The sequence below is a fragment of the uncultured Shewanella sp. genome (genome assembly GCF_947501665.1).
Lineage (GTDB): Bacteria > Pseudomonadota > Gammaproteobacteria > Enterobacterales > Shewanellaceae > Shewanella.
This window is the reverse complement of the sequence record NZ_CANMWS010000020.1, coordinates 1-57,671: the sequence shown is the minus strand read 5'-3', so window position 1 is coordinate 57,671 and position 57,671 is coordinate 1. Positions and strand designations below refer to the sequence as shown.

The 57,671-nt window shown below is 39.5% G+C and carries 46 protein-coding genes and 1 tRNA gene (1 of these 47 running past the window's edge); 21 read left to right on the top strand and 26 right to left on the bottom strand.

All coding sequences use genetic code 11. The annotated features are described in order from the left end of the window. Window positions 1-1,316: the 3' portion of an ATP-binding protein gene (locus tag Q0976_RS15980; RefSeq protein WP_299494866.1), read on the top strand. Its footprint begins 4,456 nt before the window's first position; only the last 1,316 of its 5,772 coding nucleotides appear in the window; the start codon falls outside the window, past its left edge; its stop codon occupies window positions 1,314-1,316. An 872-nt stretch (window positions 1,317-2,188) separates the two neighbouring features. Next, the gene (locus Q0976_RS15975) at window positions 2,189-2,569 is read left to right on the top strand and encodes a hypothetical protein (RefSeq protein ID WP_299494865.1); all 381 of its coding nucleotides are present in this window, start codon (window positions 2,189-2,191) and stop codon (window positions 2,567-2,569) included. A 126-nt stretch (window positions 2,570-2,695) separates the two neighbouring features. Here Q0976_RS15975 and Q0976_RS15970 read toward each other — a convergent pair whose 3' ends face one another. The 3 genes from Q0976_RS15970 to Q0976_RS15960 form a co-directional block, all read right to left on the bottom strand. Continuing rightward, window positions 2,696-3,295 (bottom strand): hypothetical protein, encoded by a 600-nt coding sequence (locus Q0976_RS15970; RefSeq protein ID WP_299494864.1) that lies wholly within the window; start codon window positions 3,293-3,295, stop codon window positions 2,696-2,698. Between the two features lie 596 nt (window positions 3,296-3,891). Then, window positions 3,892-4,971 carry a dual specificity protein phosphatase family protein gene (locus tag Q0976_RS15965; protein ID WP_299494863.1) on the bottom strand — a complete coding sequence of 360 codons (1,080 nt, stop codon included), beginning with the start codon at window positions 4,969-4,971 and terminating at the stop codon, window positions 3,892-3,894. 895 nt (window positions 4,972-5,866) lie between these two features. Next, window positions 5,867-6,610 (bottom strand): DUF481 domain-containing protein, encoded by a 744-nt coding sequence (locus Q0976_RS15960; RefSeq protein WP_299494862.1) that lies wholly within the window; start codon window positions 6,608-6,610, stop codon window positions 5,867-5,869. Between the two features lie 278 nt (window positions 6,611-6,888). Between Q0976_RS15960 and rpsF the strand changes: the two genes are divergently transcribed. Genes rpsF through rplI form a run of 4 tightly spaced genes read left to right on the top strand, consistent with a single transcriptional unit; the run spans window position 6,889 to window position 8,348 of the window. After that, window positions 6,889-7,314, top strand: coding sequence for a 30S ribosomal protein S6 (gene rpsF, locus Q0976_RS15955; RefSeq protein ID WP_298772898.1), 426 nt, complete (start codon window positions 6,889-6,891; stop codon window positions 7,312-7,314). A gap of 8 nt (window positions 7,315-7,322) precedes the next feature. Continuing rightward, entirely contained in the window at window positions 7,323-7,628 is a 306-nt protein-coding gene (priB, locus tag Q0976_RS15950) for a primosomal replication protein N (RefSeq protein ID WP_299494861.1), read from the top strand. An 11-nt stretch (window positions 7,629-7,639) separates the two neighbouring features. Continuing rightward, a complete protein-coding gene (gene rpsR / locus Q0976_RS15945) occupies window positions 7,640-7,867 on the top strand; it encodes a 30S ribosomal protein S18 (protein ID WP_248939820.1) in 228 nt (75 codons plus the stop codon). Between the two features lie 28 nt (window positions 7,868-7,895). Then, window positions 7,896-8,348, top strand: a complete 453-nt coding sequence (rplI, locus tag Q0976_RS15940) for a 50S ribosomal protein L9 (RefSeq protein WP_299494860.1) — start codon at window positions 7,896-7,898, stop codon at window positions 8,346-8,348. Window positions 8,349-8,436: 88 nt separating this feature from the next. On the opposite strand, the gene Q0976_RS15935 is transcribed toward rplI, so the two are convergent. The 4 genes from Q0976_RS15935 to Q0976_RS15920 form a co-directional block, all read right to left on the bottom strand. Continuing rightward, window positions 8,437-8,757 (bottom strand): HdeA/HdeB family chaperone, encoded by a 321-nt coding sequence (locus Q0976_RS15935; protein WP_299494859.1) that lies wholly within the window; start codon window positions 8,755-8,757, stop codon window positions 8,437-8,439. 165 nt (window positions 8,758-8,922) lie between these two features. Beyond that, window positions 8,923-10,131 (bottom strand): hypothetical protein, encoded by a 1,209-nt coding sequence (locus Q0976_RS15930; protein ID WP_299494858.1) that lies wholly within the window; start codon window positions 10,129-10,131, stop codon window positions 8,923-8,925. Between the two features lie 415 nt (window positions 10,132-10,546). Next, a complete protein-coding gene (locus tag Q0976_RS15925; protein WP_299494857.1) occupies window positions 10,547-12,190 on the bottom strand; it encodes a curlin in 1,644 nt (547 codons plus the stop codon). 22 nt (window positions 12,191-12,212) lie between these two features. After that, a complete protein-coding gene (locus tag Q0976_RS15920) occupies window positions 12,213-12,587 on the bottom strand; it encodes a curlin (RefSeq protein ID WP_299494909.1) in 375 nt (124 codons plus the stop codon). A gap of 550 nt (window positions 12,588-13,137) precedes the next feature. Here Q0976_RS15920 and Q0976_RS15915 point away from each other — a divergent pair. Both Q0976_RS15915 and Q0976_RS15910 read left to right on the top strand, forming a co-directional pair. Then, the gene (locus Q0976_RS15915; protein WP_299494856.1) at window positions 13,138-15,651 is read left to right on the top strand and encodes a S8 family serine peptidase; all 2,514 of its coding nucleotides are present in this window, start codon (window positions 13,138-13,140) and stop codon (window positions 15,649-15,651) included. A 414-nt stretch (window positions 15,652-16,065) separates the two neighbouring features. After that, window positions 16,066-16,512 (top strand): hypothetical protein, encoded by a 447-nt coding sequence (locus Q0976_RS15910; RefSeq protein WP_299494855.1) that lies wholly within the window; start codon window positions 16,066-16,068, stop codon window positions 16,510-16,512. A gap of 85 nt (window positions 16,513-16,597) precedes the next feature. Here the strand turns inward: Q0976_RS15910 and galK are convergent, their stop codons facing one another. From galK to Q0976_RS15895, 3 genes are all read right to left on the bottom strand, one after another. Next, a complete protein-coding gene (gene galK, locus Q0976_RS15905; RefSeq protein ID WP_299494854.1) occupies window positions 16,598-17,764 on the bottom strand; it encodes a galactokinase in 1,167 nt (388 codons plus the stop codon). Between the two features lie 352 nt (window positions 17,765-18,116). Then, complete coding sequence (locus Q0976_RS15900; protein ID WP_299494853.1) at window positions 18,117-19,721, bottom strand: cation:proton antiporter family protein; 1,605 nt, start codon at window positions 19,719-19,721, stop codon at window positions 18,117-18,119. A 413-nt stretch (window positions 19,722-20,134) separates the two neighbouring features. Continuing rightward, a complete protein-coding gene (locus Q0976_RS15895) occupies window positions 20,135-21,970 on the bottom strand; it encodes a protein-disulfide reductase DsbD (RefSeq protein ID WP_299494908.1) in 1,836 nt (611 codons plus the stop codon). Window positions 21,971-22,311: 341 nt separating this feature from the next. Here Q0976_RS15895 and Q0976_RS15890 point away from each other — a divergent pair, with 341 nt between their 5' ends. Continuing rightward, window positions 22,312-22,863, top strand: a complete 552-nt coding sequence (locus tag Q0976_RS15890) for an FxsA family protein (protein ID WP_299494852.1) — start codon at window positions 22,312-22,314, stop codon at window positions 22,861-22,863. 203 nt (window positions 22,864-23,066) lie between these two features. On the opposite strand, the gene Q0976_RS15885 is transcribed toward Q0976_RS15890, so the two are convergent. Further along, window positions 23,067-24,950 carry a protein kinase gene (locus tag Q0976_RS15885; RefSeq protein WP_299494851.1) on the bottom strand — a complete coding sequence of 628 codons (1,884 nt, stop codon included), beginning with the start codon at window positions 24,948-24,950 and terminating at the stop codon, window positions 23,067-23,069. Between the two features lie 286 nt (window positions 24,951-25,236). Between Q0976_RS15885 and Q0976_RS15880 the strand changes: the two genes are divergently transcribed. From Q0976_RS15880 to Q0976_RS15860, 5 genes are all read left to right on the top strand, one after another. Next, window positions 25,237-27,897 (top strand): hypothetical protein, encoded by a 2,661-nt coding sequence (locus Q0976_RS15880; RefSeq protein ID WP_299494850.1) that lies wholly within the window; start codon window positions 25,237-25,239, stop codon window positions 27,895-27,897. Window positions 27,898-27,915: 18 nt separating this feature from the next. After that, window positions 27,916-32,292: a DUF637 domain-containing protein gene (locus Q0976_RS15875; RefSeq protein ID WP_299494849.1), complete on the top strand. Its 4,377-nt coding sequence runs from the start codon at window positions 27,916-27,918 to the stop codon at window positions 32,290-32,292. A 164-nt stretch (window positions 32,293-32,456) separates the two neighbouring features. Then, window positions 32,457-32,966: a hypothetical protein gene (locus Q0976_RS15870; RefSeq protein WP_299494848.1), complete on the top strand. Its 510-nt coding sequence runs from the start codon at window positions 32,457-32,459 to the stop codon at window positions 32,964-32,966. Window positions 32,967-33,007: 41 nt separating this feature from the next. Beyond that, window positions 33,008-33,544, top strand: a complete 537-nt coding sequence (locus tag Q0976_RS15865; protein ID WP_299494847.1) for a hypothetical protein — start codon at window positions 33,008-33,010, stop codon at window positions 33,542-33,544. Window positions 33,545-33,929: 385 nt separating this feature from the next. After that, window positions 33,930-34,124 (top strand): hypothetical protein, encoded by a 195-nt coding sequence (locus tag Q0976_RS15860; protein WP_299494846.1) that lies wholly within the window; start codon window positions 33,930-33,932, stop codon window positions 34,122-34,124. Between the two features lie 342 nt (window positions 34,125-34,466). On the opposite strand, the gene Q0976_RS15855 is transcribed toward Q0976_RS15860, so the two are convergent. After that, window positions 34,467-34,814: a hypothetical protein gene (locus Q0976_RS15855; protein ID WP_299494845.1), complete on the bottom strand. Its 348-nt coding sequence runs from the start codon at window positions 34,812-34,814 to the stop codon at window positions 34,467-34,469. Window positions 34,815-35,013: 199 nt separating this feature from the next. Beyond that, window positions 35,014-36,276 (bottom strand): cytochrome P450, encoded by a 1,263-nt coding sequence (locus Q0976_RS15850; protein WP_299494844.1) that lies wholly within the window; start codon window positions 36,274-36,276, stop codon window positions 35,014-35,016. 301 nt (window positions 36,277-36,577) lie between these two features. Here Q0976_RS15850 and Q0976_RS15845 point away from each other — a divergent pair, with 301 nt between their 5' ends. Further along, complete coding sequence (locus tag Q0976_RS15845) at window positions 36,578-37,381, top strand: glucosaminidase domain-containing protein (RefSeq protein ID WP_299494843.1); 804 nt, start codon at window positions 36,578-36,580, stop codon at window positions 37,379-37,381. Between the two features lie 18 nt (window positions 37,382-37,399). On the opposite strand, the gene dkgB is transcribed toward Q0976_RS15845, so the two are convergent. Beyond that, on the bottom strand, window positions 37,400-38,206 hold the full coding sequence (gene dkgB, locus Q0976_RS15840) for a 2,5-didehydrogluconate reductase DkgB (protein ID WP_299494842.1): 807 nt from the start codon (window positions 38,204-38,206) through the stop codon (window positions 37,400-37,402). A 115-nt stretch (window positions 38,207-38,321) separates the two neighbouring features. On the opposite strand from dkgB, the gene Q0976_RS15835 reads away from it, so the two are divergent. Both Q0976_RS15835 and Q0976_RS15830 read left to right on the top strand, forming a co-directional pair. Further along, a complete protein-coding gene (locus Q0976_RS15835) occupies window positions 38,322-39,113 on the top strand; it encodes a hypothetical protein (protein WP_299494841.1) in 792 nt (263 codons plus the stop codon). 49 nt (window positions 39,114-39,162) lie between these two features. Then, on the top strand, window positions 39,163-39,828 hold the full coding sequence (locus Q0976_RS15830) for a thiopurine S-methyltransferase (RefSeq protein ID WP_299494840.1): 666 nt from the start codon (window positions 39,163-39,165) through the stop codon (window positions 39,826-39,828). A gap of 56 nt (window positions 39,829-39,884) precedes the next feature. On the opposite strand, the gene Q0976_RS15825 is transcribed toward Q0976_RS15830, so the two are convergent. The 6 genes from Q0976_RS15825 to Q0976_RS15800 form a co-directional block, all read right to left on the bottom strand. Next, entirely contained in the window at window positions 39,885-40,658 is a 774-nt protein-coding gene (locus Q0976_RS15825; protein WP_299494839.1) for a DUF417 family protein, read from the bottom strand. Between the two features lie 255 nt (window positions 40,659-40,913). After that, window positions 40,914-41,966, bottom strand: coding sequence for a porin (locus tag Q0976_RS15820; RefSeq protein ID WP_299494838.1), 1,053 nt, complete (start codon window positions 41,964-41,966; stop codon window positions 40,914-40,916). A gap of 69 nt (window positions 41,967-42,035) precedes the next feature. Next, complete coding sequence (locus Q0976_RS15815) at window positions 42,036-43,118, bottom strand: porin (RefSeq protein ID WP_299494837.1); 1,083 nt, start codon at window positions 43,116-43,118, stop codon at window positions 42,036-42,038. A gap of 352 nt (window positions 43,119-43,470) precedes the next feature. Beyond that, window positions 43,471-44,526, bottom strand: coding sequence for a porin (locus Q0976_RS15810; RefSeq protein WP_299494836.1), 1,056 nt, complete (start codon window positions 44,524-44,526; stop codon window positions 43,471-43,473). A 375-nt stretch (window positions 44,527-44,901) separates the two neighbouring features. Continuing rightward, window positions 44,902-45,957: a porin gene (locus Q0976_RS15805; protein ID WP_299494835.1), complete on the bottom strand. Its 1,056-nt coding sequence runs from the start codon at window positions 45,955-45,957 to the stop codon at window positions 44,902-44,904. A 121-nt stretch (window positions 45,958-46,078) separates the two neighbouring features. Further along, entirely contained in the window at window positions 46,079-47,128 is a 1,050-nt protein-coding gene (locus tag Q0976_RS15800; protein ID WP_299494834.1) for a porin, read from the bottom strand. Window positions 47,129-47,663: 535 nt separating this feature from the next. On the opposite strand from Q0976_RS15800, the gene tcdA reads away from it, so the two are divergent. After that, the gene (gene tcdA / locus Q0976_RS15795; protein ID WP_299494833.1) at window positions 47,664-48,518 is read left to right on the top strand and encodes a tRNA cyclic N6-threonylcarbamoyladenosine(37) synthase TcdA; all 855 of its coding nucleotides are present in this window, start codon (window positions 47,664-47,666) and stop codon (window positions 48,516-48,518) included. Continuing rightward, entirely contained in the window at window positions 48,515-49,105 is a 591-nt protein-coding gene (locus Q0976_RS15790) for a superinfection exclusion B family protein (protein ID WP_299494832.1), read from the top strand. The genes tcdA and Q0976_RS15790 overlap by 4 nt, the downstream gene beginning before the upstream one ends. A 17-nt stretch (window positions 49,106-49,122) precedes the next feature. On the opposite strand, the gene Q0976_RS15785 is transcribed toward Q0976_RS15790, so the two are convergent. The 6 genes from Q0976_RS15785 to rsgA form a co-directional block, all read right to left on the bottom strand. Next, the gene (locus Q0976_RS15785; protein ID WP_299494831.1) at window positions 49,123-49,317 is read right to left on the bottom strand and encodes a bacterioferritin-associated ferredoxin; all 195 of its coding nucleotides are present in this window, start codon (window positions 49,315-49,317) and stop codon (window positions 49,123-49,125) included. A gap of 152 nt (window positions 49,318-49,469) precedes the next feature. After that, window positions 49,470-50,396 (bottom strand): D-2-hydroxyacid dehydrogenase, encoded by a 927-nt coding sequence (locus tag Q0976_RS15780; RefSeq protein ID WP_299494830.1) that lies wholly within the window; start codon window positions 50,394-50,396, stop codon window positions 49,470-49,472. A 125-nt stretch (window positions 50,397-50,521) separates the two neighbouring features. Then, window positions 50,522-51,220: a glycerophosphodiester phosphodiesterase gene (locus Q0976_RS15775; protein ID WP_299494829.1), complete on the bottom strand. Its 699-nt coding sequence runs from the start codon at window positions 51,218-51,220 to the stop codon at window positions 50,522-50,524. Window positions 51,221-51,245: 25 nt separating this feature from the next. Continuing rightward, window positions 51,246-54,446: a mechanosensitive ion channel domain-containing protein gene (locus Q0976_RS15770; protein ID WP_299494828.1), complete on the bottom strand. Its 3,201-nt coding sequence runs from the start codon at window positions 54,444-54,446 to the stop codon at window positions 51,246-51,248. Between the two features lie 271 nt (window positions 54,447-54,717). Next, entirely contained in the window at window positions 54,718-55,584 is an 867-nt protein-coding gene (gene asd, locus Q0976_RS15765) for an archaetidylserine decarboxylase (RefSeq protein ID WP_299494827.1), read from the bottom strand. An 18-nt stretch (window positions 55,585-55,602) separates the two neighbouring features. Beyond that, window positions 55,603-56,673 carry a small ribosomal subunit biogenesis GTPase RsgA gene (gene rsgA / locus Q0976_RS15760; RefSeq protein ID WP_299494907.1) on the bottom strand — a complete coding sequence of 357 codons (1,071 nt, stop codon included), beginning with the start codon at window positions 56,671-56,673 and terminating at the stop codon, window positions 55,603-55,605. Window positions 56,674-56,873: 200 nt separating this feature from the next. Here rsgA and orn point away from each other — a divergent pair, with 200 nt between their 5' ends. Both orn and Q0976_RS15750 read left to right on the top strand, forming a co-directional pair. Next, window positions 56,874-57,419 (top strand): oligoribonuclease, encoded by a 546-nt coding sequence (gene orn / locus Q0976_RS15755; protein ID WP_299494906.1) that lies wholly within the window; start codon window positions 56,874-56,876, stop codon window positions 57,417-57,419. Between the two features lie 175 nt (window positions 57,420-57,594). Continuing rightward, a tRNA-Gly gene (locus Q0976_RS15750) sits at window positions 57,595-57,670 on the top strand. Window position 57,671 lies beyond the last annotated feature (1 nt).

Here is a 57,671-nt window from a genome sequence, read left to right as displayed (position 1 = left end):
TTTTAATAGCTCAGCACCCAAGAGTTGAAGAGTTGTTGAAGGAAGACTTGATAAATAGAAAGCAGGAGTCTGAGTGTATAGAAGTGTTATGCGTATTTTTCATTGCGAAGTCTAAGGGCTATGTTTGCCCAAATGATCTAGGTCACTACATCAAAGCAAGGTCCACACTGTCAGATCTAATACTCTCAGAATTGATATCAACCCCAGAAGATTTTGGGGAGTATGCTTATCCATTCTCTCCTTTTGTTAGTTTGGATAAAGGAAACAATCGATTCGAATATTATCAGGGAAACCATGTGCCTCTACTGTACAATTCATGGTTGAAAAAAGAAGAGCGAAGAACCGGTCTGCCCTTTACCGGTTATTACCAATCTGAATGGAACAGTACATTCGAATATCAACCTTCTACAGCAACAATCATTGATTACTTTTTTAGTGGTGATAGGCACAGAACTACCGGGCAATTTTATACGCAAGCGAGTCATCGTGGTCGCTCTGCATATCTGAGAACAATAGAAGTGGCAAAGCAATTCTACTGTATGCCCGATTCTTATGCTGAGCATTTATCAGTACTGGCACTCCCCATCGAGCCTGCGTACATGGAGCTTGTCCCTCAAAAACCAACATGGCTGCCAGAATGGGATCGAGATAATTCCCCCGATAGGGATAGTTTGATTAGTTTTGTTGAAGAAGCTTTGGCGAATTTTGAAAGAGAAGATAACACTCTTGGCCTGTTAGCGCTTTCATTGCCTATTAAGCTTGATGATGACCGGTGGATTGATTTAACTGTTGTAAAAGCGATAACTGATTTAGCTTTAGAAGCTGACATTCCGATAGATGAACGTTCTGGTTGCCTATCAGTTGGCAACCTCCTAGATAAGAACTTGTCTTATGAGTTTGATGAGAGTGTAAAGTCTGAAGTCACTGTATTAGCGGGTACTCCATATCCGTTTATGAGATATGGTCATTGGCACTCTGATCTCGAATCACGAGGGCTCTATGTCCCTAAGTGCAATATTGATGGCAAAAAAATTATCGGATCTTCTGACGGTGGTCTATTTTGTTACTCTGTTGATGGCGATAAAGTTGGTTTCTCAGCATTCTGGTATAACTATTGGCAACCTGTCCATCCGAAAGGAGTTCACTCTCTTTGTGGTTCTTACACTGCGGTCATCAGGGAAAATGTAGGGGAATGGCTAAGCTCAAGTGGCAGACAGGATAAGAGCTGTTATGTCTGCAAAACCATAGTGCTTACATCTGAAGATAGCTTTAGGGAGTTTAATCAGCAAGAGATTGAGTTCGTTGTATTATGTTGATGTATCAATTGACTTCTTGCTCAATTCACTTGTTTGTTTAATAACTCCTCCAAAACTGATCTTGAATTCACTTTGAACCTATTCCAATAAAGTATCGGTCAATGATTTATACCTTGGGGCAAAAGGGGATTTAATAATCCCACTTCATTTCCAAATGCGCTATTTGCAATTGTAGCCTTTGTTTTGTAATAAGGTGATGACATCACCGTGGTCGTTTAATAAGGTTGATTATCTTGCCTGATGTAAACATGAGTTGGTACTCAACTGGGTCGTGATTTAGGGGGTTGTAGATCACGACTATTATCGTCACTTTTAAGTAAAGTTTGATGGTACTTTTTATCAATTCAGCTCAACTGAATTGAAGACCATGACTCTCACCCATACTTTTCATGGGCAAGGAAGATTGCTTGTATATAACAAGATCCTGTTTAAACACCAGTTCAACATATCGCTTGCAGCGGGCTAATGTGCAAGTAACTATCGTGACGCTGTAAACTGTATGGATAGCTGGAAATGTCGGGAACATTTTGGCCATGGGCGCTCTGCGATGTCATCCCTGAATTTGACCTTTCCCCATTCTTAATAAAGATAAGTCGTGAAATAATATGATCCCCACAATAGAAACGGATAGATTATTGCTGCGACACTTTCATCTAGCTTAAGTATTAATGAATGATGACAATATCGCGGCGCGAAAATTAGTCAGGAGATTAGACGGACTAAAGGTGAAAAGAGATATCTTTCCTGATGGTTTAACGCGGGATATTTATCACTTGCCATTGCCTAATTAACATCATTGTTTTTTTAGAACGTTAAATAGTGATCTAATGTTATACTGTTTAAATAAGTTTATAAATTTAATGGAATATTTAATGAAGAACTTAATGAAGAGCTCAATGAAAAATATTGTTGTGGCAGGACTCGTCTTTGCCGCCTCTTTACTGTCTTTTAGTGCCTTTTCGGCGACTGGTGGGCGAACAGGCTATATTGATTTGACTGATAACAAGCTACAACTTATTTCAGGTACAGAATCGACGTCAAGATTATATGTCTATAATGTGGAATTTAACGGTAGCGAGTGCAGTAAAAAGACCACTGGGGTATTATACTTCTCTGAGTTTTTGGCCAAAGAAATGTATTCTATGTTGCTGGCAGCCAAAGCATCCAATAAACGAGTTGAATTGATCGCGAACGATTGTGTCACCATTTCAGGTAGTACAGTACCTAAAATCAGTTCTATTTATTTAGAATAATGCGATTCGTTGTCGAGTGTGCTGACTCAAGTGAACGCTTGTCTTTATGCTCGTATAATAGAAAAAGTGCCATCATTATGATGGCACTTTTGTTTGTTCTATTGGTTTTTTAAAGCCGCGGGACCATTACTGCTCAAAGGCCACGGTTCTATGTTGGCAGCGATAAATATCGGCCATGACAGAGGTTGGGCGGCCATTGCTGGCATCGACAATTTTAGTGATATGAAAACGGTTTCCGCCTTGCATATAGGTTTCATTAGCCAGTTCAACCTCTAAGCTGTGTGGTGAGGTTTTTTCAATCATATGAGTGGTGAGCACTTTACAGTTTTGATTTTCAATTTCTGCAAACGTAATAGGTTTGACGCTGTTGGCGCCAGGCAGTAACTGGATTGTGCCCGCTGGCTTTGCATCATAAGCAGTGATAATAGGGCACTTGAATAAGGTTGCATCAACATTCACTGGGCGCTGTTTTCTTTTTTCAATCACATTGGTGATCAAGTAGCGGTTAGCACCCGCTAAATAGGTCTGGTTTTTTAGCTCTGGCTGCAGGTTGTTAGGGTGCTCTGTTTTAACATTGAAGCTTTTAACAAATTCACATTTATCATGCGCTGCTTGAGCAGCCGTAATAGGGACAACATTACTGGCTTCTAGCATGACGGGGATTTTTTTAGTGGCGCAGCCCGTGATGCCGAAGGCTAACAATGAAGCGATAATGATATTTCTCATCGAGTAATTCCTTATAATCCTTTATATTGTTAAGCGGTTAACGATTAATGAAGTCGACAAGTATATGTTTTTATTGTTAAGCCTGATACTAGATTTATGCAGAAATGTCGGTTTTATTATCTAAAATAGAGTGGGTTAGACTAAAGTAGGTTGAGGGTGTGAACTTTCATTCACACTTGTGAGCTTCTCATTAAGCTGCGCTTAATGGAAGATCGTGGATTCCCATCCACATCGGGCCAAAAGGGGATCCAGAGCAATCCCCTCTTGGATCACCTTGCAGCCCCTTACGAAGCTAAACGCCTCATATTTTATTAAAAGTCATTACTATCGCCTCATATTCACCATCCTTAGTCCAACTAAGGCTACTGCGGCATTCATGCCTTACTCACGTAATGACTGATAAAATGATCTCGGCAGCTCCGATGGGGGAACGAAAGCAAAAGCTGTGCGCTGCTTCGATATTTGTTTACTTAAACTGTGATCGAGGTTGAACATGGATTTAGTACAAACTAGTGATGGGTTGAGCTTGTACTCGCTACACTTCCTTGTGCGGTAGAGGAGGTTACCTTTTATAATAGTGCTTAGTATCTATGGGGTTAGGCTAATACATGTTGGCTAACGTTAAATTTGTGGCTTGAAGTCAGTGATGTGTACATATCTTGTAAAGCCAGAACATCTTCTGTTCGTTCAACCGCGGCTTCATGGCCATCGCTTCTCACTTTCAAAATACAGTCTACAACAGCTTTATTGACTGTTGTGGTATTGCCATCGTAGTGTGTTTCAATGGTTGCCGTTTCATTTGTGAGTGTATTTTTATCTATTTGCTCCATTAGCATTTTTTCGAGTAAATAAGCCGATTTTACTGTGCCAGAACGCCCATCTCCAGCACCGCAATGAATGGCGACTTTTTGCCCTTTAGATTCGAGTTCATTAATTTGTGTCACAATATCCATTAACTTATTCTTTGGAAGTTCGCCTTTGTCAAAGAAATCTTCAATATGAAAGGCTTTTTCATTGACATGGCTGATATTTTTTTGAGCTAATATTGCTTTGATGTCTTTGGGTTGAGTATCATCAATTGAGAGCAATACGTTAGCCCCGTGGCTTTGCAGCATAGTCGCATAAGATTCTAAATCACCTGAGGGGCGTTTAGTCGACATGAGTGTCCCTTCAGGTAAGGTATGTAAGTTAAATCTGTCTTCGACTTTGGTGGTTTCATTCTCAGTCAGTGGTAAAATGTCTGGCAGTGATAATTCAGAGTCACTTCCCCAGCCAGAATCTAAGTCAATATTAAGTAAACAGCTATCGATAATATCAGAAAAAGTGTCGTTAATATCATTGTTTATATTTTCAAATGTTTGTAGTTGGTATCCGTCTATTTTATAAGTGACATTACCTAGCCCATCATTGTCTCGAGTGAATTTATCTTTACTTGCTGGAGCTGCCAACTCTTTTAACTCATCAAATTGTTGTTTAAAAGTTGTTTCATCACTGGTGTTTTTCATCATTTCAACAAACAATGATTTAGCTTCGAATCTTTTTGCACCGTCAAATAAGTCTGCAATTTTGTCAAAAGCTTGATCCCATTTTGAATAACCTTTTTTATTAAGTGTCTCTACATCAATCTCGACTTGAAGGCTTGGGTTGCTAGTAGAAGAAATATTAAAACTTGTCATAAACCTATATTAATCAATTAAGCTGTGGTTGAATAAAATTAGCTTTTTGTCTAGTGAACGAATATCAGATTTATTAAATATTATTAATTTTCATTTATTGATTTATATTTAAATTCCAATTTCAATCGTAACTTTATGATTATTTTTGATTTTTATTTTACTTATCAATTAATTATTGTTAATAACTTGTTTGTGTTGGTTTGTTCTAGTGGTAAGGATTAGGGGGGTAAACATAAGAAAACTGTATTGATTGTAAAATAACCTTGCTTCAATGAGCGAAAATAATGGATATGTTGAATAGGATTAAATGGTATTGATTGACATTGTAAGCCAGACCAATATTACTTGGGAGGCATTTAACTTTATCACTGACCATATAACCAATCCAACGCCCCTTTGGTCGAGCTAAGGTTACAGTGGGACAATACGATTACACGACTTGATAATTCATCAAATGAGTTTCAGACAGTGAGCTTACAAGTTGCATTGGTGCAGTTTGAGAGAGTGGATTAGCAGCGAGATTTATTCTTAGTGGTTTGTAACCTACAAACCTACTTCGAAGAAGTGATCTGCTTGGGCTTTTATAGCCCCCATCGAAGTAGATTTAATTATTCGATAAAAAATATCGTGATTGAGACAGGAAGTCGAAAATAGCCTTAGGTGAGCCAGGGATGGTGAATATAAGGCGATAGATATTTTTGTCTATCGAGAATTAAAGTGCCTTACTTCGTTGGGCGTTATGGAGATCATTAGGAGAATAAGGACGAGCAGTCCTCCTAATCTCTGTGTGAGTGAGAGCTCACGACCTTAGCCTCATCGCAGGGTGAAGGTTACAAGGTAACCTTCCTGAGCGAAAAACATGGATGTTGTAAGAAGATAAAATTCCGCCATACCTTTACTGAAAGGTATACAGCAAGCCTATGGTCGTAATCGTATCGGTTTGTTTGGTGCCATCGGGTACCACTTGGGTGTATTTCATGACAGTGCCTATGGTGAAGGCCCAGTCTTGAAACAGGGTGTTTTTATAACTGATATCCAGACCGACGGTATTGTTCTCGGCGCCGACCTCTGAGGTGAGCGCCGCATTTAAACTCGTGTATTCTTGCATTTTAAATTCAAAAATTGCCGCTGAACGTAAAATGATATCTTTATTGGCACTGGGATTGGGTTCACTGTCAGTGGCAATCGCTAAGTTATAACGGTAACCAGGGCCGACTTCTAAACTTAATTTGGTCTTGCTGTTACTGACAGCATCGAAACCATAACCACTGGACACGGTATAAATGCGAGTATAACTGCCGAATCGATCCCAAGTGCCGTCACCTCGGCCGAAGACATAACCGCTATCAAGTTTATAGTTTGATTGCAATTGTAAATCATACCGCTCAGACGTCGAACTTTGTGAGTCTGCGGCATAATAGGCTTTCATTGTCGCTTCTTGTTTCGCCGTGGTTGTGTCGTAAACAAATTTGGTTCTACCATTAAAACTTGTGGCATTAGTATTACCAGTATTGAGCTGAAAGCCGCCTTCAATTTCGGCAGTAAAATCACTGGGTGGTTCTTTAAAATCGGGTGGAACTAATGCCTGTGCAGAAAAGGGGAGCCCTAATACACAGACAACAACAATAGCTCTTAACATGACACTGAATTCTTGAGACCTTGCTAGCCTAAATTAGTTTTTTCTAATAAGGCCGTATCATACCGATAATCTTAAATCGCGCAAAGTGAATTAGGGTTAAATATATTCAACTTTATGACGTTAAGATCTTTTCCCCTTACTGTGGGGGATAGCGCTTGAATTCTAGGGGTGTTTTATGTAATACTGCGCCGCTTAATTCAGTCACTTTAATTCGTTCCTTGCCTCTATTTGGGCCGACTGAACCAAGAATGAGGCTAGATAACCGTAAGGAGCAAAAAATGCGTCATTATGAGATCGTATTTTTGGTTCACCCTGATCAGAGTGAACAAGTACCTGGCATGATTGAGCGTTACACGGGTATTTTTACCCAAGCTGGCGGTCAAGTTCATCGTTTAGAAGATTGGGGCCGTCGTCAATTGGCTTACCCAATCATCGAATTGCACAAAGCTCACTATGTTCTTATGAACGTAGAGACAACTGCAGAATCGATTGAAGAATTAGAAACAGCTTTCCGTTTCAACGACGCTGTTCTGCGTAGCATGGTTATGCGTACTAAAGCTGCCATCACTGAAGCCTCTCCAATGGCTAAAGCAAAAGACGAGCGTGATACTCGTCGTTCTAATGACAGTGAGCGTGAAGAACGCCCTGCAGTAGAAGCTGCTGCTGAAGAAGTGAACGAAAGCGCTGAAAACACAGCTGAGTAAGTTTTTCTGTGTTCACTAACCAGCTGAGTTTATCTGGTGTGATTACACGCAGTCGGCGATTTGATAGTCCAGCAGGCATATCCCATGTGGTATTGCAGTTGGAACACAAATCCCAACGTTTTGAAGCACGAATGCTCAGAAACGTGTATTGCCAGATACAAGTGGTATTAAGTGGAGAAGGGTTTAATCACCTAGCAGAACAACTGAAAATTGGCGTCGCAATTCAAGTGGACGGTTTTATTGCTCAACAACAGAGTAGAAATGGTCAATCTCGCTTGGTATTACACGCTGAAAATGTCGAATTGAAAACTTAGGAGACTGTCATATGGCACGTTATTTCCGCCGTCGCAAATTCTGTCGTTTCACCGCTGAAGGTGTAACACAGATCGATTATAAAGATATTGTTACTCTAAAGAACTATATCACTGAAAGTGGTAAAATTGTTCCTAGCCGTATCACTGGTACGAATGCTAAATATCAACGTCAACTAGCTCGCGCTATCAAGCGTGCTCGTTATCTTTCTCTACTGCCGTACACTGATTTACATCAGTAATACTGCAATCATTTAGAGGAATTAAATAATGAACGTTATTTTACTTGATAAAATTGCTAACCTAGGCAACTTAGGTGACCAAGTTTCAGTTAAAGCGGGTTACGCACGTAACTTCCTTTTACCACAAGGTAAAGCGGTTATTGCGAATGCTTCAAACACTGAAGTATTTGAAGCGCGCCGTGCTGAACTAGAAGCTAAATTAGCGGGTGAATTAGCTACTGCTAATGCTCGTGCTGAGAAACTTGCTGCATTAGAAAGCGTTGTTATCGCGTCTAAAGCGGGTGACGAAGGCAAGCTATTTGGTTCAATTGGTAACCGTGATATTGCTGATGCAGTAACAGCTGCTGGTGTTGAATTGGCTAAAAGTGAAGTTCGTCTTCCACTAGGTGCATTACGCAACACTGGTGATTTCGAAGTTGAAGTCCAGTTACACACTGAAGTTAAAGCGATTGCAAAAATCTCTGTTGTTGCAGAAGATTAATTGTCGCTAGTACTTTAAAAAAACACCGCTTTAAGCGGTGTTTTTTTATTTACAATAGACCATATTAGCTTGCTATATTCGTTTTAACTTAATGAGTGTCGTTAGGCTTTTGAGGGAGTAACCCTGTTTTAGTTGATGCTTTTACGGCATCAGAGACTTTTGCTTTAGGCTTATTCTTACAAAAATCAACAACATCGTCGACTTGAACGTTATCGAGTTCATCAACTTCAACAACATCCACATTACCAGCATCGTCAACTCCGACGAGGTAGCCCACAACAACAGGTACAAGATCATCATCTACCTGTAAAAAGTCTTCACATTTTAGATCTTTCACTTTGGTATGTGCAGCCATACTGAATGGACTGATAAATAACAATGACATAAAGATGATCGGTAAAAATTTCATATCGCTCTCCAAATTAACATCATGAGTAATAGACATGAACTCTAATGAGCTGTCCTTAGGCGGCTATGTCCGTGCCCAATTGAGCTGGCACGGAGATTTTATTAGCACGCTTGGATAAGTGTAGTCAAAGGAAGCGATTTTGCGCTTAACCCGAGTTCAGATTTATTAGTGTTGAGTGACTATGGCTGTGTTCATGTCACCAGTTTGAGAGACAAATAAGGTGTGTCGCTCGCCAATCTGCTCACCCATAAGGGTATTATCATGCCCATTTTGCGCCAAGTTTAGCGTGCTATTATGTCCTGAGACTTCAAATCTGGGGGAGTCAATTCCCATTAAGCTATTGTTATTACCCCATTGAGTGACTATTGCCATGTTTTCATTACCACCTATGAGGAGGTCAATAACATTGAGATCGCCTGTTTGGTTCATTTCCATGTGGGTATTGTTATCGCCAAATACGTTTAGCTGTGTGATATTATTGATACCCGTTTGAGTAATATCTGCTTGGTTATTATCACCAAGAGTGAAGGTGAAGATATGATTACTCTGGCCATTTGAGTAAAAGTTGATTTGATTATTTGAGCCCTCTGTCGCTAAAGCAAGGCGGTTCTCAGCTCCGACTTGGCGTAACATCTGAGTATTTTCATCTCCCGACACTTGGGTTTGTTGTGTATTGCTGTTGCCAATTTGCGTACTGATAATTTGATTATTATCACCATTATTTATGGTATAAAAATGATTTGAATTACCTTCTTGGCTCGTGATAACTCTATTATCAACTCCTTGTAAATGGATAGAGTTGATATTGTTATCACCTATTTGTAAGATGTGAGCATCGTTCACATCACCTTCAGTGTTAATCCATAAGTCATTTTGTAGACCTATTTGCTCGGTAAGTGTGGTGTTTTCTTGGCCTAGTGTATTGATAGTGGTTTGATTGAATGCCTCTGCTTGTCTGGCTATTGTGTAGTTGTGATTACCTTCTGTATTGATGTGGCTAGTATTATTGAAGCCTTTTTGATGGCTTTTATCGACGTTTTTATCACCTTGTTGAAAAATATTACTAACGTGTTCTTCCTCACCTTGATAGAGGCTAATCCAATTTTTTTGGCCGCGAGTGAGCGTTGTTGCAGATGAATGCATACCATGCTGTTTAATTCTCACTGTTTGTCCATCACCGACTTGGCTGACCGTTGCGTGTAGCGTATCGCCTTTTTGATCCACAACGACATGTTGTCCTATGACTGAGTTAGTTGTATCTGTCACTTGTTGGATGTTTGTCATATTATTAGATGCAGCGAATACTGTGGCATGGAGACTTAGACTTGTAACCATGACTGCTAGAGTCATTAATTGTTTTTTATGTTTTTTCATTTTTCTTCCTTAAATTGTTAATCTTTTTATTCAGTAAGCTTTATAAACTATTTAATAATTAACCTGTTACTTTGATAAATAGATCTAGAGTACTTGTTATTTCATGCTTTACCCAAAAACCTTTATTTAAGGGGAAGGTTGATTTGAATATAACGAATTTAGAACATTGCTGAATATTGAAGGTTAACAACACACTCCTTGTGATGGATTGACGTAGATTTATAGCACTAAATCTATAGCCATATACAATTTTTAGCATCGGAAGAAAGTCTGTTTTTTAATCGATTATCGCGAGGGAGTAATGAAGAGAAAAAAATAGATAGAAGATCTGAGAGTAAAAACAGGCAGCCTAGGCTGTCTGTTTTTAGGTATGTGTTACCACATTAACGGTGTTTTCTCTTAAGAGAAAGCCAAATTAGTTCTGAATAACAGTCGCAGAGTTGAAGTCACCTGTTTGAGACACAACAATGTTGTTGTTAGTACCAAACTGAGAACCCGATACTAAGTTGTCGTTACCACTTTGAGCAACGACTAAGCTGTTTCCTTCACCGATAACTTCAAAGGCAGAGCTATCATCGCCACCAATCCAGTTACCGTTACCTGATTGCGTCATCATTGCAATGTTTTCATCGCCTTCAATGATAAGGTCAATTAAGTTAAGATCGCCGGATTGTGTTGCTTCAACATCAACGTTTCTTTCACCCATAACAGTGATTAATGTTTCGTTGTCGTTACCATCTTGCTCCACGTCTACTTCGTTACGCTCACCGAGTACATCGACATAACCAAAGTTAGTATCGCCTTCTTGAGCAATTTCGATGTCGTTGTTGTTACCATCAGCGAAAGCGACAACAGTGTTGCTTAGACCATCAGAGTTAAGGTCAAGATTATTATCATCGCCGTAAATACCAATAGTCGCGAAGTTTGTGGTGCCTTCTTGATCAAGATCTAGGTCATTTTCATTACCAAAGACTTGGAATTCAGCAGCATTGGCTTCACCTTCTTGATGAAGGTCTAAGCTGTTATCATCACCTTGAAGCTCGGCAATCATAGTGTCGCCAATGATGTTATTGCTGCCTGATTGGACAATTTCAACATCATTGTCGTTGCCGTTAGCAAAATCTAAGAAGCTGGTGTTATTAAAACCAGTTTGTTCCATTTCGATTTCATTGTCGGAACCGACTAAAGAGTAAACTGAGCTTTTGTTTTCATCACCTTCTTGAGTGATCATGAAGTGGTTGTCATTACCGTCAACACCTTGGATTGCGCCTAAGTTTTGATTGCCCACTTGAGATATTTCAGCATCGTTGTTATTACCAACATTCATGCCGCGTTCAATACCTGTCATTGCTGCAAGGTTGTTATCACCCATTTGTGAGATACGGACGTCGTTATCTTCACCTTCAACTTGAGAGATAGCGATATTCGTGACGCCCTCTTGGCTAATGATGGCGGTATTTGCAGTGCCCATATACTCAACAGTCGCATCATTTTGAACGCCATTTTGCATGACATCAGCGTAGTTATTGTCGCCTGTTAAGTTAATCAGTGTTTGGTTTGATGTATCATATTGATTGACTGTGACTTGGTTATCATTACCTAGAGAGGTAATTTGTGCATCATTTTGAGAACCATCTTGCATGACATCAGTTGTGTTATAATCCCCAACACTGCTAATGTTTGCTTGGTTGAAGAAGTCATATTGAGCAACACTTGTGTCATTGTTGCTGCCTTCTTGATTGACTGTCGCAATATGCCAGTCATCAGCTTGATCGACATCAACGTTGTTTTCAACACCTCTAGAATTGACATAAGCTTCTGCCCATACACCATCTTGATTGATAGTGGCAGTTTGGCCATCACCGATTTGGTCGACAGTGGTGATATGCATCGTTCCTGTTTGTTTAACATAAGCATCTTGACCCATTGGAGCACCAGCTGCTGCAGTGGTTTGGTTAACATGCGCCGTATTGTCTGATGCGGCTAATGCAGATGCGCTAAAGCCTAAACCTGCGGCTACGGCAAGAGAAATAATGGATTTTTTCGTTACTGATTTCATAAGCATTCCCTGTTTTATGTCATTAATATTGTGTTATTGAAATAGAGGCATTATCCGCAACTTGCTCTATTGAGAAATTAGCGCTGCCAAGTTGATTAAGTTGAACTAAATTATCGTCTCCTACTTGTATGATAGCGGCTTGATTATCGTTGCCGATTTGATCGAGTTCTACCTGATTGCGCTCACCAAGCTGAGCAATATCTGCTTGGTTCCCCAATCCTACTTGCAAAAGCTCTGCATAATTTTCATTACCAGATTGGATCAAGTTAGCTTGATTCATATCTCCGAGTTGAGCGAGGTGAATGAGGTTATCTCGACCGCTTCTTTCTAGCAGTGTCTGAAGGGTGACGGGTAATTCATTTGTCCCTGTGATATTTTCGAGTTCATCAGCACTGATGCTGAAACTGCATACCTGAAAAACAGTGGCGAATAACAAGGTTTTAAAAGCTGACAATGAACACTCCTTTGTGTTTTATGAAATAAATAGAGACTGTCTCTTTTTATGTCATTTATTAGCTATCCATAAGACTTGGTCGACCCCATGCCTCATGATCCAAGTTATTGATAAATCTACATGCATATAAATTTGCCGCAATCGGAAGAAAGTCTATTTATTCGTTTGATATTTATTGTGTAATTAGTGTGCTGATTTGCATTATTTCTTTGTTTATAAGTAGGTTATTGCAACAAATATTAGATTCACATGAGTTACATAGTTAGTTATGGTTAGTAACAAAGTTGTAAACTAAATTAAAAAACTTTTAAAACTTGATTTCACATGGTACCTATTCTCCTGCTTACTAATTTAAAGTTAAGTAAAGCATGTATCTTTTTTTACTTTTTCACTTTTTGGCTTTGAGGCTATCGTTTTTCTTTATTAAGCGAAGGGTTACAAGGAAGTGAAATGGATTCTAAAAACGTAAAAAAACTAAATAGGAAGCCAGTTTATGTTTAAAACTTTATCTCCTCTTGCTGTCGCGATTGCCGGCGCTATTGCTGTGTCATCTGTTCCCGCTATGGCGAAAGATACGATTGAACATGAGTATGTAAAAGACTCTTTAATTGTTGTCTATAAAGATAATACCACCACAGCCGAAAGGCTTTCAGCTCAACGGCTTGTGCGTGGTACGATGCAAGATCGCAATGCCGATGGTATTGATGATAAATTTGCGCGTTTACTTGAGGGTAAGCTTGCACGTTTGGCATTACGTGAAGGAGCTGATGTTAAAAAAGCCATTAAAATAATCAGTCAACACCCCGCCGTAAAATATGCAGAGCCGAATTATGTGATTAAAGCATTAGGCATGCCTGATGATCCCAGTTTTGTTTCATTATGGGGAATGAATAATACAGGTCAAGATGGCGGTAGTGCCGATGCCGATATCGATGCAGTGGAAGCATGGGATATCAGTACTGGTGATAGCAATGTAATCATAGGTGTAATTGACACTGGGGTTGATTATAACCACGAAGATCTTCAAGCCAATATGTGGACTAACCCTAATGAAATACCGGGTAACGGCATAGATGATGACGGTAATGGCGTTATCGATGATATTCATGGTTTTAATGCGAACAATAACTCAGGCGATCCTATGGACGGCAATGGACATGGTACCCATGTTGCTGGCACGATTGGCGCCAAAGGCAATAATGGTGTGGGTGTTGTGGGCGTTAACTGGGATGTGAGTATTATTGGTTGTCAATTCTTAGATGCTGGTGGATCAGGTTCTACAGAAGGTGCAATAGCTTGTATTGATTACATGACAGACTTAAAAGTGAATCATGGCGTGAATATCAAAGCGACCAATAACTCTTGGGGCGGCGGTGGTTTTAGCCAAGCATTAAAAGATTCAATCGATGCTGCAGGTGATGCAGGCATTTTATTCTTTGCTGCAGCGGGTAACAGTGCAGTGGATAATGATGTTAATCCTCACTATCCATCAAGCTATGATTCTGAGGCATTAGTGTCTGTTGCCAGTACGGATCGTAATGACAATATGTCGAGTTTTTCTCAGTGGGGCTTAACCAGCGTCGATATGGGCGCACCAGGTTCAGCTATTTTATCAACAACGCCAAGTAACGGTTATTCTACCTATTCCGGTACATCAATGGCCACACCTCATATGGCTGGGGCTGCAGGCCTTGTTTGGTCAGTGAACCCTGATTTATCGCCTATTGAAATGAAACAGTTATTGATGGATTCAGGTGATGCTAATGCTGATTTAAATGGTAAAACGGTGGCGGGAACACGCCTTAACGTTGCTAATGCATTAGAAATGGCCGATCCAGATCCTAGCTTTAAGTTTGCTGTGTCACCTATGACGCAAATCATCGAAGCAGGCTCTAGCACAAGTTATGATTATACCGTTGGCAGTATTGCCGGTTGGGATGGAGAAGTGTCCTTAAGTGTCTCTGTTTCACCTGAGTTGGCGGGTGTCTCTTTATCAACTGATACCGTTATGGTCGGCGACACCTTCATGGTCAATGTTGCAACTGACGCTAATGCGGTTTGGGGTGATTATAGTATTACTGTTGAAGGTGTTAGTGGCGATTTAGCTAAGAGTCAGTCAGTGTCTTTAACTGTGCTTCCACAGGGTATAGAAGATTATCCTTATGCTAATGATGAAGCAATGGATATTCCTGATAATGATGTTAACGGCATAGTGAGCACGATTGAAGTGGCTGATGATGTACAAGTGTTTGGTGTTAACTCTAATGTGAATATTTCACACACTTGGGTGGGTGATTTGATGGTCACTCTGACCTCACCAGCAGGCACACAAGCGGTATTGCATAACCGTGAAGGTGGCAGCGCCGATGATATCGTTAAGAGCTGGGATTTAAGTGCTTTTAATGGTGAAATGGCCATGGGGACTTGGACATTGTCTGTTAACGATAATGTGGGCGCAGACACCGGTACACTTAACAATTGGGGCATGGTGATTTCTGGTGTTGGAGAAGGTGGAAGTTCTGCACCTGCTGCGAGTTTTGAATATAGCGTTTCAGGTCTAATGGTTGATTTCACTAATACCAGTACCGATGCTGATGATGATATTGTCAGTTATGCTTGGTCATTTGGTGATGATGTTACTTCTTCAGATAGTAATCCTGTTCATGAATATGCTCAGTCTGGTAGCTATGATGTTGAACTCACAGTGACAGATGCTGAAGGGAATACAGATACAAGCAATATGACAGTGACTGTGGCTGAAAATGAGATAACAGCAAGTGTGGCTCGCGCTAAAATTTCACGTCGTGGTAGCGCGTTAGTGGACCTACGCTGGGAAGGTGCTGTTGGGGATTTAGTTGATATTTATCGCAATGGTGAACTTGTGAATACGACTAACAACGATGGCCGTTATCGCGACCGTTTCACTGATGCAGGTGAGAGCGCTGAGTATCAAATTTGTCAGTCAGGTACCGAGCTTTGTTCTGCGGTAGTGATAGCGACTTTCTAAATTTTAAAAAATAATAAAAAAAGCGGCCTAGGGCCGCTTTTTTTATAGGAAAGATAATAGCGTTTCATATAGCGATATAATGAAATGTTTGTGTGTTAAAGAGTTAACTTAATTATTGTTTTAAGTGCTTTTATTACAGTAAGTTTGTTAATTATATTGATTTGACCTAACTTAAAACTTGAATAATTGATGCTTTCAACTAAATTCGATAGAAGAGAATGTACCAGCAGATTATTAGATAATCAGTAGTGAGATCTTTGCTAAATACCCTATTGATTATCTCAAAATTTCTGTTACAAATAGGCTCTATTAAATCATGATATAAACCATGGTTTTCAAGGTGAGGTGAGTTCCTTAGAGGCTCAGTTCAATTTATTGTGGCGGGTATGTGTTGATTTAAGGGTATTAGCATATATGTATAACATTTCTAAGAAAGAAGTTTGGTATGGTGAGTTAAGAACAGAACGTGGTAATACGGTTCTGATTTATGATAGCCAATTTCCTGAAGCATCGGCTGGGCGGATTTATTTTTATAATACTGTCCGAGATCAAATTATTGAATATGCAGAGGATATCGTTAAAGTCAATCTGCATGATTTAAATGATGATGCGATTAAAGCGGCAAAAAATGAATTCGGTAAAGCATGGGAAGCCGCTCGTTCAGCGTTTATGGAAAAACATGACGGATGGGTTGAAGCCAATAATCCGAAAAGTGCTCCAGTGAAGAAAGCTAAACCAGTTACTGAACCTGCTATTGAGTTGGATCCAGATAATAATGCTGATATAGAGCCAGAATTGGAAACGGAAAATTTAGAGGGTGAGTTTGATACTGAATGGCCTAATGATGATTTTGAAAATTAATTGCTTATTTGTGTATGATTAAGCCGTTTTAAATGCGTAAAAGCAGCCTTTGATGCTGCTTTTTTTGATCATTTTAGCCGTCATATCAATTATCAGACAGACGTTTTGCACCCTCACTGGCAGAGCATAAATAAATACTGGCTTCTAATTGGGTGTGACTAAAATAGTGTTTTTCTATGGCGTTGACGACAGCGTCTGTGTATTGATGATCCACAAGGGCGACTACACATCCTCCAAAGCCTGTGCTGGCCATACGTACTCCGCCTTTTTCTTCAACAACATCAGCAATAATGTCTACAAGGTAATCAATAGCTGGGACAGTAATTTCAAAATCATCTCTCATTGATGCATGAGATTGAGCCATGAGTTGACTGAGTTTTTTAATATTACCCGCCTCTAATGCCCAAGCGGCCTGCTGAGTACGGCGGTTCTCGGTGACGATGTGCCGCGCACGGCGGTAATGAACATCATCTAAATCTTCTTTAGCAGACTCAAGTCTTTTTAGAGTTAAATGACTTAATGCATTGAGTTTAAAATGGTTAGCAACGTGTTGACATTGCAGTGCTCTGAGTTGGTATTGAGGTTCTAATGCTTGACGTTGAACATTGGAATTGACGATTAATAGGCTTAAACTCTTAGGGATCGTGATGGCTTCGCTGTCTAAGTCAAAACAGTCAATGAGTAGAGCTTTGTCTTGCTCTCCCATCGCACTGATCATTTGATCGACAATACCACAATGATAACCAGCATATTGGTTTTCACCTCTTTGAGCAATTTGAGCAATTGCCAAAGGTGATAAATGTAATTGATTAATATCGTTTACGGCTGTTCCAAATGCAATTTCTAATGCCGCAGAAGAAGACAGTCCAGCACCTAGTGGTACACTACTGACAATGGATAAATCCATTCCTGTAGCGGGTAGTCCTGTTGCTGCCATCGAGGCGCTAAAGCCTTTTAAGTAATTGACCCAAGCTTTTGGATCGGCAGGGATCATGCAATCTTCTTTACCAAATCGCCATTCTTGAATATGGCCAGGAAAGGCATCAGATACTGCTCTAAATTGTTGATCGCTCCTACGTTTTACCGCAATAACAGTATGAAAATTAATGGCGGTTGATAACACGAACCCTTCATTGAAATGGGCATTTTCACCCATAATGTTAATACGCCCAGGCGCCAAATAGAGACCGTCAGCTTTAGTACCGAAGGTTTGGATAAAGAGCTTGTTAGCGCGTTGAGCTGGATCCGGCATAATGAGCATTCCCGCAATATAAAAACAATATTATTATTCTTTTGTCTCTTAATTTACCCCAATAATGACAACAAAGGGCAATTGATTTCAATAGTAAAATATAAATGATTAAAATATGAGTATAGTCAATAAGTTTACAACTTTGGGGGATGTTTTTATTTTTTAAATAAGTCTGATACTTTATAACACGACGAGATAGCAACAGAACTTGAGGGCATTTGTGCTTTTATTTTAACCCTTATGTTGAGTAGCATGAAGTGTCATTTAATCTAAAGGACTTTCTCTCTTTACCATTGTGGCAGTGTTGCCCTGTAATCATTGCAAAGAGAGAAAGCATATACTCATATTTTATTTATTTTATATCTCGAGTGACGGATTGAGGGGAGTTCATTTGATTTAATGCGTGTTCGGCAAAACCTACTCCAGCGACTTCGTATAAGTTATAAACGCTATCCACACCCGATCCTTTAAGGGATTCAACATCTTCACTATAGCGAACAATCGCACTAAATTTACCCTTGTAATTCAATTGTTTTAGCTGTTCTACCGCAAATAGATTACCCGCATGATGTGGCATGGCTAATAAGACTAACTCTAGATTTGGTGCGTCGTCGAGCTTTTCCCAGAAATCCACATCGGCAGCATCGCCTTGTAAGACATTTCGTCCCTGCTTATTATGAAAATCAACGGCTTTTTGTTTATGCTCTATGCCTAATACTTGATTGGGATAGAGTGCATGGAGTTCATCGTATGCGCCAGAACCGATACGACCCATTCCCAAAATTAAAAAACGAGGATTTCCTACAGGAATAGGTTTGTCTTCAGGGTGTAGTTCTGCTTGTTCTAATCGTTGTAATCGACGTGGATTTTGCTGATACAAGCGATTTGCTAGGGTATTTAAAGGGGCTGCAAAGAGAAAACTTAAACTAATCGCAACCGCAATAATGACCATCCAATGTGGAGGTAACCAGCCTTTATAAGTGGCAACAGCAGCAACAATGAGTCCAAACTCACTGTAATTACTCAAGTTTAATGCAGTAAGTAAAGAGGTACGAGCACGTAATTTAAAGCGAGTGAGTAAGAATACAAATAATGCAATTTTAATGGGAACGAGGATCACTAAAATGCTGGCAAGACCGATATCACTTAGGCTCGGTAAGCCATTCAACCCTACGGTTAAAAAGAAGGCAATCAGGAAGACTTCTTTAAAATAAAACATTGATTTAGCAAGTTCTGAAGATTTTTTATGGTTTGCTAGAAATACCCCCATGATTAGGGCACCCAGATCTGGTTTTAGTCCAACGAGCTCAAATAAAGAGCCACCCATGACCAATGCCATGACTAAGCCAAAGAGAACTAATAATTCTCCATGGCCCACTTTATCAAATATACGATAAATGAGTGGTTTTGCTAAAGGTAACAATAACAAACCCAGTGCCCACCAAGAAGGAATAGCCCCTTTTGAGATCGTTAAAAAAGCCACTGCAAAAATATCTTGCATGATCAAAATACCAATGGCGACTCGTCCATAAAGCGTCTGCATATCCCCTTTATCTTCAAGAATTTTGACAGCAAAAATAGTACTGGAAAAACTTAATGCAAAGGCTAATAAAGCAATTTGGGTATAGGCTAAGTTGGTAAGCTGCTCGAGTCCAATCCAGCCTAATAATTTAAGTAATGGGATGAAAAATAACATCGATCCCATTAAATGCAAGCTGGCCCCAGCCCAAACTTCAGCCTTAAATAGACTGCGAAGATCCAGCTTAAGCCCGATGGCAAATAACAATAAAGTGACACCTAAACTGGCTAATGACTGTAATAAAGGTAAACTTTTTTCATCGATGCCAAAAACATACAGTAGAAAACCCGCAGCAAGATACCCAATAAGGGGCGGAAGGCCAATACGCTTAACAAGCATACCGCAAATAAGGGTGGTGATGAGAATAGCGGGTTCCATGATACTCCATTTTTGGTTAGTTAATTAATGCTAGAGGGGAGGAACTTTTCTGGTTGAATTATGTTCAGATAAACGAGTTTTAATCGTGGCAAGAGCGGTGATGCTTAGTCATTCTAAGCTCCCTTTCTTTCTATAAAAGGGCTCTCAACAAAGAATAAAACACGTTTAGCCTGATCCCACAAACTGATGAATAAATCATCATAAAAGTTCAACTGCCCCCAAGTGACGCTAAAAACGTCCATTTTATTATCACTATCATATTAATAAAAAAGCGAGTTTGAAATGGGAAAAAGACCTGAGTTTAACATTTTCTCATGGGTTTAGACTAAAGAGGGGGAAAGGTGGGAGTTTACGCGCGGTCATGACAACAAAAAGTGAGCATTAAGCTCACTTTATATTGTTTTTTATAACGTTTATTTAATCGCTAGGAGTGTATCAAGGTGTTTAGCAAAAGGTTGGGGTCTCATGAATCCTGTTACGGTTAATGATGACACTTGTTTTCCTTGCCGATTAAACATTAATAATGTCGGTAACCCTAAGACATTGTAATGTTCCAGTAGCGCAATATCGGTAGCATCATTTTTGGTGACATCTGCCTGCAGTAATACCATTTCGTCCATTCGCTGTCTGACATCAGCATCTTGAAAAGTAATATGTTCAAACTCTTTACAGGCCACACACCAGTCGGCATAAAGATCGAGCATAACGGGTTTACCTTGACTGGCCGCTTTGGCTATTTCAGCTTCAACATCTGACAGTGATTTGACTTTGATAAAGCCTTTTTCTTGTGGCGTATTCAATTGAGTATAAGATTGAAAGCCCAGTTGCTGCATGATGGATTGAAAACCAAAAGAAAAGACGGCCAATAAACTCAATATTAATAGTACAGAGCGCACGGTTTGTTGCCAATTAAACTGGGTGAGTTTATTTTGATGCATCAAGTAACCGATGAGGATGATGCCCCAAATAGCCCATAATACATCGGTCAGCGTGCCAGCCCAAATGCGCGCAATCAACATGATAGACACGGCAATGAGTAAGAAACCGAAAACCGTTTTAATGACATTCATCCATTGACCGGCTTTTGGCAATAGTTTGCCCCCTGATGTCCCCATGATCAGTAATGGAAGTCCCATGCCAATACTCAATACATAAAGGGCTAAAAAGCCAAGTACCAAGTCGCCGGTTTGTGCAATATAAATCAAGGCGCCAGAGAGAGGTGCGGTGGTACAAGGGGAGGCAACCAAGCCTGATATTGCCCCCATTGCAAAGACACCAATTAAATTGCCCCCTTTTTGATTATTGGACAAACTTGTCATTTTATTTTGCCATTTAGCTGGCAAGGATAAATTATATAAGCCAAACATCGATAAGCTTAAAATGACAAATAAAATGGCTAATACAATTAATACGGCGGGATGCTGTAAGGCTGCTTGATATTTCATGCCTGCCGATGCAACCACTAATCCTAATAATGAATAGGTAATTGCCATGCCTTGTACATAGGCCATAGAAAGGGTAAAGGCTTTAGCGGTTGAGAGTTTTTGACCTTGGCCGACAATGATCCCAGATAAAATGGGATACATGGGGAAGACACAAGGGGTGAGCGCTAAGCCAATTCCTAATACAAAAAAGCTGACTAATGTCCATAGTAAGCTACTGTTTTCAAGCATTTGGCTTAAACTGTCTTGCTTTGATAGTGATGCGCTATCATCACTTTCTTTGTGTTGTGATGGCGGCGTTGCTTGTTCATTAGCGGTATTTGCATTGGCAGAAGAGTCACTGACGGGATGAGGCGTAATCGCATTAAGTGGGATGTCCCGTGTGGTTGGCGGATAGCAGAGTTTGTCTTCGGCGCAACCCATAAATGTGATATTCAATAGACCATTATTTTTTGCATCGGTTAACGTGATGGGCAGAGTGACGAAGTCATAATAGACTTGCTGCTCACCAAAATAATCATCGAAATGGGTCTTTCCTTTAGGTAATGCAATGTTTTCAATGTCAGCATTGGTGGCTGAAAATGTCAGTTTATCCCGATAAAGATAATATCCCTTGGCAATGACAAAACGAATGTTAACTTGATTGCCTTCTTGTTTAAAATCCATGGCAAAAGCTTGATCAACTGGCAGTAATTCAGGTTCACTTTTTAAAAAGTTGAGTCCGCCTTGCTCGAAAAGCCCCTCTGAATAAGCCAAGGGGCTGAGTACCAGTAATTGAGCTAATAGGATTAAAATAATTTTTTTCATGTGTGAAGTCGTTTCTTTTATCCAGTCAAACATACTAAGGGAACCTTGATCACAACGCGTAATCAAGATGATGGATCATTATACTGAGTTTATTTCATAAAGGTTAGTCTTTGAGCAACTCCTCTTTTTATTGATGTGATAAGGATTGGATTTTCATCCGTTAGTTTTTAAAATTAGTGTTAAGATTAAGCATGTACCGTTATCGGGTGACACTTACTTATCAATCTTGTTTTTCATGTTGGGGGGCTAAAGACATATTTTAGTGTCCAAGTTCTCCTGCAACGTAAGATTAGACCCGGTAATACTGATTTAACTTTCACTTTTAATCATGTGAGGTCAGTGTGTTTCTACTCATTCTATTACTTTTTATTGTGTTACCCATTTTGGAGTTGGCAGTATTAATCCGTGTTGGAGAAGTATTAGGCACTTGGCCAACTGTGGGCTTGGTGATATTAACAGCCGTGATAGGGATCTCTTTAGTGCGTAGTCAAGGGATCAGTACCTTAATGCAAGCTCAAAAAAAATTGTCCAGTGGTGAAGCGCCAGGGCAAGAAATTGTTGAAGGCATGATGTTAGGCTTGGCCGGATTATTGCTCGTGATCCCAGGGTTTATTACTGACTTTGTAGGCATTTTACTATTAACGCGCTTTATTCGTATTCCTGTCGCGGGATTCTTATTTAAGCGAATGCAGCTAAAAGTCGTGGCTAATGGTCGCGGTGGAATGGGGGGAACACAACAGCAAAACCCTTTTGGTAATGATTCCCAAGGACAGACTTTTGATGGTGATTTTGAGAAAAAGCCTGATCCTAGTGATAAGCGACCAGAGAGCCATCAGGTGGAAACCAACAACCCCACGTCTTCAGATGATGAACCGAAAAAGCCAACAGAGTGATGTTATATCAATCTAAGTAAGTGATCATTCAGCGGGAATGTAAAATGCGGTAGGTAAGGTCGTTAATTGCTCCTGCTTGAACTGACATTCCCACCATCCATGGCGGTCGCGGCAGTTTGACGCTAATCGTTATCCTATATCAAAACAGACAACGCAGTATAACGTATTTTTAAACCCGCACTGAGTGGCTCTGAACTGCGCATTTACTTACTTAGATTGGTATTAGTTTGAGTCATTAGGCAAAATTCTTTTGGATTTTTAGGGTAGAAATGATCGGGTTGATGGGATAAGGCATGAAAGTGGCGAGTACTCTTATAAGGCAATTTCATAAACCCTGAAACGCCTTGGCCTTGAATTTTTTTCACATGACTTAAAATTCTGTCGAGGCTAGCGCGAAAAGCGGCCTGTTTACGTGGATTGAGAAGTCTTAAGTAGCTATGAATTTTCATGTGGTTAGGTAAGGCTTCAAAAATAATGCAGCCAGTATGATGAATTTTGTTTATGTGGCTCAGTTCTTCCATAATTTCAGTGGGCAGGGCTAAGTTCTCTTCAGGATCGGGACCATCTTCAAAATAAGAGTGTAAGCGAGACTTATTTTCGATAAAAGGCGCATCGCCGATTTCAAAAGGTAACTGTTGATCTGAGGCCAGTAAAAAAGGAGATTGGGTGCTTTTTCTTTCAATATGCAGAGTATCCTTGGCATTAAAAAAACAGGCTTTAAAAACACCTAAACGTTTAATGCCACGGGCAAGGGTTACCATATTATTGACTGCTAAGGTAAAAGCGTTTTTTTCTTGTGCATGTAATTGTGCTTGCTCATTCAGGCTTAAGTGTGCTTGATGGGAATAATATAAGTTAAAACTGGAATCAATAAAAATGCCGCTTTCTCGCCAATGTATGACTAAGCCTCCCACAATAGGGTATTGAGCGAGCCTGCCAACAGCCACAATAAAGCCTTTTTCATTATCACCCATACCGGCTAAAAAATTACGGTAATATTTCTCAAGCTCTCTGTCATCCATATGGGTAATGGGATCGTCGGCGTTATGTTCTTTTAAAAACGCTTTTCTTGAACTGTAGGTGACCGTTTCCACTTGTTGTGATTTGTGTTGGGTCCAAATGGGGATCGCAGGCTCCATAGGGGGCACAGGGATCTCAGGCAGATGTAGCCAAGAATTATGGGACATGCTCTTTAAAAAGTAATCGCCCGCTTTTAAGCGAATAAGCGGATCTTGACTGAGCATACCCGTTAATGTTTTTGCCAATTCAATGGGTAAACCTATGCTGGTGGGCGGAATAACTTGGCTGCCAAAGCGGCTTGCTTGACCCGATGCGAGTGCATAAAGAGTTGCTGCGACGCCTTGCTCGTCAAATCTTGGGCTGGATAATGCGCCATTAAGTTGCTCATCACCAATAAAGTACACATCGCCCATTCTTGCGTTGGTATGTTGCTGATCGCTAGACATGACATCCATCACATTGCCATTCACCGGATTATCATGTACATCCCGTTGGGCGAATACCGCCGATCCCCAATCGATGAGGGACAGCTTTTCTGTTTTGATATCGTACACTAAATTTGAAGGCTTAATATCTCCATGGATCAGCGGACGGCCGTGATGCAAATACAGCAAAATATCGGCCAATTGTCTGGCTATATTCATTAACATCGCGACGGGGAGTTTACCTAGGCGGCGGCAAAGGACGTCTAAATCTTCCCCCGGTGCTTTTTCCATCACCAAAATACCTTGTTTACCCACGCGCTCAAATTTTATGAGTCCAGGCACATTTGGGTGGATCACTTGCGACAACATAAAGGCTTCTTCTTCCAGCCTATCTTGCACACTTTGAGGTAAGGTTATACGGGAAAACTTAAACACATGGGCCTGATGTTCACTGTTAATGCCTGAAAAAACAAACCCATAAGCGCCTTTACCCACTAACTCAATATTCTGATAGCCCAATTTAGTCAGCTCTTGCCGACACAGGCGGATCCACGCCTTATGTTTACGGGCATTGTCAGCAGTCAGTAAATAAATAGATTGCTCTTCTGAAATATAAAAGTGTTGTAGCTCGGGTGTTTGCAAGGCCAATATCCAGTCATGATGGCAAGCTTATTGTTAAAGAGTATACCGCAGAAGCAGGGAATAAATATCAATGAATCATCGCTTGGTGAATACATAAAATAATGATGTTGATGAATCATTGAGTTAATAATTATTATTTTTTGTATTTTTAAAGTTTTTGTCGTTTCATTTTTGTTGGGTTTGTGTCACTGACTGTGGGTAATAGACCTTTGTATTATAACCAATTGTATTATTTAATTTGGCAGTTGGTTACATCCCCACCATTTTAAATATACAGGATGTTGTAATGTCACCCATATCCAGAATAGTCAGACGAATATCAAGTTCGTTATTCTTGGTTTTATTCATTTATTTTCAATCATTTAATTTGTTTGCATCAAGTTATTCTATTGCAAGTAATAGCCCTGATTCGCAAATCAACTTTCAGTCAAATATTGCGGCAGATGTGCTCATTCCAGCGCCAGCTGTTAATGGAGTATCGATGAATGTATTTAATGAGTTTGAAGTCTCAGGGCGCAAACTCATTATTTATAATGGTAATCGTGAAACAGGCTCTGCTGTGAATGCCGATGCCGCAAGCTTAATTGTGATTGAAGCGCCAATATTGTCACTGGCCAATCACATTGAAATTTTAGGTGCGCCTGCCGATTTACTTTTAGTGAGTCGTGGTTCAAATAAAATTTTGCGCTGTCATCAATGCAGTTTTGACAATGTGGGGCGGCTAACGCTCACTGTTGCAGGCTACAATAGTGTGTCAGCTATTCAAAATCATGGCGATATTGGTCGATTCACGACTAGTTATAATGGTGTGGTGGAGATTAACCAACTATCGGCACCGGGAGTGCAGTCATTAGAGTTAATTGCCGATAGGGTGCATACCAATGGTTTGATTGATTTAAATCTCAAAGCCGATAGCCATCCAGAAGGGGGCTTCATTGTTCATCCACAAGGGGCTAAAATTGTGGGATCTGGCGGCATTAATATTTATTATGGTGATATATCCATTAAATACAATAGTTTAACTGTCACTAATGTAGAGGTGAGTGAACACAGCTTAACCGTTAATGGTCAGCTATCTGCCGCGAGTATTGCTATTACCAGTTCTCAGCAAATTACCTTAGATCCAGCAAGTCAGCTCAATACCTCATCAGATTTACTGGCAACCAGTACTTATCATGATAATTTTTATGCGCCGATCGAAGGGATTTACATTCAAAGCATTAAAGCCAGAAGCAGTAGCGATGATCATGGTGTATCGCTTAATGGCCGATTGATTTCTGATAACATGATATCCATCAAGTCATTGGAGAATATTAGTCAAAATGCCAGCATTATTAGTCGTGATTTACGCTTAATGAGCAAGGATGATATTGTTCAGCAAGGCTATATTCAAGCCAACCTCGTTGAGATGGCGGCAAGACGCTTAATCAATACCGCAACCATAGAAACATCAACCTTAAATGTGGAAACTCAATACAATATCCATAATAGTTTTGGCGGTGACATCAGTGCAAAAACAGCGGTGTTAAAATCTCAACAGGGTTATGTGGTCAATGGTTCCCGTAGTGCTTACAAATCTTATCCGCTTAACACTCAAGCATTGCCCTTGTCGACGGATCTGACCTTGTTTTTACATGGTATTTATTACGATGTGACAGAGTCTGGCACGCTATCCAGCAAGCTCTCTGCCCATATTCGTGCCAACAGTTTATCCATTGATGCTAAGGCCATTGAAAACATCAATCCCTATTCGTTAACTCGCCCTTCTTCTTCGAGTTGGAATGCAGGGATCATGATCAATAACGCTCAAGCCCAGCAAGTTTCCATTCAAGTTGAAAATCAACTGGCACTCAAAGCCAGTCAATATATTCTTAACGCCTCTGCCATTATCGGTTTAAATCAAGCGGGTCAGTTTACGGTGAATACCCCCAAACTGAGTAATGAGCGATATCGTATTCAGCTTGAAAATTATATTTTTAATCAAATTACACTCAGTGATGATACTAGTGTTGAGCAAGATCAGGCGAATGTGGGTACGACTACCAAAGTGATTGCCTATTCGCCGCCTGCACGTTTGTATTCGTTTGGAAAACTGCTGTTTAGTAATGGTAATGATGGCAACAATGTCAAAGAGCAGCTCATCAATGAAATGTCGTATTTTGAGGTGTTTGCCGACAGTCATTTTTATCAAACTCAAATTCAAAGCATTGGTTTAGAGATCACTGAAAACTATGATGCGGTGACCTTAAGCAACGTTAAAGATTGTCTGCGTTACCGCACTTGTGACGGTGACAATATCAGTACCGTTGCTGAGGCTGAAACCTTAACGGCTTTTGGCGGCAATGTGTATGGTATTGATGACAGTGAACCTGCGATGTCAGATTTGGAAATTGATAACATTAATGGCCAAGAGGCAGCGATACAACAAGTGGTTGAAGCGCATTTGGCACCGTTTAATTATGGCACAAGAAAAACCGCAACAGGTGCATGGAGTGATGGTTATGGCCGAGCAAGGAATGTATCAATAGAAGGAGATTTATTGAAATTTGAGGAGGTCATTTATACTCGAAGAACTCGACAACCTGCAGGTGAAATAGATATTTTTGATTCATATGCTGTTTCGCATGTTCAAAGTATCCCCGAACTGTTGGGGGAGGAGGCAAAAGACAGAGAAGTGGGCGATACAGGTTACACCGATACCCAGTTTGTCGCGGCCAGTACTGAATATGTTCGGCGTTTACCATTACAATCAGATTCTAAAATGGAGATATTGAACTCTTCTACATTTGAGCTTTATACGATTAGTGGTACTAATGTCATTGTTCATTTTATTCAAAATATTACCAGTTATCACGGTGGACCACCGCCAATTGGAAGACCTATTAGGGTAAATAGAGAAGGTTTCATTTCCATATCCATCGACAAATTAATGACCTATTTGCCATAAGCAGTGACAAGGATATCCATGAAACACACTAATCAGATTTTGGTGGCTCATACATCGACGACACCCGAGGCGCCCTTGTGGCAAAAATTCACCTCTTGGCTACTCACGTTTGTGATGTTATTTCAAATCACATTGCCCGTGACGGCGCAGGCGGCCAATCTTATCTCCGACAGTTTTATTCAAAGTGAGGTCAATGCAAACGGCCAATATGAGCGGGTCAGTAATAGCCAGTATCAATTTGAAAAAGCTTACTATGTCGATGATGTGACCAGTCAGGCCACGCAAAATATCGCCACTTTTCAGCAAAAATTACTCGATTTTCGTAAGAGTGCGCTGCCATCGCCCTTGATGATCCCCATCATCAACGATGGGATCACCATGATATTGCCCCATTATCCGCTGGCGAAACAAATTGGTGACCCTTTTGTGCAGTCGCGTTTTATTCGCTCGCAAATTTTTAATGCATTAAACCGTAATTTAATCAGTAAAATCTATGCCACTGAAAAAATACAAATTAATGCGCTTTACAATAATGCCTATACCTTTAGTGGTACCAGCAGTGCCAAACTGGGCGACAAGTTAACCCAAGCGCAGGTGAACAGCTTTGGTAAAAACTTGATTTGGCCTGAGTTACGTAGCATTAATGGCGAGCAGGTATTAGTGCCTGTGGTGCATTTCACCGATGATAGGCTGAGTGCGTTAAAAGCAGAAGGGCATACCGTTGAGTTTTTAGGTGATGAGGCGCATTTTAATAGCATAACTGTCAATGCAGGCACTATTTTCACTAATCGTAATACTTTCATTAACACGGCGGGTGATTTCAATGTTAATCAAAATGCCAAAGTGGTCTCAAGTGGCGACTTAAATCTGTTAGTGGGCGGCACCCTACAAATATTATCGGGGCAGCTTACCGCTCAAGACAGCGTCAATATTATTGCCGATCAGTATGTGCAAAAAACCTTAGTCCACCGTTTTGCCACCCGTTTTGAACAAGGCACGCGTTTGGGCACCATTGCCAGCGTGAATGCCATTAATGGCAATGTCTCTATTCGATCTTATAATGACATTGTGGTGCAAGGCGGCACTATCGATGGCGATAATATCGTCCTCAATGCCGATGGCAACATCATGCTGCTGAGTCAGCGAACCAGTTATGTGCGTAACGAGAATATCGGCGGCTTTGATGAGATCACCTCTATTGTCAGCCATACTGCCTCTAGGCTCAGTGCCAGCGACAGTATTTACTTAATGGCATCGGGCATCATTCAAATTAATGCCTCAACCTTAACCGCCGATCGTGGCGTATTGCAAATACTCGCTCAGCAAGGCATTTACATCACCAATGAGTTTGATGAGTTTCAAAAAAATCGTCAAGGCACGGTGGGAGAAGTCACTCTTACCGAGCAAGAGTTTCAAACCATTGCCATTCAATCGGCATTAGAGGCAGGTAAAGGGGTACTCATCGCCTCTGACTTTGGTGATATCACGCTGCGAGCCACTGAAATCACCTCAGGCGATGGTACAAACATTAATGCTTATAACGGCGCAGTAAACTTACTGCTGGCCAAAGAGCAAGATCATTACTTCATGAACCGCGTCACTGAAGGCATGTGGCGCATTAAAACCGAAACCCAAACCGATACGGTAGATACCGCGGTTTATAATCGCATCATCGGCGGCGTGAAAGTGCAAGCCACCCATGGGGTGACCTTAGAGCTAGGGCAAAGTGAGGATGTCACCCTCGATGAGATGATGGCGCAGTTCGAAGATTCTGACTCACTCAGTTGGATGGCCGAGTTATATCACGATCCTGAGCTGAGTCAAAATGTCGAATTAGCCTATCAAGAGCTGGTGAATATTCATGAGTATGACAAGACCAGTAGTTTAAGCCCTGCTGCAATGGCGATTATCGCCATCGCGATGGCGGTGGTGATGGGACCTGCAGGCTTTGCAGCCATTGGCGCCAGTGGTGGGATTGCTGTTACGGGTTTTGCCGGTAGTGCAGCCTTAACGGCGGCATTGCAAGCAGGGGCATTGGCACTGGCGACACAAACTGCCATGAGTTTAGCCAATGGCAATAACCTGATTGAAACCACCAAAGCCATGCATTCATCGGATACGGTGAGAACGGTTGCAACAGCAATGGCCACGGCAGGTGCCTTAAATTATATCGGCTCTGTAGGGCCTTTCAGTGCGGTAGAAGGTGCAGGAGAAGCGGCACGAAATATGGTTGATTTAGGCAACCAGGCAGCGCAGTTAGTAGTAAAATCGGCCGTTAGCACAGGTATTTCTACTGTGATCAATGGCGGCAATTTTGATGAATTTACCGATACCTTTGTTCAAGCTTTACAAGTGAATGCGGTTAATCAACTCGGTGCCAGTTTAGCCGAAGATATTGAGTTTTATTCTCAGCATGAAGTCTTAGATGAAGTTCTAGAGTATATTGCCCACGGGGCTGTAGGCTGCTTGACAGGCGGATTGAATTCAAGTGATTCGAGTGATGGCTGCGCGGCAGGAGCCGCAGGCAGTATTACTGCGACTTTTGTGAGTAAAAGCTTTGATCATGAGGTGGATACCTTAACAGATAAAGAAAAAGCGGTCAGGCAATTATTAAAAGACACTTTAGATTTAGATCCTTTAGTTGAAGCGGATAGGCTCAGATTAGCGCAGCAGGAAGCCTGGTTACTGCAAAATAAGGTTGAGTCAGCAGACATACTGCATTTTAAAGAATGGCGTGATATAGGGACTCGTTTGGCTGAAAACCGTCAGCTTGCCGAAAATCTGTCTCGATTAACCGCAGGGTTAGGTGTATTTATTGCGGGTGGTAGTGCTGAAGCCATTAATGCGGCAGATGCCAGTGCGTCAAATACGGCACAAGGCTCACTCTGGCGGCAACTAGAACCTGTCTTTAAAAGTGCACTGGCGTTAAATGAAATCGCCAGTGATTTTGATGAAAAAGTGCAATATGCCGCCTCTGGCGTCTCATTAAATATTTATGAGATTGAAGCTAATGGCATGAAATTGCCAAAAGCCTTAAGAGAGGCAAATTTAGCGCCTGAAACAGTATTTAGCATACCGCAAGTGATGGTACTGACGAACATTGCGGCGGCAGAATCAGCCATTGAGGCTTATACACCTGATGTAACGTTAGATGGCGGCTTTGATCAAGCCGCTTATGAAGTCGCCAATGGTGACATGCCTGCTGCGTTAGATACGTTAGCAGAAATGAGCGATACTCTAAACAAGGCCAATGAAGATTTAATTGTTACTGTTGATGGGCAGTTAAAATTCTTAAATAAAAAGTTGACAGATCAGCTTGTCGCTTCGCATACGCAATTAGAAAAAGTCATTACGGATGCCTATTTCTGGGGTGAGGCTGGAGAGCGAGCGCTGGATATCAGTGGCGCTTCGGGTGTCGCTACAGCAGGTGCGGCGTTAAAATTTGGCGCAGGCCTTATTGCGGGAATAGCGAAAAAGTCACTTAACAATGAAGCTGATACCATAGCGTTTTTTGCAAGCAGCATACGTAAAACTAATGAGGAAGTTACAGCGGGCCTTGAAGAATTTGCTGATGCTGGTTTTAAGTATTATTTAGACGGGCTTGCTGATCACGCTGGTGATATAACCAAGCAAAAGCGGGTTATTATCGATGCGATACATGAATTAGCTGAGTTAAGTTCTAATTATACTAAGTGGTTAGGTAACTTAGAAGGACTCAGTGTTGATGAGCTGCTGTACAAGTTCAGCACGGTAGCAGAGTCTCTGCCGCTAACCACGAGCATGATCACCCAGCTTGATAACTTTATGTTAGCGGCATCAAAAAAAGTTGATGGTAGCTTTTTAGATGATGCATTAGAGGCGCAATATCAGCGCTATATCGTAAAAAAAGAAGCGGCGCACCTTGATTACCGCGAGCGTAACTCATACCTACAATCCCTCGATGGACGCGGCGCCATGTTACGCGGCACCCGCTTTAATCAATATGCCAATGAGCAAAAATGGTACCCTTTTAGCGAGGTACACATTCAGCTGCCCGGCGGTGAGCGCCGCGTGATTGATAATTTAAAAGAAGTCAAAATGGGAGTATACAGTGTGATTGAGCGTAAATCTTACGATTTGGGCTTGCGCGATCCGGCTCATTTTGCTCAGTTATTGGATAATGAGGTGATAAATAAATACCCATCCGGCGCCACCTTCAAGGCGGCAAAATACCCAGATAAGAAATTATATAATACCACCTTGCTAGTCGATGGTTATGTATTGGAGCTGCCGGAATTTAATCGCCAGCTGAGTAATATTGTCGAGTTTGAGGCCATTGCGAGACAAAAAGGGGTCGAGCTGCGTTTTCGCCCTGAGCCACCTGTGGGTTGGACACCACCAGTTGTGATAGATTAACGCGTGACGATGCGTCACATTAAGCGCTAGAGGGAGACGAAAGTTATCAAAGGGGCACCCCGCCCCTTTGATGCTCCCATTAACGCCAAGATCCAGTGATACAGAGATTAAGTGAACAAGGTTATAATAAGGCCAATAGTATTTAAAATGATATGAGGATAATCATGTTAACTGAAGAAGAACGTCAATATATTTTAGATGATATCTCACCTTCCTTGATAAAGGCTGCAAAAGAGGTTGAGTTAGCCCAGCGTTATCAGTCACTGCTGACGCAATTTCCAAAGCGTGAGGGGGACTTTAATCCCAGACTCAGTAGTACAGAGCAGAGGGCCATCATCGCGCAGTATCCGCATCCGGTGCGCTTTTACAAGGGGCAGGGAGGCTATTATAAACTGAATCAGAAAAAAACAGCTTTCCCACATATAAGCTTAACGATGGAAATGCGTCAATGGGTATGCTGTAGCGTTGGCTTATGGTGTGACGATAAACGTATTGGCGGTGGCGGCTACCAACATATTGCTTTGGCTGAGCGCCTATCCCGCGGTGAAAGTATTAGTTGGAAGGACTGGAGTGAATCTTTTCAGCCTTGGACTTATGATGAGCAGCAGTTTAATACCGTGATCGCCGAGTACTTTTCTTTGTATGAGGATTTATGCCAGCAAATTCCGAATTAGCACGATTGTTGATATTGGCGACCTTAAGGCCGTGATAAATATTGTTAACAACAAAAAAGATAAAAATAACCATGTTAACCGAAGAGCAGCGCCAGTTTATGTTAGAAGAAGTGTCATCAGAAATGATAGCGGCGGCACAACAGATTAACTTAGCCGAGCGTTACCAATCATTACTGGCACGCTTTCCTAAACGTGAGGGCGATTTTAACCCCAGACTCAGTAGTACAGAGCAGAGGGCCATCATCGCGCAGTATCCGCATCCGGTGCGCTTTTACAAGGGACAAGGGGGCTATTATTTGTTAAACGAGAAAAAAACCGCCTTTCCTCACATGAATTTAATGATGGAGATGCGTCAATGGGTATGTTGCAACATTAATTTGTGGCGTGACAATAAACGCGTTGGCGGCGGCTATCAGTATATTGCCTTGGCAGAGCGTTTATCTCGCGGTGAAATTTTTACTTGGGATGACTGGCGTGTACCTACTCAACCTTGGACTTATGACGAGGAACAATTTAATACGGTGATTGCCGAGTATTTCTTCTTGTATGAGGATTTATGCCAGCAAATTCCTAATTAGGACTGGCTGCCTCATATTGAGCATTTAAAACCTAAGTAGAAGTAGAAATAGAAATAGAAATAGATAGCTTCTCATAGATTAAGCTATTCATAACCAGCAAGCACTTTCCGTTGATGAAATAGTACTTGCTGGTTTTTTATTGAAATAGAAATAAAAATAGGGAAAGAGTAATGAAAAAACAATTATCAAGTGCGATATTAGCGAGTTTCTTGGCAATTGGGATAAACACGAATGCCATGGCTAATACCCTTTCTTGGAAGTAAGAGCAAGGGGTGACAGTCAGTAAAACCAGTCAGTAAAACTTATGTGAACACCAGTTCGGGGCCCTTGGTTTTAATAGATAGTTTCAGTACTAATTCAGCACTAATTCAGTACTAATGAAATCATGAAAAATCCAGAAAACTGTGGTGGTGATAGTGATGCTCTGGGTTTATATATATTAAAACAAGGCGATTATACTAAGGAAGCATTTAGTGTGTTGCTGGCGGCGCACATGTCGAATAAAAAAATCAACATCTATCTTCAAGGCTGTGATGGAACATACCCCATCGTTGATTGGGTTCAAGTTTATGATGCTTAATGCTATTTAACCTGAACTCGGGATAAGCAGCGTCCTTAAATATCACTATTTTGGCCCCTATCTGTGTTGTGCTTTCTACTAATAGCGGGCTATTAGGCACGAACGCCCGCCTTGATATCGACAAAAATATCGGCATTTAGCAGAAAGTGAAACAAATAAAAACAAGCAAGCAAATTAAGGGTTTGATTTTAAATGTAATCAGATGTACATCTGACACTCATTAACCCGAGTTCAGGTTATTTTACTTGCTATTGATGTGGGTTATTAGCGCCAATAAGGGAAAAGACTCAATCTGTTTAAACAATCAAGTCAACCAGCTTGAGTCGACTGTTTTAGATGCTTTTACTGAATGATGAGTATATCGATACTCTCGACTTTGTTCGAATATTCAGAACAGCTGCCAGTACCATAAGCCATTATAGGTTGATCTGCGGCTTTTGCGGTGAGTGCCATAGAGTATATTGCTTGGCTGCCGGGCGTATTGACATTAAATGAAAAAGCGCTGTGATAATACTCATCAGCACAACTTGTAATATTCAGAATGTCTTTATTAAAACGAATGATCCCCTTACCATCATTATCTATTCGCACATTTTCAATTTTTCCGTTAGTAATTTTACTTATATCTCCAGCAGCATAAGCACTATTCACGCAGATGAAAAGTGCAGCTAATATGACTAATTTTTTCATGTTTTATTCCTAATATTGATATTTATTCCATTGAATTAAATATATTTTATCATGAATGCTATGGGTATGGGTATGGGTATGGGTATGGGTATGGGTATGGGTATGGGTATGGGTATGATCATTTATTCAAATAAGAAAATGAAGCACCTAACATAAGAGGTGCTTTTACAGATTGATTTGAAGCATTAGTCTATTGAATTTACAACTTAATTTTAAGTGACTTCATGGCGCGTAGGCCTAAGTTGTTAATATATTGAGGTGGTTCAATGATGCTACCTTGGGGGAAGTGCTCAATCAGAGCAGCGATGGCAATTTCAGCTTCCAATCGCCCCAATGCCGCGCCGGGGCAGATATGCGGCCCAAAACCAAAGCCTAATTGTTTGGGTTTACGATGAATATCAAATGTATCGGGGGATGAGTAGCGCTCTGGGCAGCGATGAGCCGCACCGAGCATTAAGAACACTCGATGACCTTTTTTAAGTAAGGTGTTACCGATGAGAGTATCTTTTGCAATGAGTCGACCCAGTCGATGAACGGCGCCGTCATAGCGTAAGCTTTCTTCGATGGCAGGTTTTATTAATGCAGGGTTATCAATGAGCTGTTGCAATTGGCTTGGGTGGCTCTGTAATTGTTGCCACAAATTACTGATTAAATTGGTGGTGGTTTCATGGCCAGCAAATAACAACATAATGCAGTTAGCGATAACATCATTGAGGGTGAAGTCGCTACTATCTTGTTGATATTGAATAATATTACCTAACACCGTTGTGGACTCACATACAGTTTGATTATTGAGAATGTTCGTTAAATAGTCGGCCATATCGATAATACTTTCTTGAGCTTTGATGGCACTGGAGGCACTTAAGGTGGAACCCATGAATTGCGCAATATCATCAGACCATTTTTTAATTAGATGAATATCAGAGGCTGGTACGCCAAGTAACCGCGCAATGACTAAAGCTGGCAGTGGGTAAGCTAAGCCTTGAATGATGTCATTTTGCTGCTCCTGTTTCATGGTTTGAATCAGCTGCTGAGTGAGCTGTTTGATCTCGGGTTCAATTGCCATTAGTAATTTGTGCTTTAAAGACGCATTAATTATACGCCTCAGCGGCATATGTTTGGGCGGATCTTGAAACAATAACCATTTTGAGAGGCCATTGATTAATGGTTGAATGAAGGCAATTTGCTCTGGTGGTAAGGCGGCAGTAAAGGTATTGACCCTATCGGATGAAAAGGCTTGATTATTTTTTAGAATATGTTCGATATAGTCAGGCTTAGAGATGTAGTAATGTCCAGATGTTGGTGATTGATAAATGGGAGCCTGTTGAAGAAGAGTGCGATAGGTCTCAAAAGGGTTACTGATAAAATTCATTGAACTTAAATCATATTCATCAGTTTGGCTCTGAGTGTTTAAAGCAAGGGCTGAATGTGAATTTGATACAACATCGGTGTGATCGTCCATGTGGCTTCCTTATTGTGTCTGGATAAATAAGCACTTGAGTCAATGAGTGCCCGAATAATTCGATGTTGAGTCAATATGCCTGTGCAATAGAATATTGAACAATACTTTATAGACTGACAGTGATTGGTTTTATGCTTTTGCTATGACGTGATTATTGGCTCGCATTTAATGTAGCATAGTTATGAGGGGTCTCGACATAGGTCTCAGTGAGCACTTTATATACACTTAAGTGTGAAAAATAGGCTGTTTATCACTATGGTTAAATAAAGAAGTATCGTCCTAGCAGTCATAGGGAATGAGCATGCTGTTGAATAAATTACAATTACCTTTGTGCTTAGCATCAAAGTCTAAGACGACTCTCGTGTTGTTTTTATGCTTGTTAATGATGGCTTTTCAGTCATTAGCGTTACAATACGAGCTGCCATTTTGGTCAAATAAACATGATGAAAAGCCAATGCCGGACTTTGCTAAAATAACCAATGTTATTCAGAAAAAAACTGCTTTTTTTAATTACTTAAGACCCTTCGTGGATAAAGAAAATCATAAAATAAACACTGAGCGTACTTTTTTATTATCGATGCAGCAGCAATTAGTGAAAGGGTATCATCTGTCTCATGCTCAAGCACGCCATATACAAAGTCTTGCAAAACAATATCAATATAAATTGGCCTCGATAGGGGTCAAACCGTTAATGGGGTTATTGGATAAGGTGGGGACTATTCCGTTTGCTTTAGTGCTTATTCAAGCAGCAAAAGAGTCGGGGTGGGGGACGTCTCGTTTTGCCCGAGAAGGGCATAATTTTTTTGGTCAATGGTGTTATACCAAAGGGTGTGGATTAATGCCTCGTTCGCCTTCAAATCATGGTTATTATGAAGTGAAGCGTTTTAAAAGTACGCAGGACTCGGTTATCGCTTATATGCATAATTTAAATGTCAATGGTGCTTATTTTTTATTTCGAAAAATCAGATCCACACAAGTGGCTAGGGGGAAAAAGCCCACGGCTGAACAGTTAGTGTATGGATTAGTACATTATTCACAGCGTAGGCAAGCCTATATTCATGAATTATTGCATTTGTTACGGGAAAATAAGCGTTACTTGAATTAGGTTATCATCCATTCAATATCATTCATCCCAATCCGGTGCAAAGTCAGGGTTGGCTATACGTTTATGTTTATCTAGTGAATCAATGAGCTTACATTCATGACTGGTTAATTCAACTTGAGTATACAGTAAGTTGTCTTCAAGGTTAGTCTGTTTCGAGGATGAAGGAATAGAGATTAAATTTTTGTTATCCATCCAAGCTAAGATGATTTGTGCTGGGGTGGCATTATGCAGATTCGCGATTTGTAAAATGGTGTCATCTTTAAGGGCTTGGCCTACGGCAAAGGGCATGTATGCGGTGATCAATATGTGGCGAGACTGACAAAAGTCGATGAGTTTTTTATTTTGTAAATAGGGGTGAACTTCAATTTGGTTAGTGAGAATATGCTCACGAGGGAGAAGATCCATTGCCGTTTTCATTTGATTGATGGTGAAGTTGGATACGCCAATATACTGTGTTAATCCCATGGCTCTCGCATTGGCCAGTAAAGAGAGGTATTCAGACATAGGAACTTGATTGTCAGGTGAAGGCCAATGAATTAAAAGTAAATCAACATAGCTGGTATCTAAATTATCAAGGCTGACTTTGACACTGTCGATAAAGCTTTTGGCTGATAGGTTGTTCATCCATACTTTGGTGGTTAAAAAAATATCATCGCGTGGGATCCCACTTTTTGAAATAGCTTGGCCAACGGGAATTTCATTTTGATAAATAGCAGCAGTATCAATATGCCGATAACCTGCTTTCAGCGCCATCGATACTGAATCAAAGGCAACTTGATCGGTTAGCCGATAGGTTCCCATCCCAATAGCAGGAATATGCATCATGTTATCGCCTTTATGTTATTTTGCCTCTAGTTATTATTTTAGACGTATTTCGAATCTTTATTGGATCTTTAAGCCGCTTTAGGCGTGAAGCTTGTTTATGGAGTGGGAAAGCAATATGTTAGCTGAAATCATCCTAATTAAAGTGATCTCAACATTGTTGGTTGTGATGGGCTTAGCGTTCATTGCAGAAAACAGCAGTACGCGTATTGCGGGTATTTTGTCTGGATTTCCATCTGGCATGGCGATTGTGATTTTCTTTTTAGGTTTTGATAATGGGACTCAATTTGCCGTTAGCAGTGTGGATCATACGATTTTAGGCAGTTTGTCTGCTATTGTATTCGCCTATATCTATTATCGTGTGGCTTTAGTGTGTCAGGAGACAAGAATATGGCTGCCTTTATTGGCTGCATTAATGGCGTTCCTAGTTTCTGGAAATATCCTCATCGATATGGACTTATCGATATTAATGCAATTGATGTTAGCCGTAATTGCCATTGTCATTGCTGCCCGTCTATTTAAAAGTGTGGGTGATTATGGCATAAAAGATAAAGTGGCATTGACACACAAAGTGCTATTTTATCGCTCTTTAGTCGCTGCATGTATCGTATTGTTCATTACTGGCGTAGCAGAATTAATCGGGGTTAAGTGGGCTGGAGTGTTATCAGGCTTTCCAGTGACATTTGCGCCTTTTTTATTAGTGATCCACAGTACTTATGGAAACAGAGTGGCTTTTACTTTACTTAAAAATTACGTATTTGGTATTGGCGCTTCAATTAGTTATGCTGTAGCAGTATTACTGTTTTATCCTTTGTTGGGAATATATTTAGGCACATTAGCGTCGTTACTGGCAGCGAGTCTTTACCTCGCTGTTTATGTTTTTCTGTATCAATATTGGAAGCGAAGGTAACAAGTTAACCCATCTTGATTTAGCGATATCGCTATAGGAAATGTAATTTATGGAAGCAAGTTTTTGGCATGAGCGCTGGGAGAAGCAGCAAATTGGATTTCACAATGATGCAGTCAATCCATTATTAGTGAAATATTGGTCTGAGCTCAAGATAAAGCCAGATGCCAGAGTGTTGGTACCGCTGTGCGGTAAAACATTAGATATGTGTCACTTGAGTGAAATAGGGCATAGTGTTTTAGGCTGTGAATTAAGTGAATTAGCTGTGACTCAGTTTTATGCTGAATATCTTGGTGAGCTTAAGGTTCCAACTCCCACAAAAGTAAATGAACATCAATATTTTGAGTTGAATAATATCAATATTATTCAAGGTGATATGCTAACGTTGTCGCCGAAGGAGATAGGCCTTGTTGATGCTTTTTATGATAGAGCAGCATTAATTGCTTGGCCAGAATCGTTGCGGCTAACTTATGTTGAAAAGTTAATGGTATTATTACCTTCAGGCAGTCAAGGTTTGCTGATCACGTTAGATTATCCTCAAGAGGTTATGGCGGGCCCTCCATTTGCTGTGCAGCATGACTGGATTATAGACAATATGGCTTCAGGCTTTGATATTGAACGGTTAAGTTGTGAGGATGTGTTAAGAAGCAATTCAAAATTTATTAAAAAACAGGTCCCTTGGTTAACGGAGTCTGTGTATCGAATGGTGAGAAAGTAATTATTTTTTATATTACGCCATGTGATTGATTAGCATGGCGTGTTTGAAGTGCTTTTTTAGTTATTTTGAGTTTGTAGTGGAGTCAATAGAATAAATATTAAATTGATGATAAACCAAAGATCTTTGATAAGAAATTGCCCTCCAGTCGTCAAGATAGATGTAGAAGATAGCGCACTATCCCAGCTAAAAATAAAAGTTTGTGTGGTTAAAAAAACCATGAGTGCGGGTAACATAAAAATAAGCATAAATTGCCGGAAAATAATGCCTAAGCACAATAAAAGTGTTGCCAGAATATCGTAAATACCAATGAGATTAGATGTTGTTTGAATACTCCACATTGAGTACATCCATGACATAAAAGGTGAGCTTGCAATCAAGGTTTGAATACCGTTTGCTTCTATGGCGGTGAATTTCATTCCTCCAATCCAAAGTAAAACAATTGCAATGGGCGAAAAATTAATCCAAATAATGCTTTGACTGGAGAGCTTATTTTGAAAAAGGAGCGTGATCCCTATTGCCAATAGCGCCCAATATTTAATTATTCCTTGTCCTGCCCCTATGGCAGGGAAGCCGCCAAGATCTGCTATCCAGACGGCATTATTCACCAGCGAGATTAAAGGAGGGATAGCCATACAAATAAGCAATATGGAAATCCCCTTTTCAAGTAAGCAGGTTAATGGTAATTGTGGTCGAAGGAATGAGGTGAGCAGTGACAAGCTACCTACCAGTAAGAAACACAGTCCGGCTAAGCGATAATAGAGGTTGTCAGGAAATAAATGGCTCATTGAGAAAAGGTCGATAATGAGATCAAAATGTTGATGGTGCCCCATATTTAAGATACTGCTTCCCAGCAATAAGCAAGATATAGACAATAAAAGATAGGTAATCAGGTGAAAAAGATTAGGTTTACAATTTGCAGAAATTAACATCAAAGGCTCTAGTTGAATGAATAATCTATTAGACCTTTAGAGTGGAGAAAGCTATTCAATTGAAAAAGTATATTTTGTGGACGAGTGAAACAGATAAAACTGATTTTATTAATATCCTTTTTAAGGAGGTCAGTTTTATCTGTTTTTTGCATTTTGTTAGAAGTTATATCTCACTCCGGTCGTGAGAACATGATCTTTTTCAAGTTCAATGTACGTACCAGCATCTTTGTAATGACCTTGATATTTTGCCATATGGCCATACAAAAGTGTTGATTGCGAAAGGGGATAATCAGCACCGAGAGTCAGCTGTGTCACGCTAATATCTGAGAATTGGCTTCTATCAGTATCATTATTGGTTCGAGTCGCACGAGTAAAGTATTTGCCTAAGCCTGAAGTATCTGCGCCGAATTCAGCTTTTAAATTGAGCCCATTGATTGAATAAATTACATTTAAAAAGTATGAATGACCTTTCATATTTTGCTCGTTACTTTGCTGACTTTGTGTGTATTGATATAAACTGCCGAGTGTCCATTGCCCTAATGTCATTTGTACTACACCTCGATATGCATCTACGTTTGCAATGCCTTTATTGAGTGCGGCTCCTAGATAATACTGGTGTTGTCTCAACTTTTTGTCACCGACTATGATATTAAGCGCGTATTGTTCCTCTGGGTTATCGATATCTGCTTGGTTATTATCTGTGACGAGATAAGTTGCATTGATACTGAAAATGTTGCTTAGGCTGGGCGAATAATACCAAATGGCATCCGCGCCGCGGGTTTGTCCTGCAACAAGCCTATCGATATCAGCATTTGTATTACCAAAAATATCAACGTTACCTTCAGATTGCTTGAATACGGTGTCATTGCGACCCACAAGTAAAGTACCTAATGTTTCACTTTCCAGGCCCAAATAGGTATTGCTTGCTTTAAGAGGATCTTTATCACCATCACTGTTTGTATTTTCAACCTGAAACTCAATTTGATAAATAATTTTTGTCAGTTGGGCGATCCCTTCATGTCCTCTAAGGCCAATATTAGAAAAGTTATTTTCTAATAGGGTGCCTGATTTACCATTTTGTGTTGTATCACCATTAGTTGAATGGGTTATGGCTAAATCGAGGCGACCATAAAAGTTAAGCTCATCATCCGCCATCATATTGAATGAAAATAAAGCGAGTAATACAGTGAAGCAAAATGTGTTAAACATAAATAGGTGACCTAAAAACAAAGGTGAAAATACATGATCTTGTGAAAAAGAATGATTTAAATAAAAAGGTTAAAAAACATGCTCCATGCCAATGGTGAAAATATTGTCAGTTTTTAAGGTCACAGGCGTGCTTGCATCAAGGTAATGCCCTTTATATTGCACATAATGGCCATAAATTTGTGTTGAGGCCATTAGCATATGGTCGGCACCGATTGTGAATTGTTTCATTTTGATTTGGGAAAATGCGTTATTGTGATCAGTTGAATTTGAATGATGATTTTTATTTTTTGTTGCATTCTTAAAATAATAACCTAGCCCAGCAGTGTCAGTTGCATACTCTGCTTTAAAATTGATACGGTTATAACAAAACATGAGGTTATAAAAGTGGCTATTACCTTTTCTGCTGTTTTCATTTTCTTGCAAGCTTTTGGTATGTTGAAATAAAGTCCCTAAGGTGAATGCGCCGATTTGTAATTGCGCAACGCCGCGGTAGGCGTCGACATTCGATATACCTTTGTTGTAAGCGGTAGAAAAATAGTAATTTTGTTTTCTAAAGTTCTTATCACCAAGGGTTGATGTGATGGCATATTGAGCCTGAGGATGCTCTACATCGTGCTGATTGTTATCAGTCATTAAATAAGTTGAGCTAAATTCTAGGACATCACCAAACCGAGGGGAGAAGTACCAAATGGAATCTCCAGTGCGACTTTGACCTGCAACTAAGTTATTAATATCGGCATTGGTACCATTGAACACATCGACATTACCTTCTGAATTTTTAAAAACAGTATTATTTCGACCCACTAATATGGTGCCAAGAGGGTCGTCGATGCCAAGGTAAGTATTATGTGCTTTAAGAGGGCTTTTTTCATTTTCGACGCTAGGGTTTGACAAACTCACACTCAACTTATAAATAATGCGTCGCTGAGCTGAGATGTCATAACCTCCTTTGATACCTATTGTGGCGTAGCTTTCTATTGTGGTTCCTTGTTTATGGCTTTTAGTTGCATAAGGTGTGCTCGCATCAGCAAGAGAGAAATCCATACTGCCATAGAATTCAGGTTCTTGCGCAATAGCAAATGAAGAAACAACCATAAGTAGCATGTAAAGTAGTGGGTTAAAGTGCGTTAACTTTTTAATTATAATTGTCATTGATTAATCTTTAACGTCTAGATCTATCCATTATTTTTTTACAAGCATCCTGTCTTGTATTTATTAGGGGAAGAATATTATCGTTTTATTAAGCATGGGACAGGTGTTAAAACATTTTTTATTGCTTTTATGCTTTAAATTAACCTTTAGTTTTTTTGGTTTAACAATTGATTATTCTTGTGTTCATTGTGGTGGAATAATATTAATTTAATATTATCATTAACTGTTTAGTTGTTACTTTTGGCATTTTGAGTATGGAAGTTAAGATAAAATTGAATGGCATAAGTTTTAGAAGGTAAAAAGCTTAAAAGATAAACATCCTTGTAATGTAAAGAGCTAAATTAAGGTGTGATCAGAAATGATAGTCGACACCTACAGTTAAGATATTATCGTTTTCAAGGGTATAATTGATCCCTGTATTAGCATAACTTCCAGTATAGAGAGTGTAGTGAGTGTAAAGATCTGTGGAGTTTGATAATACATAGTCAGCTCCAACGGTAATTTGCGACATTTTTACATTGGAAAAATGGCTTCTATCGGTTGTACTTCCACCTGTTGCATTTTTGAAATAATAGCCTAACCCTGAGTTATCAGCACCATATTCGGCTTTTAAGTTAATATTATCAAAGGAATAAATAATATTTAAAAAATAGCTGTAACCTTTCATATTACTTTCTGTGGTGATCAAGCTTTTAGTGTATTGATATAAACCACCTAGAGTGAAGGCTCCTAACTTGATTTGTGATACACCTCTGTATGCGTTGACATTAGCAATCCCATTATTATAGCTGGCGGAGAGAAAGTAGGCTTGTTTGATTAGGTGCTTATCCCCTAAAGTTGTTGAGAGTGCATATTGGCTATTAAGATCCACATTGTCATTATTGGACTGGTTTGCAGCCATTAAATAGGTTGCATTTATGGAAATTAAATTGGCTATTTTAGGTGAGTAGTACCAAATTGCATCTGCGCTGCGGGTTTGCGCTGCGACAAGGTTGTTAATATCGGCATTACTGCCATTAAATACATCGACATTTCCTTCACTGGATTTGAAGACAGTATTATTACGGCCGATTAATACTGTACCGTATTGATTACTTCCAAGCCCTAAGTACGTATTGTATGCTTCAACAGGAGTGCTAGAACCATCTGTGCTAGCGTTGTTGACTTGAAAACTCATTTTATAGATGAGGCTAATATCGTCTGTGATGCCTTCATTACCTTTAATACCAATAGCGGCCCAATTTTCAATGGAAGTGCCTGATTTATCATTGCGAGTACCATTATCTGTATTGGAGTTGACGATTGAATTATTCATTTCCCCGAAAAAAGTCATATCATCAGCGTGACAAATTAAAGAAAATAGACTTAACATTGATGAAAAAGGAACTAATAAAGTCAGTTTATTCATTATTATTCTCAGAAATATCATGTAACAAAAAATGATTGGAACATTAGCCAAAATAATGGAGAGGAATAATAAGGAATATTGGTGTTTAAAATCTAACTTTATTTATTAATTGATAATAAATTCAAGATTAAAAAACAAAACATTCATTATAATGATGTGAAAAAAGAACCTGGATAATATATTTTACGCTTAATGTTAAATGATATGTAACAAAGCATGTTTATTATTAACGATTGTTGGCTGAGTAAATAAAGAGATGAATGTTTACTTTTATTTGCTTTTTGGGGTGGTTATTAACCTTGGTGGGTTAAATGTTAATTGGTATCGTTTTATTGAGTAGTGGTTTAGTTGTTATTTAATAATAAAGTTAACTTACTAAAAATTAAAGTCTATCCCTATGGTGAATATTTTGTCACTCTCTAATGAGTTCGTTATATTTGCATTAGTATAGTGCCCTTGAAAAAGGCTTAATTGACTATAAAGGCGTGTAGATGAAGCAAGCATGTAATCAGCCCCAACAGTGACTTGTTTGACGAGAATATTTGAATACCGGCTTCTGTCAATGGAGCTGGAAGAACCGCCAGTTGCGTTGGTAAAGTACCAGCCTAGTCCCGATGTGTCTCTACCATATTCAGCTTTTAAGTTAATTTTATCAAGAGAATACTTGAGAGTGATGAAATAAGTGCTTCCTTTCATATTCTCTTCATTGATTTTTATGCTTTTAGAGCGTTGGTATAATCCCCCCAAAAAAATTTTTCCAAATTTTATTTGGCCAACTTGTCGGTAAGCATTGATACTATCAATGCCTTTATTGTAAGCAGTGGCAAAATAAAAGTTTTGTTCTAGAAGGCTTTTGTCGCCAAAAGTGGCTGTGAAGGCATATTGAGAGGTCGACTTAACAGTATTATCATCTTGATTTTTAGCCATTAAATAGGTTGTGTTAACGGAAAATAAGTTGATTATTTTGGGTGAGTAATACCAAATAGCATCAGCACTGATAGTTTGACCTGCAGCTAAATTACCGATATCGGCATTGGTTGAGTTGAAAAGGTCGATGTTACCTTCTGAAAACTTAAAAACAGTATCATTCCGTCCAATGAGCACCGTGCCGAATGGATTTTCTAATCCTAAGTAAGTATTATAAGCACTGATGGGGGTATCATTTCCATCGAGGGTGGCGTTATATACTAATGAGCTTATTTTATAGATAATGTTCACTTGCTGACTAATTTTATCTTTTCCTGTTATATCGATATAAATCCAATTTTCTAATGATGTATTTTTTTTCTCACTGAGTGTTGCATAGGAAGTATTTGAGTTAGAAATTGAGCTGTTTATTTCACCAGAGAATTGAATTTCATTTGCTTTAGCATTTAACACTAAAACAAAATACAATATAATTAGTTTATTTTTGTAAATTAATTTAAACATTACTAAACTCATTCAATTCTTTCTAGAATAAATAAAATTTATTTGTTGTCAGAATTTAAAAGTAAATATTCATCTAAAAACAATCATTAATATTTATTGTGTTAATAGGCTGATTTGTCGATTAAAAACTGTAGTCAATACCGACTGTAAAAATATTATCATTTTGTAATGAGCTTTTGGTGCCCGAGTTTTTATAGCTTCCTTGATACATAATATAATGTGTGTAGAGTCTGGTGGACTCAGACAACATGTAATCAGCCCCGACTGTTATTTGACTCATGTTTATGTTGGAGTATCCACTCCTATCAATACTGGTGCTCGTTCCACCAGTTGCATTAGTAAAGTATTCACCAAGCCCTGAGGTATCAGCACCATACTCAGCTTTTAAATTGACGCCATTAAGGTCATATTTAAGGTTGATAAAATAAGTATTACCTTTCATATTGCTTTCTGTTGTTTTAAGGCTTTGTGTTTGTTGGTATAAGCCACCCAATGTGAATTTACCTAATTTAATCTGAGCGACTTGCCGATAAGCGTCTATAGAGGCTATTCCTGCGTTATAAGAACTGGCGAGATAAAAATTTTGATCTTTTAATTTTTTATCACCTAAAATAGCAGTGAGAGCATACTGTGATCCAACATTAGCACTTGTATCAACACTTTGATTAGATGACATTAAGTAAGTGGCATTAAAAGTGATTAGATCCGCTAATTTAGGGGAGTAATACCAAATGGCGTCAGCACTTCGAGTTTGACCTGCGACAAGGCGATCAATATCGGCGTTACTGCCATTGAAAAGGTCGACACCCCCTTCTGCAAATTTAAATACCGTATCATTTCGACCCACTAAAACTGTGCCATATAAGCTTTCTAAACCTAAGTAAGTGTTGTAAGCCTTAAGGGGATCCGTGGAGCCATCTGTGGTGGCATTGAGAACTTGAAAACTCATTTTATAGAGTAATTTTAGGCCTGGATTCAGTTGTTCACTGCCTTTAATGCCTAATGTCGACCAGTTTTCTAATGAAGTGCCTGTTTTTTCACTTCGAGTACCATAAGGCGTATTTGCACTGGCGATGGCTACGTCCATATTACCGTAAAAAGTGGGGGCATCTGCTTGAACTGAATAGGAGGTCATTGCCAATATAGAGGTTAATAATCGCTTTTTATTCATGCTTCATTACTCTCATCATATAGTTTGCCAGTTGTTGTGGCTAACAGATATTCGATTTGTATTATTTGGGGCAGGATGAGACTAACGTTTAATTATGATTAAACATCTATTTTTGCGGTTTTTTGGGTAAATAAGGATAAAAAATGCAGAGTTCAAACTTTTTTTCTATCAAAAGGTTACTTTTTCTATATTTATATTTTAGTAATCGATAGATTATGCTTACAATTCCAGCATAAGATTAACTTTTATTCATTTTTAACGGTTTTTATTGAGGAAATGGTGTTGGATGTACTAACTTTGTTGGTTGACTATTGAACTGTCTACATTATTTTTTTTACTTCTATTATGTTTTTTTCAATTTATTCTTTTTTAGTCAATATGTTGATTCATTGCTTTATTTAAATTGAGTTTGCTATCATCAAGCTGTCACAGCTAACTTGATTATTGTGATCGTTAAATAGCATTTAGGTTTTTAACGTCTTTTACGATAAAATACGGTTTTATTATTGTGTTAGTTTTGGCTGTAGGTGTCACTTTGAATTCTAAAATTATTTCGAATGCGTATATGAATCGTTTTGCAGGTATTGGGCGTTTATATGGGCAACCGGCATTGACATTATTTGCTTATTCTCATGTGGCTGTTGTCGGTATTGGTGGAGTGGGGACTTGGGTGGCGGAGTCTTTAGCACGCAGTGGTATAGGTGAAATCACGTTGATTGATTTAGATGATATTTGTGTCACTAATACCAATAGACAATTGCATGCTCTAAAACACACCATAGGTCAATCTAAAGTGGAAGTGATGGCTGAGCGCATACGTAGCATTAATCCTGATTGCAAAGTGAATGAAGTGGAAGACTTTATTACAGTGGAAAATTTAAGTGAATACTTTATGTCTAAAAAACAGGGAGGAACACTTGATTATGTGGTTGATTGTATTGATGCTGTAAAGCCAAAGGCGGCACTGATTGCTTGGTGTAAACGTAATAAATTGCCAATAACGGTGATTGGAGGAGCAGGGGGACAAATGGATCCTGTTCAGATTCAGGTGGCTGATCTGGCAAAGACTTATCAAGATCCTTTATTAGCAAAAGTACGTAATGTGTTAAGACGTGAATATCATTTTTCTAAAAATACAGCTCGGCGCTTTAGCATTGAAGCAGTATTTTCAACAGAGCAGTTGGTTTATCCACAAAATGACGGGAGTGTCTGTCACACTAAAGCCACAGCAGAAGGGAGTATGCGCATGGACTGTGCTTCTGGTTTTGGTGCTGTGACTGTCGTCACCGGAACATTTGGCTTTATTGCTGTGAGCCGTGTGTTGATGAAATTAGCAAGAAAAGCGACAAACGTTGCTTCTTGTGAGAGTATTAGGATAGGGGAAAGATGAAACAGCTTTCTTTTAGTAGGGTATTTAATCAACGCTGTTTATTATCGCTTATGTTATGGATTGCGATAAGCTGTACTATATTATTAGCGTTACCAGACACAATGTTGTCATTGATACAGCTCGAAGGTGTGTCTTTGCAGTTTGGTCCTTATGCGGGTATTGGTTTACTTTTTAGTTATGCTTATTTATTAACAAGGCTTATTCATTATGGTTTGGATGAAGCGATTGATCGTCTTCACTTGAAACGCGAAAATGAATCCATTGTCGAGAAAATAACGTTACTGGATAGTCGTGAGAGGGCTCTATTACGGGAGTTTTTTTTACAAGGAGAAACCGTTTTAACTTTACCCCAAGAAGAGCAGACGGTTAAAAGTTTAGTCATGTGTAATATATTAGAATGTCTTGGTAATCAAAAGCACTATGCGATTCAAAGTCCGACATGCGAGTATAAAATATCCATGCGAGCAAGAGGGCATTTAAATCGACAAGTATTGCGTTTTCCTACCGGGGAACCTAACAAAGAAGAAATGCAGCAGCTATTGAAAGCACGGCCCGATTTTATGCATTCACTTCTTTCATCTAGATAACACTCATTATAATTAATTTAATCTGTGACTTCATAAAAGTTAGTGGCTTGTTCACGCTCTTGTTGGATTATTTGCACAGCCATTTTTGCACATTTACCGCATTGATCTGCAACACCTAAGCGATGCTTGACATCAGTCAAGGATTTATCTCCTTGATTTACAGCTTCTTTAATTTGGGTATCTGTGACAGCATGACAAATACAGACGTACATTAATAAAGTTCCACTGATAATAAATAATCTAAGTGTAAATGAAAATAATTATCACTGCTAATAACTGATTGGAATAATGAAGGTGCATTTTGAGCAAAACTGATGAGAGTGGCTTGTTTTGCTCTATTGTTTTTCTCTATTCTCTGGAAATATCAATAGCCTTTTTCAAAATCAATTTGGTGCAGTAAGCTTTTGCTGTTTATCCACCTTGAATAGTTTTGCGCAAAAATTTCAATGACTTGTTCAGGAAAGCTTGGCGCTGCAATGTGAGGTGTGATGGTGACGTTGGCGAGGGACCATATAGGATGTGCTTTAGGCAGTGGTTCTTGATTAAAAACATCAAGAATAGCATGTTGATTTTTATGTTCGCTTAACTGATTAAATAAAGCATCGAGATCGAGTACATTACCTCGCCCCAAATTGAATAAAACGGCATTGGGCTTGATTAGGCTTAATGTTTCCTCATTAAGAATATTTTGAGTCGCTGCTGTATTAGGCAATATGCTTGCAATCGTGTCTGCATGGGGTAAATAATGATTAATTTTACTCAAGGTATCAATACTATTAAAACCTGCTGCAGGTTTAGCAGTACGATTAATGCCCACTACCTGCATACCAAAGTGTTTGGCTGTTTTAGCGATGTGCTGGGCAATGGAGCCTGTGCCCAGCAATAACAAAGTTTGTCCTTGTAAACTTTTAAAACTAGCAGGTCGCCAAATTTTATGTGATTGTTGCTGTTTATATTTTTCATGGTGTCTATGATGAGCTAATAAGTAACCAAATAAGTATTCACTCATCAAAGGGCCAAAAATCCCTCGAATATTTGTCAGCTTATAGTCTTTTCTTAATTGAGGTTTTATTAGTGCTTCTATACCTGCAAAGGTCGATTGTAGCCATTTAAGTTGGTATGCATGGGGTAATAAAGGGGCGGCTAATTCTGGCTCTGCCAACCAAATATCAGCTTTTTGTACATTCATAGGATCATCATCGAGCAGTTGTAGATTGGGGAGTTGGCATGAAGTGAGTAATTGTCGATAACTGACGTTGGTTTTTGTAAGCAAGAATAACTTATGTTTCATTGCCCCTCCTTGGTCAAAGGGTTACGAGAAGTGACATTCATTATAACTTTTTGATTGGACACTCAATTTATAACAAGACTCTTTATGATGGGTTGTCGGTCAGTTTGATTTAAGTATAGAACAAATTAGCTTTTAGGGGGGAATAAGGATAAGGCTTTATCAGGATAATTAGTAAAAATCCCATCGACACCAGCTCGTAATAAATCAGACATATCATCAATATTATCCACAGTATAAACAAATACTTTAATACCTCTTTGGTGAGCATCGTTAATGATTTCAGGGGTGATAAAGTTAAGGCTTAAATGAATCGAGTCGGCATTGAGTGTGGTGGCCACCTTGGCGAGTGATAAAGGAATACCACTCATAATTGGTGCAATATATGCTTGTGGAAAAGCATGCCTGAATTCTGCTAAGAAAGGATGATGGAAGGATGAAATTAGTAATTGTTCTGAGGAGTAACCTAATTCACTGATGAGTTTAGGGTAAATTTTAATAAAGGGAGCCAAGCTATTTAAGCCTTTGAGTTCAATATTGACTCGACAGGAAAAAGGGCCTAAATATTCCATAACTTGCCAAAGAGTCGGTATGGGCTCTCCTCTTATGAGTGTACTTTCTATTGTACTAATATCGCTTTGTTCTATGAGAGGGTGATGCAGCTTGGGATTGTTAAGGCGTCTATCATGATAGACGTAGAGTTCACCTTTAACATTATGGATATCGATTTCAACGGCTCTAGCACCTAAATCGATAGCTTTTTTCATTGCGGCTAACGTATTTTCCGGTGCATGACCACTGGCACCTCTGTGAGCAAAAATTTCCATAAATGAGTGCCTTTAAATTGTTATTTTAAGTACGAATAATGTTCTGGCTATCTTTTAATGACGTATTATTAAGGTGAACTTCTAATTGAGGATAGGCCAATTCTAATTGATTTTCACGAAGCTTTTTAGTGATCAATTTATGTAGTTTATGGCGTAATGGCCATCGAGCACTCATTTCTTTGGCGTATGCACGTACTTCAAAATTTTGAGTATGTTGCCCAAAGCCAGCAAACCAAACTTCTGGTTCGGGTAGCTTTAGTGCATCTTCACATTCTTGTACGGCTTGATATAACGCCGCTTCTACGCGAGAGGGATCTGAATCACGAGCCACTGAAACATCGATAATAACGCGAGTAATAGGATCGCTTAATGACCAGTTAATTAACTGTTCAGTAATAAAAGCTTTGTTAGGAACAATAATTTCTTTTCTATCCCAATCAATGATAGTCGTTGCTCTTATTTGAATTTTACTTACAGTACCAGTGAGATCGCGAATAGTAACAGTATCCCCAATACGAACAGGTTTCTCAAATAGGATAATTAAACCGGAAATAAAGTTGGCAAAAATTTCCTGTAATCCAAAACCTAAACCGACTGAAAGGGCAGCCACTAGCCATTGTAATTTAGACCATTCCATTCCTAAGGTGGAAAATCCGGCTAAAATACCAAAAAAGACAACAAGATAGCGGCTTACTGTCGTAATAGCAAAGCCGGTTCCTGGACTTAAATCGAGCTTTTGTAAAACAATGAGTTCCATTAGTCCGGGTAAATTTGTGGCTATCATGAGGGAAAAACTGACAATAATTACGCCCAGCAATAACGATTTTAGTGTAATAGGTAATTGCTGCTCCATACCATTAATCGTGGTATTACTTGTCCAAAGGGTAACACCATCGAGTAACGAAAATAATGCTGTATGTGTTTGTGTCCATAAGCCGACTAAGCTTGCAATGAACGCTAGTAACAATAATGATCTTACTAATCCTAAAGACTGGCTTGAAATGGTTTCTAAATCGACTTCTGGCTCTTCATAAGTTTCGAGTTGTTCATTACTGGTGGAGGTGTTTCCTTCTTTTTCCCTTTGAGCAAGTTGTTCTGCTCGCTTAGCTTTGGCTCTTTCAAAAGCAATACGTCGCCGTTCGATTAACATCCAACGTTTTATGAGTTGGTAGGTCATTAAGAAACCTAAACCAAAGAGCAATGACAGTTGGAGTTGCAACAACATTTGAAAGGCGGTGTAATAGTAGCCTTGGAACGCTAAAATTGCGCATGCTGGCGGGACCGTCATTAACATCATCCACAAAAACTTTTGTATTAATCGCTTATTTTTGTCATTTTGATGGGTATGACTATAGCGCTTCGATAGCGAAAGAATGTCTTTGTAAAACCAAAATAACATGATGCAAAAAATGATGAAGGCGCCTCGACCAAGGCTGTTTCTGACAAGTGAGTTATCAAGAATTTGTGTAAAACCCATGGTGCCTAAGAAGGGGGCTGACATAATGACGAATTGCCGTAAGCGTATTTGGCTCGTTCGAATGAGTCCCCGAGGGCCTTTGAAGTGGCTAATTAATAAGCCTTTATCAAGTGCTAATAAAAAAGACATGCGATAGAGTAAATAAAATAGACCAATTGAGAGTAGTGCCATTCCCATTGCAGATGCGAGATTATGTGGGGATACGTATAAAATAATACCTGCGACGATGATGGGGGACGGCTTAATAAAACTATAACCAATAGAGTTGGCTAAGACTCTAAAAGTATTAATGAACTTATCTTGTGTTACGTTGCCAACATTGGCAAGATCACGCCTCACAGCGGCTTTAAATTTAGGGGTGAGAATATCTTGTAATACTAAGCTTAAAACTAAAATAATAATCCACCAAGACCAAGCGGTATTTTGTTCGTTAAATGAGCTTTTTAATTGTGTCCAAGGCGCTTGTTGGGTTAGCCATCGCCAACTTTGGAGCAGATCCGCTCCCCAAAGTTTACTGATGCTGGTGGCATTAGGGACCCAGAATAAATGTTCATTTAAAGTATTTTTTATGGTTAAGTATTGTTGAGTCAGCTGCTCATTACTGACCCTGAGATCGGCCAGTTTACTTAAATATTGATCATAGCTTTGTAGTAGTTGCGTTAAGAGTAGTTTTTGTGAGTTCAGCAATTTTTGTTGTAGAGGGGTGAAGCTATCAAGCTGTAAAAGTTGTTGTGAGTTAATATTGAGGCTTTGTTCAAGTTGATAACGGTCAAGCCGAGCTTTGGCAATTTGGGTTTGTAACTGATCTTGGTTAGGTGGCTTAGGTAAAGACTGTAAGATCTGTAAAAATTGCTCACCAAAAGCTGAATTGAGTTTCATCCATCCGATTTGTTGTTGAATACTCGATAATTGTTTTGCTTGAACTTGATATTGCTTCTCTGCTTTTTCTTGTTGGCCAACTATCAGACTAATGTTATTGGTCAGTTGTTGCAACAATAGGCCATATTTTTGATTATCTTGGCTGATCTGTAGTGTAAATGGATTGGTGTTTTCATTCGTTTGAATCTTACTGTCGGCAATGGCTGCAGAGGTTTTTTGTTGTCTTTGTTTTGCGATCTGTGCATTGAGATCTTCAATCAATGCTTCTTGTTGTGCTAACTGTTGACGGACGAGTTGCAGTTGAAGTTGGTTTAATTCGATACGTTTTTGACTACTGCCAAGCTCAGCTTCAAGTGTTGAAACCGTTTGATCATATAGGGTTCTTTGGACTGATAATAAAGAGGTTTCTGCACTTTTATTGTTAATGATAGGGTTTTTTTGGTGTTGTTGTAAATTATCTCTGGCATCGGTAATTTCACTGGGTAATTCGTCTCTACTTTTTATTAACCCATTAATCTTATTACCTAAAGTAACTTCAATTTCTTTTAATTCTGATAAGCGAAGATAGGCCATTGATGCTTGCTGATTAAGATCTTGTTTGTTTGACCAAGAAAGCTTAATGCTGGCACTGGTGAGCTGAGCAGCCAGACTTTGTTTATGTGCATTGAAATTTTTAAGCAGATCTTGAGCATTTTTTTCGGTGACTTTAAGTTTATTGATTTCTGCTTGTATTGAAGCAACTTTTTCTTCTGTTGTTTGAGTTTGGGTTGTATCAGCTGTTATGCCTATTCGCTTATCTAGTTGAAGAGGATCGGCGCCATAGGCAGAGAGAGAAATGAAGCAGAATATGAATAATAAAACACGAAACATGAAGAGGCTGCATTATTTGAGAAACACAAGTTTTATACTAGCTAAGTTCGCCTCAGAAAGAAATCATCCTTAAGCAACTTTTGTTGAACTTTTGATGATGTTGAAGCTAGTGTTGATTAATGGTGTTAATTGTTGGTTTTGTGTTGTTTTTTTGTGGTTTGTAACATAAGGAAAGAGGGAGTGGGAGCTTACATCGTTAGCCCCTTAATATCTTTAAAAGTGTAAAAGGGACTAACAGTATTTAGCTGTGTTTTATGTTATTGAATCTTAGTTATCGCGCTTTCGTTATCGCAAAGTGCTCACCCATACGGGTGACAGATTTTGGTGCAAGATCATCAGAAAAATGTTCAATGGCATCTTTTTCAAACAGCATTACCACAGTGCTACCTAATTTAAAGCGACCCATTTCTTCACCTTTGACTAAGGTGATGGCATCAGGTCCTGAGGTCGGATAGTCCCAAGTGAATACATCTTTGCCTGTCGGCGGGGTGACGGTTCCTGCCCATACAGTTTCAATGCTAGCAACAATGGTTGCGCCAACAAGCACCATAGCAATGGGGCCGATGGCCGTTTCAAAAATGGCTACAACGCGTTCATTACGAGCAAAAAGTCCAGGCACATTTTCCGCAGTTAATGGATTAACTGAAAAGAGATCGCCAGGTACATAAGTCATTTTTGATAATGTCCCTGTAATGGGCATATGAATACGATGGTAATCTTTTGGGGCAAGATAAATCGTTGCAAAATCCCCATCAACAAAACGTTTTTCGTCATCGCTTTGATCGCCCAATAAGGCTAAAGAAGAATAATCATGGCCTTTAGCTTGAAAAATGCGTCCTTCTTTAATGGGACCTAACTGACTAATTGCACCGTCAACGGGTTGAGTAATCGTGTTTTCTTGCTCATGTAAAGGGCGAGCCCCTGTTTTTAATGGGCGAGTAAAGAAATCATTAAAACTGCGATAAGATTCTGGTGCAGGCTCAGCAGCTTCATTCATGTTGACTTGGTATTTTTTTATAAAGCCTTTGATTGCAGCAGTGGTGATTGCTCCCATCTCTGCACTAGCGAGTTTCCCCACAAGGCGTGACAATAAGTGTTTGGGTAACAGGTACTGTAAAGCAATTTTTAACTTGTCCAATGTTTGATCCTTGTGCTCTTATTCGTCTGGGCCAACTCTGAAATGACGAGCGTGTCGTTGCTCATCTAAGCTGGCTATGATTTTATGATAATTTTGATAGCGGTCATTGCTAATATCACCTGCATCGTAGGCAGCTGTAATGGCGCAGCCTGGATCATTGAGGTGTTTGCAATCTCTGAATTTACAAGTGCCGAGGTAATCCCTAAATTCAATGAAGCACCAACCGACACGTTCTGCAGGTAAATGCCAAAGCGCAAATTCACGGACCCCAGGTGAATCAATAAGATCTCCACCTGTCTGAATATGTAAGAGTTTAGCCGTGGTCGTGGTATGTTGCCCTAGGCCGGAGTTTTCAGAAATATCACCGGTAACTAATTCTGCATCGGGCATGATGGCATTAATGAGTGATGATTTACCGACACCTGATTGGCCAACAAAGACACTGACTTTATTTTTCATTAAATCATGTAGTGTATCTACACCATGGTTTAATGTGCTACTGACTTTGTAGACGGGGTAGCCAATATCACGATAGCGTTGAAGCGCAGCTTCTATGTCGTCAGCTTCTTCTTGAGAGATCAAATCAATTTTATTTAAAATGATAATCGGTGCGATACCGGTATCTTCAGCGGCCACTAAGTAGCGATCAATAATTTGTGTAGTGAAGCTAGGTTTGACGGAGGAGACAATAAAAATTTGGTCGATATTAGCCGCAATAATTTTTACGCCATCGTAAAAATCAGGTCGTGATAGCTGTGAGTGTCGCGGGTGTACAGCTTCAACGACACCGACAATGGCCGTTGGGTTACCTTGATTCACATGTTGAGATAACCTTACGATGACTTTATCGCCAGTCACTAAGCTTTTAATATTTCTTCTTATATCACAGCGTGAGATTTTCCCATCTTGTGTTTCTACATCGGCATGTTGACCAAAACGGGAAATAATCGTGCCAGGTTGTTCAATCCCTAAAGAACTGTCTTGCAATTCTGTCGGTGATTCAGCTGTATCATGTTGCTGCAGCTTTTTTTTATGATTGGTCCGCATTCGGCGTAATTGACCATGGCTCAGTGGTTTTTTTTTGCTCACAGAATAGTCTTCATCATTTTTAAGGCTTACTTGTTTGTAGGTTTTTAAGCCTAACAAGGCTGGTGTCGTGTCACTTATACTCATTTTCTTTCACAATGTAAGATACTGCAGGAAAGTGGTACGAGTATAAATAAAGCAGTATGATACACGGTCTTAAAGAAAAAAGCCTAAATTTAGCGAAAACAGATGAAGAGGATGCTATGACTACCGATGCCAACAACCTAATATGGGTCGATTTGGAAATGACGGGACTGGATCCTAGTGTCGATAAAATCATTGAAATTGCAACAATAGTCACTGATAAGGAATTGAATATTTTAGCTGAGGGACCGGTATTAGCGATTCACCAATCAGAAGAACAATTGGCCTTGATGGATGAATGGAATCAGAAGCATCATGGAGAGTCGGGGCTAATTCAGCGTGTAAGAAATAGTCAAGTTAACGAGCAGCAAGCGATAGAAGAAACGATTGCTTTTTTATCTGAATATGTACCGTCAGGGGTTTCTCCTATGTGTGGTAATAGCATTGGGCAAGATAGACGATTTTTAAATCGATATATGCCAGAGCTGGAAAAATATTTCCATTATCGTAATATTGATGTGAGTACAATAAAAGAGCTTGTGAATCGTTGGGAGCCAAGTGTGATGAAAGGATTGACGAAGAAGAATGCTCATCAAGCTCTATTGGATATTCAAGAATCGATTGCTGAATTACAGTTTTATCGCGAAAAAGTATTTAAAATTTAATCAGTCGGTAAGTTTATTTACAAGAAGGGGTTGCAGTACAGCGAAATTCTCCTATAATGCGGCCTCAACTTTACGGTACTTTAAGTACAGTAGAGTTGAAAATGATGCAATATTAGCTCAGTTGATAGGGTTGAAATCGATACCTTAGCAATTGTTTTAAATTAGCATGCAAGATGCGACATTAGCTCAGTTGGTAGAGCGATACCTTGCCAAGGTATAGGTCATCGGTTCGAACCCGATATGTCGCTCCAA

Excerpts from the sequence above, each read along its gene's own strand:
- Q0976_RS15825 (WP_299494839.1), bottom strand. The coding sequence starts at position 40,658 with ATGGGGCACCATCAACATTTTGATCTCATTATCGACCTTTTCTCAATG.
- Q0976_RS15895 (WP_299494908.1), bottom strand. The coding sequence starts at position 21,970 with ATGAAAAAAATTATTTTAATCCTATTAGCTCAATTACTGGTACTCAGC.
- Q0976_RS15915 (WP_299494856.1), top strand. The coding sequence starts at position 13,138 with ATGTTTAAAACTTTATCTCCTCTTGCTGTCGCGATTGCCGGCGCTATT.
- Q0976_RS15875 (WP_299494849.1), top strand. The coding sequence starts at position 27,916 with ATGAAACACACTAATCAGATTTTGGTGGCTCATACATCGACGACACCC.
- Q0976_RS15860 (WP_299494846.1), top strand. The coding sequence starts at position 33,930 with ATGAAAAATCCAGAAAACTGTGGTGGTGATAGTGATGCTCTGGGTTTA.
- Q0976_RS15770 (WP_299494828.1), bottom strand. The coding sequence starts at position 54,446 with ATGTTTCGTGTTTTATTATTCATATTCTGCTTCATTTCTCTCTCTGCC.
- Q0976_RS15910 (WP_299494855.1), top strand. The coding sequence starts at position 16,066 with ATGTATAACATTTCTAAGAAAGAAGTTTGGTATGGTGAGTTAAGAACA.
- Q0976_RS15870 (WP_299494848.1), top strand. The coding sequence starts at position 32,457 with ATGTTAACTGAAGAAGAACGTCAATATATTTTAGATGATATCTCACCT.
- rpsR (WP_248939820.1), top strand. The coding sequence starts at position 7,640 with ATGGCACGTTATTTCCGCCGTCGCAAATTCTGTCGTTTCACCGCTGAA.
- Q0976_RS15790 (WP_299494832.1), top strand. The coding sequence starts at position 48,515 with ATGAAACAGCTTTCTTTTAGTAGGGTATTTAATCAACGCTGTTTATTA.
- Q0976_RS15820 (WP_299494838.1), bottom strand. The coding sequence starts at position 41,966 with ATGTTTAACACATTTTGCTTCACTGTATTACTCGCTTTATTTTCATTC.
- Q0976_RS15970 (WP_299494864.1), bottom strand. The coding sequence starts at position 3,295 with ATGAGAAATATCATTATCGCTTCATTGTTAGCCTTCGGCATCACGGGC.
- Q0976_RS15925 (WP_299494857.1), bottom strand. The coding sequence starts at position 12,190 with ATGAAATCAGTAACGAAAAAATCCATTATTTCTCTTGCCGTAGCCGCA.
- Q0976_RS15855 (WP_299494845.1), bottom strand. The coding sequence starts at position 34,814 with ATGAAAAAATTAGTCATATTAGCTGCACTTTTCATCTGCGTGAATAGT.
- Q0976_RS15805 (WP_299494835.1), bottom strand. The coding sequence starts at position 45,957 with ATGTTTAAATTAATTTACAAAAATAAACTAATTATATTGTATTTTGTT.
- orn (WP_299494906.1), top strand. The coding sequence starts at position 56,874 with ATGACTACCGATGCCAACAACCTAATATGGGTCGATTTGGAAATGACG.
- galK (WP_299494854.1), bottom strand. The coding sequence starts at position 17,764 with ATGCCGGATCCAGCTCAACGCGCTAACAAGCTCTTTATCCAAACCTTC.
- Q0976_RS15900 (WP_299494853.1), bottom strand. The coding sequence starts at position 19,721 with ATGGAACCCGCTATTCTCATCACCACCCTTATTTGCGGTATGCTTGTT.
- rpsF (WP_298772898.1), top strand. The coding sequence starts at position 6,889 with ATGCGTCATTATGAGATCGTATTTTTGGTTCACCCTGATCAGAGTGAA.
- Q0976_RS15975 (WP_299494865.1), top strand. The coding sequence starts at position 2,189 with ATGAAGAACTTAATGAAGAGCTCAATGAAAAATATTGTTGTGGCAGGA.
- Q0976_RS15965 (WP_299494863.1), bottom strand. The coding sequence starts at position 4,971 with ATGACAAGTTTTAATATTTCTTCTACTAGCAACCCAAGCCTTCAAGTC.
- dkgB (WP_299494842.1), bottom strand. The coding sequence starts at position 38,206 with ATGATGCATATTCCTGCTATTGGGATGGGAACCTATCGGCTAACCGAT.
- Q0976_RS15780 (WP_299494830.1), bottom strand. The coding sequence starts at position 50,396 with ATGAAACATAAGTTATTCTTGCTTACAAAAACCAACGTCAGTTATCGA.
- Q0976_RS15775 (WP_299494829.1), bottom strand. The coding sequence starts at position 51,220 with ATGGAAATTTTTGCTCACAGAGGTGCCAGTGGTCATGCACCGGAAAAT.
- Q0976_RS15960 (WP_299494862.1), bottom strand. The coding sequence starts at position 6,610 with ATGTTAAGAGCTATTGTTGTTGTCTGTGTATTAGGGCTCCCCTTTTCT.
- Q0976_RS15935 (WP_299494859.1), bottom strand. The coding sequence starts at position 8,757 with ATGAAATTTTTACCGATCATCTTTATGTCATTGTTATTTATCAGTCCA.
- Q0976_RS15850 (WP_299494844.1), bottom strand. The coding sequence starts at position 36,276 with ATGGACGATCACACCGATGTTGTATCAAATTCACATTCAGCCCTTGCT.
- Q0976_RS15930 (WP_299494858.1), bottom strand. The coding sequence starts at position 10,131 with ATGAAAAAACATAAAAAACAATTAATGACTCTAGCAGTCATGGTTACA.
- Q0976_RS15800 (WP_299494834.1), bottom strand. The coding sequence starts at position 47,128 with ATGAATAAAAAGCGATTATTAACCTCTATATTGGCAATGACCTCCTAT.
- rplI (WP_299494860.1), top strand. The coding sequence starts at position 7,896 with ATGAACGTTATTTTACTTGATAAAATTGCTAACCTAGGCAACTTAGGT.
- Q0976_RS15845 (WP_299494843.1), top strand. The coding sequence starts at position 36,578 with ATGCTGTTGAATAAATTACAATTACCTTTGTGCTTAGCATCAAAGTCT.
- Q0976_RS15810 (WP_299494836.1), bottom strand. The coding sequence starts at position 44,526 with ATGAATAAACTGACTTTATTAGTTCCTTTTTCATCAATGTTAAGTCTA.
- Q0976_RS15815 (WP_299494837.1), bottom strand. The coding sequence starts at position 43,118 with ATGACAATTATAATTAAAAAGTTAACGCACTTTAACCCACTACTTTAC.
- Q0976_RS15835 (WP_299494841.1), top strand. The coding sequence starts at position 38,322 with ATGTTAGCTGAAATCATCCTAATTAAAGTGATCTCAACATTGTTGGTT.
- Q0976_RS15785 (WP_299494831.1), bottom strand. The coding sequence starts at position 49,317 with ATGTACGTCTGTATTTGTCATGCTGTCACAGATACCCAAATTAAAGAA.
- Q0976_RS15880 (WP_299494850.1), top strand. The coding sequence starts at position 25,237 with ATGTCACCCATATCCAGAATAGTCAGACGAATATCAAGTTCGTTATTC.
- Q0976_RS15830 (WP_299494840.1), top strand. The coding sequence starts at position 39,163 with ATGGAAGCAAGTTTTTGGCATGAGCGCTGGGAGAAGCAGCAAATTGGA.